Here is a 57,671-nt window from a genome sequence, read left to right on the forward strand (position 1 = left end):
TTGCTTTTATATAAATAGTTTTTTCACTATTTGGTTTAATTAATATTGGAAAAGCTGAGTTAACTGTCTTAATATCATTTTGTCTAAAATATAAACCTTTTAAGGCTTTAATATTACTATCTAAATCATAAAATGTAATATGACTAGTCAAAGCATTGTCATACTCTAAAACTCTTTTAATCTCTTTATTTGTGGTGTTTTTTAGTTTAAATCGTATCCAAATATTAAAGTTTGGTGCATAACCATAAGAGAGTCTACTTTCACTATTTTTTTGAAATAAATCATCATTCTCTTTTATATCATTTATGCTTAGTTCTTTTGTATAGTCTATATGAATATCTGAATATTTTAATATATCTAGCTCTTTTATATCTTCATAAACTAAAACAGGTTTTGCATAAAGAGTAGTAAATAATAAAAAGATAGAAATAATAATTTTATTGAGCATAAAAAGTCCTAATTGTAATTGCTAAATTATACACAAGATAAATTATTTACATATAAAATATGTCTTTTTTGTTATTATTTAAAAAAAGAGAAACATGGCTAGTTATATTATATTAATTTAAGGTTCTTTTGTTAAAATTTCAACCCTAAAAGTTATTTTGAACTTTTAATTTGGGGTATCGCCAAGCGGTAAGGCACTGGTTTTTGGTACCAGCATTCGTAGGTTCGAATCCTGCTACCCCAGCCACTTTTTCAATATTAGTTAGCCGCGGAATAGAGCAGTCCGGTAGCTCGTCGGGCTCATAACCCGAAGGTCGTTGGTTCAAATCCAGCTTCCGCAACCAATCTTAATCTTTCTCTTTTTTTATCTCTGAAGCAGTCTTGATAATATCGACACCATATTTTTCCCTCAAAGCTTGTATTTCATTTCCTAGTTTTTTCTTTTTTAAATCATTTTCATATTCAAAGATATTATAGGTGTGCTCATTCTCTTTTGAAAAGTTATAAACAGTTATATTAAGTTGTACTACACCGTGGGAAGGATGATTATCATTTTTTAAAAATAGCTCTTTTATATTTGCTTTAAAATCTTCTTCATTAAATATTCTATTTACATTTACAAAATTTTTTGATTTAATTCTTGATTCATATCTTATTTGTAAAGCATAAGATAGTGGGTTTTTATCTGTTTTTTTAACAATAAAAGATAAATATCTACTAAGTATAATTACTCTTCTAATTAACTCTTCTCTATCATAAATAGGATCAAAACTTCTTCCTATTCCTATAGATTTTTTATCTCTTTGAAGATTCAATTTATTATCTTCAATTCCACAAACCCTATTATATAGTTCAATCCCCGGCTTCTTCCATGAGTAAAACAGGTCTTTTTTACCTTCTATATCTCCTAAGGTTTTTATTCCATAACCTTTAAGTCTTTCTTGGTATTTTTTACCAATACCTGGAAACTCTTCTATTGGAATATCTTTTGTGAAATTTTTTATATGCTCTTTTCTAACAAATTTAATTCCATTTGGTTTAGCATGTTCAGTAATTAGTTTTGAAAGGTATTTAGAAGGTGCAATTCCAATTGATATTGGTAAGTCAAGCTCTTTTTTTATCTTTTGTTTTAATTTAAAGGCAAACTCTTCTACATCTTCATCTTTTATATAACCACTTAAATCTCCAAAGAATTCATCAATAGAAAACTGCTCAACTAAGGGAATCTCTTTTTTTAAAAGCTCACATAATCTTTTTGATAAGTCGTGATATAAAGGATAGTTTGGGGGAATCATTTTTAGATTTGGACAAAGTTTTAGAGCTTCATTTACACTCATTGCAGTTTTCACTCCAAAGGCTCTTGCCTCATATGAAGCAGTAGTTACAATTCCTCTTATTCTTCCATTTTCATCTACAAAATACTCTTTAAAACTTTTCTTACCTTCATTTGTAAGAATAGTACTAACAAAAGCTCCTCCATTTTCACTGACTTTTCTTAGCTCTTTTTGACTTGAAAAAATATTTAGATTACTTCTTCCTCCTACAGCAGTAGGAATGTTCTCTAAGGTTTTGTCAACAGTTCTATGGGCGGATACAAAAAAACAGTCTAGGTCTAGGTGTAAAAACATAAAACTATTATAGCAAATAATATTTCAATTTGCAATAAAATTTCATATAGTAATATTTGAGATTAAATCAATATCCTCATCAACAATAATTATTACATCAATACAGTAAGCTACATCAAGTTTTTTTGTTTGTAAATAGTAATCAATACTTCTTTTTAATTTGGATATTTTGGAAGGAGTTATATTATTTATAGCAGATTCATAATCAACAGAGGATTTTACTTCTACAAAGTGATAGGTATCATTTTTCTTTGAAATGATATCTATCTCACCAAGCTTTTTAGCATAAAAGTTTTGTTCAACTATCTCAAAGCCATAGGATTTTAAATAGTCACATGCTTTTTGTTCAGCTGCTTGGCCTTTCTCTTTTGTAGACATGATTTTTTAAATCAACCGCCACCTACAAACTGTAAAAGTTCAAGTTTGTCATTCTCTTTTACAGTATAAGAATTCCATTCATCTTTTTTTACAATTTCCATATTTACAGCAGCTGCCATTACTTTTTCTTCAATTCTTAATTCATCAATAATTGCTTGTAATGTAGAGTTATCTGGGAAGTTTTTATTTTCTCCATTAACAATAAGCTCCATTTAGATTCCTTTGTTTTTAGTGATTTTAACACAAGTTTCTTTTATACTTATCAAATATAAAAGAAACTTTTTATTTTAAGATGGGAATGAAAACTTAGAAAGTTTCCCATTCGTCATCATTACTTTTTTCTGCTTGAATAACTCTAGTTTGAACAGGTTCTTTCTTCTCTACTTTTTTAGGTGCTACTTTTTGTGTTGAGTAGTTTATTTCTGTAGTATGAGAATGACTAGTTGTTTTAACGCTTGTTTTATTTAAAAACTCAGATTTATTTGCTTCATTAACAATATTCATTGCCATTTGTGATGTTTGGTTTGCAATATCACTTGTATTATTAGCAACATTTGCATTTTCTTGAGTTGCTTTATCTAATTGTGCAACTGCATCATTAATCTGTGCAATACCAGTTGTTTGCTCTTTTGAAGCAGTTGTAATGTCATTGATTAGGCTTTCTGTTTCTTGAACTTTTGCATAAATTCCATCATAACCTTCAATCATTTTTTGAGAAATAGCTTTACCATTATTTGCTTTTTCTGTAGCATTTTCAACAATTGTTTTAATCTCTTTTGCTGCTTCAGCTGACCTTGAAGCTAGGTTTCTAACTTCTGCTGCAACAACTGCAAAACCTTTTCCTGCTTCACCAGCAGTAGCTGCTTCAACGGCTGCATTAAGAGATAGAATATTTGTTTGGAAGGCAATTTGATCAATTACTGTAATTGCATCTGCAATAAGTTCTGTTTGTTCATTAATCTCTTCCATAGATGAAGTTGTTTCACTAGCAAGGTTTTGACCTGTTTTAACAGAACCTGTTAATTCTTGAGTATAAGTTGCCATTTGAGCAATATTTCCAGAAGTATTTGTAATAGTTCCAGTAATCTCTTCTAAGGCAGCAGCAGTCTCTTCTAATGAAGCAGCTTGTTGATTTGAACTCACACTTAATTTCTCAACATTAGAACGTAGCATCTCTGCATTTTCATTCATAGTAGACCCGTTTGTTAAGTTATCAAGTAACATTTTATTGATTATCTCTGATAATTCATTTAATGTTTTTGCAACTTCACCTTTAGGGGTTTGGATATTTGTTCTAAAGTCTCTGTTTTTGAAGCTACTTAATACTTTGTTAACTTCATTGATATCATTATGAACATTACTTTCCATAATTTCTAGCATTTCATTAAAGATAATTTGTAACTCTTTAAGTGCTTCATTTTGAGTTGTTTTACTAATTTTTTTATCAAGGTGACCAGCTTTTACTTCTTCAACTACTCTTTTTACATCTTCAATTAAAGCAGCATCTTGTTCAATTAAAGATTGCGTTTTTTGAATATTTTGATTTACTTCTTTAGACATAGTACCAATTTCATCTTTACTACTATCATCAAGCATATCAATATTTGATTGCTCTTTATTTAGGTATTTAAAGAAGTTTAATAGACCATTTTGGAAGTTTTCAAGTGGGTCGAAAATACTTTTCTTTGCAATTAAAAGCATAATAAAAGCTAAGATAATCATAATTATAAAAATAATTATAATATTAGTAATCATAGTACTAAAAATCTCTTCTTCAGTTGCCGCTTTCATTTTATTAATTGAAGTGCTAATATTATCTACATATGCACCCGTTCCAATAACCCAATCCCATGGTTCAAACTTCATTACATAAGAGAACTTTGGTTGTGGTTTTTCAAAACCAGGTTTTGGCCATACATACTCTACAAGACCACCTTTTGGATTTCCTTGAGTGATTTTTGCCATCTCAACAAATAGATATACTCCATTTGGGTCTTTTACTTTTGATAGGTCTTTTCCATTTAGAGCTGGTTTAATAGCATGCATAACCATATTTGGATGGGAATCATTAATCCAGTAGTAACCATCTTTACCATATCTAATACTTTCAATAGCATCTAGGGCAGCTTTTTTATAGCTTTCTGTATTTTCAGGGTCATTTTGCGCTCTTTTATAAAAAGCTTCTACAGTTTTAATAGCTATTTCAACATAACTTTTTAGCTCAGCTTCTTTTGAACTATAAGCATCTTTTTCAAACTTATCTGTAATTGTTTCAGAGGTTTTGTATAGTGCAATATTTGATTCAACTAATATAATCACTGAAACAATTACAATAGAACTAATTACGATTGCTAATAGTTTAGCTTTTATTGATAGATTTTTCATTTAAGTCCTTCGAACATAATATAACTATGCTATTGTACTTAAACTAAGGTATAAAGAAAATTTTTCAAAGTTACAAAAATGTTATTTATAACAATTGTTACTTTTTTACATAAAGAGTTTTAAACCTATCTCCCATTCCTGTAGGCTCAATAAGAAGTTTAACTTTTTGAAGTTCTTTTAAATAGACAGACTCACTTGTATGAGCTTTTAGTATTTCAAGTAGTTCTATTACTCCAAAGTTAACAAGAGAGTTCATTTGTGTATCAAATTTAATATCAGTGATGTTATTTTCCTCAAAGATATCAATTAAATAATTAAAACATACATCATAAGTAATATCGCTTGTTTTATAAGAAGATTGTAGATTTATTTTTTTATCAAAAATTGGTAATACATCGTGGTTCTTATAAACTCTTGTAGAAAAATCATTTCTATAAAATCTATCTCCATAATCAAAAGTTAGAAAGTGAAAGTTTTTGATATTTGACTTAATTGTTTTTATAAATTCTTCATAGTCTAAGCAAACTTCACCTTTAGTAATAGAGTATTTTTTACAGTGTTCTAAAAGTTTTTTATCCTCACATTCTTCAAAAACTATTTTTTCATCTTCAAGAAAAGCTTGGTAGAGAACTTCTTCTTTTTCTAAAACTAATTCACAAGCAAAGGCATCAAATATTTCATTTGCTAAAATAAAAGCACAGTCAAGTTTTACTTCACTTATATCATTGTAGTGAATAAGATTAATCTCATTTCCAAATGATTCTTCAAAATATTGTTTTTGAAACTTTTGTAAATGTTCAAATCTTTCAACAATAGCAAAATTAAGACTCTTTAGCAGTTCTGGTTTTAAAGTATAAATAAATTGAATTATGTCCGCTAAAAGGTAACCATGATGTGCTCCAATTTCTAAGATTGTAGTATCTTTTTTTAAACTACCATTTTGAATTTCATTTATGATTTTTTTAGCAATTGCTCCACCAAAAAAACTTGAAGTAGATACTGATGTATAGAAGTCTCCTTCTTTTCCAATCTCTTTATAAGTACTGTAATATCCATCATTTGAATAAAGCCATTCATGCATATATTGTTTGAAAGTTTTTCTATTTGAATTCATTTTTGAAGTTTAGCTAAAAAAGTTTGATATTTCCTATACAAGGTGTAACTGCATTGTAAATGAATTTAGATATAATACCTATTATAAATTATTTCAAAATAAGGAGTAGCCCAATGGAAAAAAGAACGAAGATTTTAGCAACACTAGGACCTGCAAGTAACAGTGTTGAGATGATTGAGGGGCTAATTAAAGCTGGGGCAAATATGTTCAGGCTTAATTTTTCACATGGTGATCATGAGTATCATTTAAATACATTAAATAATATTAGAACTGCTATGAATAATCTTAATACTACAATTGCAGTATTACAAGATATTTCTGGTCCTAAAGTGAGAATTGGTGATGTTAAAGAACCTTTTGAACTATTAAAAGGTGATGAAATTACTTTTGTTAGAAATGAAATAGTTGGAGAAAAACAAGCTGATAAAAAATATATAGTATCAATCAACTATCCAGAACTACTTGATAAAGTAAAAGTAGATGAGTATATCTATTTATATGATGGAACTATTAGAGCAAAAGTTACTCAAACAGGTGAAGAGATTAAAGCAGTTGTTGAAAACCATGGAGTATTAGCTTCTAAAAAAGGAATTAACTTCCCAAATACTGTAATTGATATTGATGTTATTACAGAAAAAGATAAAAAAGATATCGCTTGGGGTGTTGAAAATAAAGTTGATTACTTTGCTATCTCTTTTGTTCAAAATAAAAGAGACATGGAACATGCAAGAGAACTTCTAGGTAGCTATAAGGGTAAACTTATTGCAAAAATTGAGAAGTTTGATGCCGTTGAGAATATTGATGAGATTATTGAAGCAAGTGATGGTTTAATGGTTGCAAGGGGTGACCTTGGAATTGAAGTACCATATTATGAAGTACCAACTATTCAAAAAAGACTTATCAAAAAAGCAAATGAAGCTTGTATGCCTGTTATTACAGCAACACAAATGCTTTTATCAATGACAGAAAATGAAAGAGCAACAAGAGCTGAAATCTCAGACGTTGCAAATGCTGTTTTAGATGGAACTGATGTTGTTATGTTAAGTGAAGAGAGTGCAGTTGGAGTTGATCCAATTAATACTGTTGAAACAATGGCTAATATTATCAAAAAAACTGAAGAGATTTATCCTTTTGATAAGCATGAAAAGTTAGCATATCATGATGAGTTTGATGTTATTCAAGCTACAGCTACAAAATTAGCAGATGATTTAGGTGCTAAAGGTATTATTGCTCTTACAAGTTCAGGTAAGTCTGCAATGAAAATATCTAGATATAGACCTAAAACACCGATTTATATCTTCTCTCACAAAAGAAGAGTATTAAATCCTTTATGTGCAAACTGGGGAGTTTTCCCAATTGCTAAAATAAAAGCTGCACAAGCATCTAAGATGATTCATATTATGCTTAAAAAGCTTGAGGCTAAAGGATTATTAGATAAAGAGGGAATTTATATTGCAACGATTGGATATCCAGTAGGTATTCCAGGAAGTACAAATACTATTAAGATATTAACTCCATCTGAGATGGATTACTATTTAAACCTTCCAGCAATGAAGAAAAAATAGTTATAGTTTAAAAGGAAGCTTTATTCTAAATAAAGCTCCTTTGAACTTTTGATCATGATAAGTAAAGCTCTTATTCTCTACTTCAATTTTACCTTTTAGATTTGAATCAATTATATTTTTAGTCATATAAAGACCAATCCCTGTTCCTTGTGATTTAAACTTAGTTGTAAAGTATGGTTCAAAAACTCTATCTATGACATCTTTTTTTATCCCACCTGCATTATCATAGATTTCTAGTAACACATTCTCTTTTTGTTTTTTAATTGTTATAAAAATATATCTAGGAGTCTCTCTTTCAAGTAGGGCATCTTTGGCATTGTTTAAGATATTTAATAAAACTTGAATTAACTCATTTTCATAACTATTTATGGAAACATCATCAATACTAAAAATTAGTTCAATCTCTTTATTGTCTAAATTCGCAGAGATAAGGCTTAAGACATTATTTAAAGTATCTTCTATTTTAAACTCTTTAATATGTTTATCTTTTGAGTAATAGTTTCTAAAATCATCAATTGTATTTGATAATAGTTTAGTGCTAGTTACAATTGCTTGTAAGTCTTTGTCTAAATCCTCATTACTTATTTCACCAACTTCTTTTTTTACTCTAATTCCACTAGCTAAAGTACTAATAGCAGATAAAGGTTGTCTCCATTGATGAGCAATATTTCCAAGCATCTCACCCATTGCAGCAAGCTTTGATTGTTGATTTAATAAAGAGTCTTTTTGTCTAAGAGTATTTACTTGTTGTTTTACTTTTTGCTCTAATTCTTCATTTAGTTTATGAAGTTTATTATTACTATCTTCTATGCTTTTTGAGTAGTATTGGAAAATATTTTTTAATCTTCTTGATAGTATAAGTATAATTGCAATAATTAATATAGTAACTAGTAGTGAAGCTAAAACTATAGTGGAAATATCATCTTGTAAGTTTCTATTTAATAGTTCTTGTTTTCTTTTTATTTCTTCATTTAAATTATCATTATAAAGTCCAGTACCTACTACCCAATCTAAAATGGGTACATATTTAACATAAGATATTTTTTTAGAAGGAAGTTCCCCTTTAAAGAGTTTTTTTGATTGTTCATATTCAATAAAAGAAGAACTATTTTTAATTACTTTTTTAACGATTAAGGATACATTTTTCTGTATACTTGCATCTAATTTATCAATTGGAACTCCAATAATCTCTTTATTTTTATGTAGAATTGAAGTTCCTTTTGAATCCATAATAAAAATATATGAGTCATCTGGGTATTTGAGTTTTTTTAGAAATTCTATAGAGTTTTTAGAAATATCTCTTTTAATATCTTTTATATATAAAGCACTTCCTATAACAATATCTAAAGGTTCAAATAGCTTTAAAAAGCCAATTTTTTCTTCTTTTATAGTTGAGTTTGGTCGAGTCCAGTGCCAAGATGTAAAACCTTCTTTTTTATTATTTTTAAATACATCTTCAAAACTTTCATAAAAGTTTAATCCATTTATATCTTTTACATTTTTAATTGAATTTCCTACGTGAGAAGGTGTTCCTGCATTTGATACCACTTTTGCACTTTTTCTATCATAGATAAAAAAGTAACCATCCATATTCTCAAAAAACCTCAATTTATTTATTCTCTCATCAATAAAAGAGTATAGTTCTTCTTTTGGAAGGTGGGAGTGGTTTTTATACATAAGATTTAGATATTGGTATCCAAGGTTTACAATATCTTTTATTGAATGTTTTGATCTAATAATTTCATTTTCATAGTTTTCATTTAGAAGAAGAGTTAGATTATCTATTTTCTCTTTTATTGAGTTTTTTAGTTCTAGTGTATGAGCTTGTCTTAGTTTATCAATTTCATTATTATGAACTTCATATCTAGAAGATACAAATATATTTGTTAGAATAAAGGATGTAAGTATTATTCCAATAATTGGAAGAAGAACAATCCATTTTATAATTTTTATTTCATCTGCTAATTTACTCATGATAAATTATTATAGCATAAAGCTATAATAATTAGGCGTTTTATCAAATGATTTTAGAATATATTTCTAAGAGCTCAATTTGTTTCTGTAGCTCTAAAATTTGTACTTCTAGGGATTTAATTTTTTGAGAGTTTGCTAAAGTATCAACATCACTTTGCGTTTTTAGTTGAGCATTTTTTTCTTCAACAATAATTTTTAATAAAGAGTCATAAAGTTTATAATCTTCTTTTGCTATCTCTTTTTTTCTTTCAATCATATCTATTTTAGAAAGCTTTGTTTTATAGAAATTTTGTTCTTCTAAAATTATATTATTTAGATTTAATTTTGATTTTAGATATTCGATTCTTTGTGCTTCTACATCATTTAATGCTCTTACATCAAGTGGCATTGAAACAGAAACTCCATAGTTAGTTGTTGTTTCATCTTGAATATTAGTATTTCCATCTGTATCATGGTAATGGCTATAATCCATACTTACACTAAAAGTAGGTAAGTATTGAGACATAGACATTGATGCTAAATAATCTTTTTGTTTTACATCAACTCTTGCTTTTGCTAACTCTAAAGAGTTTTCTAAAAAGTTTTCTTTATCTGTAAGAGTTAACTTTGGTAACTCAAACTTTTTATACTCTTTACTTGCTAGATTATTAAAGTTGTTTTCTAACTCTTTTTTTTGAAAGTATAAATCTGCAAGGGCATTTTTAACACTGTTTGCATCTAAAATGGCATTGTCTAAATAAGAAGTATCTAAAAAGCCATTAAACACTTGCTCTTTTTTTCTTTGAATATCTATGTTTGCATTTTTTAATAAAAACTCATTTTTCTTGATATTTAAATCTATAATATGAAGATTAAAAAGTAAAGTAGTTACTTGTTTTATTAACTCTTTTCTTTGAGTTTCAATATCCAAGTCATTATATTTGAAGTTTACATTTGCATATTTTATTGCACTATAGATACCACCACTTTTGAAAATGGGTTGATTTATAGATATCATACTTCTTGCTGTATCGTAAGTCTCAGTATAATCTTTTTTATAACTCAAAGTAACTGGATTAATCCAGTCTTTTCTTAACTTTGAGCTATTTTCTTCATTTTGCTTTTTAGAAAAATCAATAATATCTAATCTGTCTTGCGAAAGAATTTTCTCATCTACTTCTTGGGCAAAAGAACTAGATAGAAAAATAGTTGAAACAAAAAATAGACTAGCTAACTTTTGAAATTGCATTATCTAACCTTTTAAATCCTTCATCAATCTCTTTTTTAGATATTGTTAATGGAGGTAAAAGTCTTAAAGTATTTTTTCCAGCTCTTAAAACTAAAACACCTTCTTCAAAGGCACTTTTTATAATAGCTGCAAGAGAGTCCGCATCTTTTATTCTAATACCTTTCATTAATCCAACACCAACTTTTTCTTGTAATAAGTTAGTATGTTTTTCTACAAGTTCATTTATTTTATTATCAAAGTAGATAATAATCTCATCTAATGTTCCTGCATTTTTATACTCATCTAAAATATCAACAACTTTTCCTGCAGCAGCTGTACTTAAGTAGTTTCCTCCAAAAGTAGAACCATGGTCACCGTATGTAAATAAATCTTTATGTTTAGTTACCACTGCTCCAATAGGAACTCCACCACCAAGACCTTTTGCTAAAGTAATAATATCAGGCTCAATTTCATATAGGTTTGAAGCTAAGAATTCACCTGTTCTATATACTCCTGATTGAACTTCATCAATAATAAGTAAAATACCTTGCTCTTTTAAAAACTTTGCAAGTTCTTGAATATCTTTTTTATCAAAGGGTTGAACTCCACCTTCTCCTTGAACTAACTCAATCATAACTGCAACAGTTTCATCATCAATTGAGTTATAAATATCATCAATTCTTGCATCATATTTGAAACCATCTGGGTATGGTGCAAAGTTTGGTGAGTGCATAGACGCTTGACCTGTTGCTTTAACTGTTGTTATTGTTCTTCCATGGAATGAATGCTCTAAAGTGATTACTTTATATCTTTTTTTATCAAACTTAGTTTCACCATATTTTCTAGCTAGTTTAATAGCACCTTCATTTGCTTCTGCTCCTGAGTTTGCAAAGAATGTAGCCACGTCCATCTCTGAAAGTTTTGCAATTTTTTCAGCAAGTTTTGCTTGAGGTTCAATTGCATAAAGGTTTGAAATATGAATAATATTATTAGCTTGTTTACAAATCTCATCGGCAACTTCTTTATTTCCATGACCAACTGAAACAACTCCAATTCCAGAAGTAAAATCAATATAGTCCTTATCTGTTTCATCAAAAAGTGTTGCGTTAATACCTTTTTTAAAGTTTACATAATTTCTTGCATATGTTTGAAGTACAAACTGTTTATCTAGTGTTTCTAACATTTTTTTCCCTAAAAATTATAATATATAAAAAAGATTATATCTAATTAATATTAACGAAAGTTATCAATAGCTTTTTGGTAGTATCGATTTAAGTCAAAAAGCCCAAATTGTAATTCATCTTGCTTTTTAAATTCATTTGTAAACCAATCATATTCATCCCAAAAATTAGGATTTGCTCTATTTATTATATATTTTAATATTAACTCTTTTTGCTCATCTGTTCCTTGATAATCATAGATTAAGTGGAAAAATTCATTTAAATCTTTTTGTTTTACTTTTACAAAGATATTTGGATAAGAACCAATAAAGCCTTCAATAAAATTGATTCTATCTTTTTTAGGATTCAACCTTGAGTCTTCATCGAACATAAGTGCAACATTATCATGCCATCTATTTATAACCATAGTATAAATTAGGTTTTCACCATTTTTAAGCTCTATTCTTATATAGGCTAAGTTGGTTTTATCATCAGTGTGGTATTGAATAAATTTAGAATTATTTGGAAGAGTTAATGTCTTAAAAGTTTGTTCTATTTGTTCTTTATTTTCATACTCTTTTAAGATCTTTACTGGAATATACTCTTTATCTATAAAGTTAATTGGATCTTTTTTTATATCTAAATATGAGAATAGTTTATCTGTAAACTCTTCTTTATAATCATTTGTTTGGTAATTTATATTTGGTTCATTATTTGAAGGAACATAAAGTGATAATCTTTTTGCTAACCAACCTTTATACCAAGAGTTGAAGTACTCTTTTCTTGAATCCTTTGGTAAAAACTCTAAAAAGTTTGTTTCTCCTTCTATTCTAAGTCTATCCATATGTTTTCTAACTAAAAACTGGTGAGAAGTACTTCCAAAAACATCAAAACCAGCAACAAGTGAATAATAAAGTCTTTCAATTAAAGGAAAATCTATAACCCACATAGTTTTAGGAATATCTCCTAGAGCTCCTTTATGAACTGATGCAGAATCAAAATGTCTATAAATAGTTAGTATTGAATCATTTTTATTATCATTATACTCATTGCCTTTCCAAAGCTCTTTTAATCCAAGACCTTGGGGATAATATTTACTATAAATTTTATTTCTATTTTCAAAATATATTTTTGCTTGTTGATAGTTTTTTATAATTGTAAAGGTTTCTAATAAATCAGGAGTTGCTCCATATTTATTTGGAATAGAAAGGTTCTTTAGGTTTTCATCTAAATAGTTTTTATCTTTCACAGAAACATCTGCTTCGGGGTCAATAAACATTACCCAGAAGTGGTCATTGATTACATTTAGTGCAATTTGACCTTTACAAACAGGACCTCTAATATACGTCATTATAAAGTAGTGAATATTATCAAGTAAGAATTTATACCTACTTTTTGCAGGAATTTGTTTAAAAGTTTTAAGTGCATTTGCAGAAACTTTAGTATCAAAAGCAGGCATATATGGCTTTTCAAGCCAAGCAGTATTTATAAATAGCTCTTTGTAGGTTTTTAATCTTTTATCATCTAATGTATAAACCATATGTGTTTTATGAACAATAGTTGAGGTAATAGGTTGAATTCTATAATAAAACTTCTCTTCTATTTTACTATATGGAAACCTTGTAGGAATAATATCAATTTCACCTGTTTTAGTTCTTGACCTCACTAGTTGAAAAAAGTTTTTACTACTATTGTCAAAACTAAGGTGTGCTAAAAATAAGTGTTCATAGATATATCTAGCAGTAACTTGATATTTCATTTTTTGATTATTAAAAAACTCTTCATACTTTTGAATTTGCTCTTTTTCAAGTTTAGATATTATATTTTTTTTATCATCTACAAAAGAGTTTGATTCTAACCATGAACTTAGAAGTTTATGCTCTTTTTTATTTAATGCAGGAAAACCATAAGGCATAGCTTTGTGAGGGTTTTCTTTTAAATAATCATCTAACTCTTTTTGATTTTTTACACAGGCTAATTCATCTGTTTCAGGAGAGTAGTCACCTTTATTTAAAGGGTTCTTTTGTTTCTCTTCTAATAATCTTAGCATAATAGATTCATTTGATTTTTCAGAATCTTTAAAATGATTAGTAACGGAGAAGAAATCTTTTTCTCTCCATTGCTCTTCTGTTTTAGCATCTACAAAAAGTCTTGAAGGTTCAACGGCAGTTAATCTATTTGCATAAATATCCTCTTTTGAAGCTCCTCTAATAAGTCCTTCAAACGATGAAAGCTTTAATTGACAAGGTGAGTTATAACATGAGTGGCAAGTAACGCATCTATTATCTAAAATAGGTTTGATATCTTTTGTGAATGATAATTGTTCTTTTGCAAATATAGTATTTGGAAATAGGGCAAGTAAAGCTAAAAAAAAGATGAGGTGTAACTTCATTATAAAAATCCTAAAATTTTGAGTGAAAACATTATACTTAAATAAAAATTTTAAAGCTGTTTTTGATAAAATCAAAATTAAAATTAAAGGGAATAAATGCAGCACCTAATCCGTACAGCAGATTTTACAAAAGAAGAAATTCTAGAAGTTTTTGATGATGCTAGAATGTTTCTAGATATGCAAAGTAATGAAGTTCTAAAGGGAAAAATTGTAGTAAATCTATTTTTTGAAGATTCTACAAGAACTAGAAGTGCTTTTGAAATGGCAGCTAAAAGACTTGGAGCGCAGGTAATTTCTTTAGATGTAGGAAGAAGCTCAAGAAGCAAAGGTGAAACTATCTTTGATACTATTGCAAATATTAACGCAATGCAGCCAGATGCTATTACTATTAGACATAGTGAATGTGGACTTCCTGGAACTTTAGTTGACCATGTTGATTGTCCTATTATCAATGCCGGTGATGGTAAACATGCACATCCTACTCAAGCACTGTTAGACTTCTTTACTATTTATGAGCACTTTAATGGAGAAGTAGAAGGAAAGAAAATTGCAATTATTGGAGATGTAAAAAGTTCAAGGGTTGCAGGTTCTAATAGAAGACTTCTTTCAAGATTTGGAATGGACGTTTGTTTTGTTGCTCCTGATTGTTTCAAATATGAAGATAGTGAGTTTAAACAATATGATACTTTAGATGAAATCATTGATGAGGTTGATGTTGTTATGAGTTTAAGAACTCAACTTGAAAGACATGACGAAGTATATTTTACATCATTAACTGACTATGCAAAGAACTATTGTATTACAAAAGATACTTTTGGAGATAGAGATATTTTATTACTTCACCCAGGACCAGTAAATAGAAATATTGATATTTCTGATGAAATGTTAGTTGACCCTAGAAATAAAATCTTAGAGCAAGTAAGAAATGGTGTTGCTGTAAGAATGGCAATTTTAAAGAAACTTATAAAGTAAACTAGCTAAATAAATTGAATAAAGACTTACAAAATCTACTAAATAAATATGGCTCTTCAAAGGAGCCATTTTTTTTTCTTATCTCTTATGATTTATCAAAATCTTATGTAAAACCGTTAAGTGAACTTCCTAATGAAGTAAAATATGAGATAAATGAAAAAGTATCTTCAAAACTTTCAACTAAAGCCTTAGAAAAAGAAGAGTTGAAAAAGTATCCACTATCTTTTAACGAGTATAAAAAGACTTTTGATATTTTACAAGAACATATTAAAAATGGAAACTCTTATATTCTAAACTTAACAGCAAAAACAAAAATAGAAACTAAATTTTCATTAGATGAAATCTATAAAAAAGCAAATGCAAAATATAAGTTAAAATTTTTTGATGAGTTTGTTTGTTTTTCCCCTGAAAAATTTATAGAAATCAAAAAAAATAAAATAGCAACATATCCTATGAAAGGAACAATTGATAGTAAGGTTGAAAATGCAAGTGCCAAAATCTTAGGAAATATAAAAGAGATGGCAGAACATACTATGGTTGTAGATTTACTTCGAAATGATTTAGGAATTGTGGCAAACAAAATAAAAGTAGACAAGTTTAGGTATATTGATAAAATAAATGCAGGTGATAAAAAACTTTTACAAGTTAGTTCTAAAATAACGGGACAACTTGATGAAGATTGGCACAGTAAAATAGGTGATATTTTAACTTCAATTTTACCAGCAGGTTCTATAACTGGAACGCCAAAGAAAAAAACTGTTGAAATACTAAAAGAGAATGAATCTTTCGATAGAGATTACTACACAGGTGTTTTTGGAGTATATGATGGAAAATCACTAAACTCTTGCGTTATGATAAGATTTATTGAAAAAGATGAAAAAGGAAACCTTTATTATAAAAGTGGTGGAGGAATTACCTGTGATTCAAATGTTGAAGATGAATACAAAGAGCTTATTGATAAAATCTACTTACCCTTTTAATTACAAAAAGATTACATAAAAACTTATTTTTTAAACTTGTAACCAAAAAGTTTATTTCTTGTATTAAAATCCTTGAAATTTTTTTTAGGAGAAGATATGAAGAACACTATTTTTGTAATAGAATATGCAAAAGGAAGTGACAAAGGCTTTGATGGTTTTAGACCTGATACTAAACCAATTTTAGATGCAATTGAGGAAGTTGGTGATTATAAAACTGAGATAGTTTTTTATAGACCAAATAGAAAGTATGAACTACTTGAGTATTTAAAAGAAAAAGCAGTTTCAGTTATAAGTAGAATTAACCCAGGAAATTTAAAAGAAGTAGATGAATATTTTCAATTCTTAAAGGCATTAGGAAATGCAGGAGTTGAAGTTCATACTCACCCAGATGTTATGATTAATCTTGATTTTAAAGATATTCTAGCAAAACTAAAGGGAACTAGACTTGGTGATGAAGATACATATTTTTACAATACATTCACTGATTTTGCAAGAAAATTCCCTGCTGATTTAGATAAATATGGAATTAGAGTTTTAAAGACAAACTACGGTTCTACAGGTGAGGGCGTATATTTAGTATCTAAAAAAGATGATGGTTCAATTTTCTCTGTTGAGGCTGTAAACAATGAGAAATTTTACTATGACAACATCAATGAGTTTTTAGAAAAGTTTGAATCAAGATTTGAAGAAGAATCAGAATATGCCGCATACTTCAAAGGTAAAAATGGTTTTGTAGGATGTAGATATTTAGAAAGAATTGCTGAAGGTGAAGTAAGAGTTTTACTTGTAAATGATAAACCTATTTCTGTTGTTCATAAAAAACCTCAAGAGGGTGAATTTTCTGCAACTTTATTCTCTGGGGCTCAATATAAATATGAATCACCAGATGATCCAAAATGGAAAGATGTAGTTAAACTTACAACAAAAGGTTTAAAGGATTTAAAACCATTTTTAAAAGGTCAAAACTATCCACTTCTTTGGACTATGGATTATATTATGGATTATGATAAAGATGGAAATGATATCTATGTTTTATCTGAAATCAACTGCTCTTGCGTAGGAATCACAACAGAACTTCAATATGCAAAAGAAGTTGCAAAGGTATTTGAAACTTCAAAGAAAAAGAAGAAAAAGTAGGTTTATCCTACTTTTTTGCTTCTATATCTTTTTATAATTTTTTAATTAAAAAATAAAAGGATATAAATGAAAAATACAGCACTACTATTAATAGACTTACAAAATGACTATTTCTCAAGTTTTGAAGGGGCAAAATACCCTTTAGTAAACTCAGAAAAAGCTTCAAAAAATGCTTCAATACTTTTAGAAGAGTTTAGGAAAAAAGCTTTAAACATAATACATATAAAACATGAAAACCCAAATGAAAATGCACCTTTCTTTGAAATAGGTTCAAAGGGAGCACAAATACACAATAGCGTCAAACCTTTAGAAGAAGAAACTGTAATAAGTAAAAATTTTCCAAATTCTTTTTTAAAAACACAACTAAAAGAAGTTTTGGAAGAAAAGGAAATAGACTCGCTTATAATTGTGGGAGCTATGACTCATATGTGTGTAGATGCAACACTTAGAGCTGCAAAAGATTTTGGATATAATTGCACTGTTATAAATGATGCTTGTGCAACAAAAAATTTAGAGTTTAATGGAAAAGTTGTATCTTCTAAAGATGTACAAAATAGTTTTATGGCAGCTTTTGAGTTTGCTTATGCAAAAGTAGAGAGTACAAATGATTTTTTAAAAGGCTTTGATTGTTAAAATTAAATAACTTACTTGTTTTATATGTTTACGATAAACACTCTTCTAAAAATGAGGTTTTACCACTTTTGCAAAAAAACTTAAAAAAGGTTTTTACTGCAAATAGTTTAAAGCAAGCAAAAAGTTCTTATAAAAAATATTCACCATGTATTATTGTTGTAGATGACTCTTTTTACGATAATACAATGGTGAAGTTTCTTCAGGAAGTTAGGCAAAGTGATATTAAAACAGCAGTTATAATTTTAAGTGCTAATAAAACAAATGCTTATCTTTATGATTTAATAGAGCTATATATTACAAAGTATATTTTAAAACCTTTTTGCCAAGATAAGTTTTTAGAAGGTCTTGAAAAATGTCTTGAAGTTATAGAAAGTAGAATATATAGCAATATAAATTTAGGAAATGGCATCTTGTTTAATTTCCAAACTCAAAGCATAACAAAAGATGGGAAGGTTTTTATTTTGAATAAAAAAGAATCTATCTTAGTAAATCTTTTTATCCAAAACCCAAATAGAGTTATTACTTATGAAGAGTTAGAATACCATATTTGGGATAATGAGTGCACAACTGCTGCCTTAAAGTCTTTGATTAGAGACTTTAGAAAAAAGACTTATAAAACAATTTTACAAAACTATTCAGGCATAGGCTATAAGTTAAATATAGAAAACTAAGCCTTACTCCATAATCTCAAAAAGTTTATTATGTCATCTTTAACATAGATATTCTCTGTTATATCATGTTTTGTTTGAGCTAAGATTACTACCTTTGCATTTTTATATTTTTTCAATGCTTTAGTACAGTGTCCTTGAACTTCATGGTCTTTATTAGGTTCTGATTTTTCACTAAAAAATTCATCATGGGTTCCAATGATATTTAAAAATGGGTCTTTCTTTTTTGCTCCAATTTTAAAATCCTTTGAGTAGTAACTATTTTCACAAGAATAAGCTGTAACTATTCTTCCTTTAAATTCATTTCCTTTATAAAATGCTGCTGCTAAGCCCCCTTCAGAATTACCCATTAGAAACATATTGTTTTTATCTACAAAGTTAAACGCTAAAATACTTTTTAAATTATAGACAATCTCTGCTTGTCTTAGTTTATGAACTTTTTCATAGGAACTTAATTTATCAGGGGTTGAATATGTAGGTCTATTTTTGATTTTTAGTGAGTTTGGAGAGATAAAAATAAAGCCTTGTTCTACAATCCATTTTCTATAAATAGTTCCTTTATTTAAGCCCTTTGAACCATGGATAAATAAAACAAGTGGGAATTTTTCTTTATACTCACTATAGTATTTAAACTCTTTTTTGAATTTATATAGTTGTCCAAAGTAAGGTTTTTTTATTCCCATAAACCCTTTTGGTAAACCAACATAAGCATATTTAAATGTGTCATAGAAGTTTTCATATTCTTTTATTGTCTTTTTTATTTCAATCAAACTAGTAGTTCCTAAAATTTTTTTGGATATTATAACCAAAAATATAAACAATAAAGAGACAATATTTATGAACTATTTTGAGACAATTAGATGTGAAGATTATGAGGTTTTTAATTTAGAATACCATGAAAAAAGAGTTGCAAAAGCTGTGGCTTTGAATTTAAATCTTCAAGAGTATCTTTATGCTCCATCAAATGAACTTTTAAGATGTAAAGTTATTTATGATGAGAACTCAATTTTAAGTGTAGAGTTTTTCCCTTATAAAAAAAGAGAAATAAATAGTTTTAAAATTATAGAAGATAACCAAATAGAGTATTCAAAAAAATATTTAGATAGAAGTAGTATTGATAGCTTGTATGAGAAAAGAGGCTCTTGTGATGAAATTATTATCATTAAAAATGGTTTAGTAACTGATACTTCAATTGCAAATATTGCTATTTATGATGGAACTACTTGGTTGACTCCTAAAAAACCACTTTTAGAAGGAACCACAAGAGCAAGGCTTTTAAAAGAGGGCTCTTTAGTAGAAAAAGATATTGATTTACAGATGCTAAAGCAAAGTAAAAAATTAGCTCTTATGAATGCAATGATTGATTTTGATGTAATAGAGGATTATTCATTTTCTTTATAGATTCGGTTTAGAAGATTCTTCCATTTATCTTCCTTCCCCCAGTCTATTTTTACTCTTTTGTGAATCTTTTTATTTTTTAATATAAAGGCTTCTTTTTCATTAAAAATAAACTTTGGAGTTAAATCTGTTCTTTTGACAAAAGGAAGAACTCTAAAACTTAGATTGTCTAGTATTAAAGGTATAGAGTTTTTGTTTTCTAAGTAAGTTAATACCATGTGATAGTTTGTTGCACTTTTTACTTTTACAACAGCTAAAAAAAGTTTATCTTTAGGAATCCCAACTTCTTGCAGGGTAAAATATTTTGCAATTGCATAGTCCTCACAATCGCCTTTTCCTTCTATAATAAACTCTTTTGGAGTAGCCCAATAATCATCTGAACTATATTTTGTAGAATCATTTACAGGTAAAATCTTATTATAAAAACTATTTACATAGTTTAGTTTTTTCTCTAGTGAGAAGTCTTTTATTTTTGTTTTTAACTCTAAATATTTTAAAAGTCGTAAATAAACGGCTTTTTTATTTGGATTATTTTTAAGCTCTTCTTTGTCTTTGTCATTTAAAGTTATACTTTTTGCTTGTAAAAATAATGTAGAAATTAAAATAAGTAGAATTATGCGTTTCATAAGTTATAATAACAAACTAATTTAAAATGCAGGATTAAAAATGATTAACAATATATTAGAAGATGTAGAATACAAAGAATTAGTTAGTGAACAAATAAAAGATACAATGATTTATTTAGTAAACAAAGGTCAAGAGTTTGCAATAACTGCAAATATTGATGCCGTTGATTTCAACCCTGAACTACCTGTTGCAACAAAAGAACAACTTGCAAAGTTTTCCCTATTTATCTTAAAAAATTATACTTATAGTACTATCAAAATAGAAGAAGATTTTATAAGTTTTGAGGCAGGTTTTGGAAGTGAAAACTTTGGTTCAACAGTTAAGATACCATTTCATGCAGTTTTCCAAATAGTTGTTGATGAGTCTATTTTATTTGTAAATTCAGTTGCTACAATAGATAAATACAATGAAAATGTAATCAAAGAAAAATCAATGAATATCTTCAAAAACAATCCAAATAACAAAAGATTTAAGTAATTTTGAGTTTAGAACGAGAAATAAAGACTGCATTTAAAATCTCTATCCCTGTTATGATGGGATACTCTGTTTTAGGTTTTGCCTTTGGATTACTGTTAGTATCTTTTGATTATCCATGGTATTTAGCACCTATTATGTCTCTTTTTATTTATGCAGGAGCTTTACAATTTGTTGCAATAAACTTTTTCAATGCAAAAGCAGGTTTTGTAGATATAGCAATTGCTTCTTGGTTTGTAAACTTAAGACAATCCTTTTATGGCTTATCTTTATTAAAGAGATTTAAAAAAACAGGAAAGCTAAAACCTTATTTGATATTTGGTTTGACAGATGAAACATATGCCTTATTAACAACAATAAAAGATGATGAGCAACTAAAAAAGAAGTGGTACTATTTCTTTTTGACAGCTTTCAATCAAGCTTATTGGTTCACAGGTGCAACTTTAGGAGCAATTGTTGGTTCAAATATTGAGTTTAATACAGCAGGTTTGGAGTTTTCATTAACAGCTCTTTTTGTTGTTCTTTGTATAGAACAATATAAGAACTTAAAAAACTCAATACCATTTTTGATAGGTTCAATTGCTTCAGTTGTTGCTTTGATATTAGTTCCTTCAGACAAGATGCTTATTGTAACTATTTCTCTTGCTTTAGTATTACTGTTCTTTTTTAGACAAAGGCTAAGTAATGAGTAGTATAGAACTTTATATTGCAATAGCAATTATGGCTGTAGTAAACTTTTTGACAAGAGTATTTCCCTTTGTATTTTTTGCAAAGAAAGATTTACCAAAGTCAATGGAGTTTATTGAGAAGTTTTTCCCCGCAACTATTATGACAATTTTGGTTTTTTATACTTTGAAAGATGTTGATTTCTCTTTATATCCACATGGAATAAAAGAAGTAGGGGGAATAGTTTTTACAGCCTTTTTACATTTGACTCTAAAAAACTATTTGGTTTCTATCTTTTTAGGAACTATCTTTTATATGGCTTTAGTGCAATATTTTTAGCACTAAAGCTTAACTATAGATGATTTTATTTCTACCTGTTTTTTTTGCCTCATAAAGTCTTTCATCTGCAAGTCTCATTATTGAATCAATAGTTGACTCTTCTGTAGGAATTAAACTTACTAAACCTCCCGAGATAGTTACATAATCACTTACTGTACTTCCTTCATTTTTAATTTCAAGTTTAGCAATTGAGTTTTCTAATTTATCTAAGATAGTTAAAATCTCTTCTTCATTTTTATTTGTAAAAAGAATAGTAAACTCTTCACCACCCACTCTATAAACAGAGATACTATTGTCTTTACATAACTGTTTTAATGCCTTAGAAACTTTGATTAGGGCCTCATCACCTTTTGCATGTCCATAAGTGTCATTTAGCTTTTTAAAGTAATCTATATCAAATATCATTACAGAAATAAGTGTATTTGTATCTTTCTTTTCTTCAAGCTCTTTTTCAAACTGTTCATCAAAATATCTTCTATTATATATTTTTGTAAGTTGGTCTGTTATTGAAAGTTCTTCAAGCTTTTTATTAATCTTTCTAAGCTCTTTTTCTGCTTTAAGTCTAGCTTTTCTTTCTCTAATAAGATTAATCGTTTTAATAGATAATTTATCATACATAGAAAGAATAGTTTCAATAAGACTTTTCATTGAACCACTCATCATACTTTCAGTTTCAAAAACAGCTTCTTGCATACTTTTACCATCTTCTAAAGCTTTAATAACTAATGCAAACCTTTTGTCTTCATCTACTATATGAAAGGCTAACCATCTAATTAAAAATAGAAGAATCTCTTCAATAGCTTCATTATAGTTTTTATCTTTGTTTTTCTCTTTTAACTCTAATACTTTTGGTAAAAAAGATTCATGACTATGATTATGTTGTTTAAGAAGTTCTTCGTCTTTGATATGCTTTTGCCAAACCTTCTCTTCACTTTTAAAATGAAAATCTGCATATTTTGCTAACTCATTGAAAGTCTCTTCTACTTCAATAGTTTCATCTTGTGTTAAACTATTAGCAAGCTTATTTAGAAGCTCTATAATAGTCTTATGCTGTTCATCTATTTCTTCAATACCTATTTCAAGATTTTCATTCCAAGGGAAAATCTCAAAGTTTTCTGTGATTTTTTTCGTCAAGTCCTAGTCCCTAAATTGTATGTAATAAACTTTTTTATTATTGTAACAAATGTGACTGAAAAATATTCTTTATAGAGTAAATAAATGTAAATATTATGTAGGTTTTAAGATGAGCAAAAAAGCCCATCAAAAAGTTTATTGTTTTGGTGCAAATGGGAATAAAGCAGATCCCCATGTAAGTCCAGCTCCAAAAGCATCAAATAAAAGCATATCACCTTTTTTGATTTTACCTTGCTCATAAGCATAGTTCATAGCCATTGGAATTGATGCAGCAGAAGTATTTCCATATTTGTCAACAGTTACAACTGTTTGCTCATCATTTAATCCTAAAGCTTTTCCTACTGCTGAGATAATTCTATAGTTTGCTTGATGAGGGATAAAGTGAGTAATATCTTTATTTGTGATATTATGTTTTTCCATCATATCTTGTACATCAGAAGTTAAAGTTTTAACAGCAAGTTTGAAAGTCTCATTTCCTTTCATTCTAATACAAGCCATTTTATTATCTAAAACCTCTTGGCTACAAGGATGTTTACTTCCACCACCAGCAGTTTTAATTAAATCATCATAATTTCCATCACTTGAGCAGTTTACATCAATTATAGCTTCTTCTTTTTTGTCTGTAGCAGAAATAATAGCTGCTCCAGCCCCATCTCCGAAGATAAAGCATGTTGTTCTATCTGTATAATCTAAAATTGAAGTATATTTTTCTGCACCAATTATTAGTACATTTTTTTTCATTCCTGACTCAATGAATGCTTTTGCCACAGAAACTGCATAAACAAAACCTGTACATGCGGCACTTACGTCAAATGCTTGAACTGGAGGTAAATCAAGTTTTGATGCAATTAAACAAGCAGTAGATGGCATACAAAGATAATCAGGAGTTACTGTTGCACAGATAACTAAATCTATATCTTCTTTTGCAATATTTGCTCTGTCAATAGCAACTTGTGCTGCTCTTGCACCTAAATCAGATGAAGCTTCATTTTCTTCTGAGATTCTTCTTTCTTTGATTCCTGTTCTTTTAGTAATCCATTCATCTGTAGTGTCAATGATTTTTTCAAAATCAAAATTAGTCATAATCTTTGGAGGTATATAAGCTCCAATTGATCTAAACGCTGCATACGTCATAAAAATTTTCCTTAAATAAAAAAGAGGGGATTAAGAGCTATATTGCTTTAATCTCTCTTCAATATCGTTGTTTAAGTTAGAACTTGCACTATTGATAGCTTGAAAAATAGCATTTTGAATAGCTTTAGGATTTGATTTCCCATGTGCAATGATAACTGGAGCTTTTACACCTAGTAGTGGAGCACCACCATATTCAGCATAATCTACTCTAACTTTTAAGTTTTTAAATACTTTTCTCATTAATACTGCACCAGCAATTGAGATAAGTGATCGTTTAAGGTTTTTCTTGATAATTTGACCTATAGTATCTGCTACACCTTCAGCAGTCTTAAGTAAAATATTACCAATAAATCCATCACAAACAACAACATCAACTGAACCTTTAAAAATATCACTACCTTCTACATTTCCTGCAAAGTTAGGAATTTTAGAAATTAGTTTAAAGGCTTCCTTAGTAACTTCATTACCTTTGCTCTCTTCTTCACCATTGCTTAATAATCCAACTAGTGGTTCATCAATTTGTAAAACATCTCTTGCATATACTTGACCCATAACTGCAAATTCAAATAGGTTTTTTGAATCACAATCAACATTTGCTCCAACGTCTAATACTAATGTATTTTGGTTTTCACTTGTTGGCATAAGTGTTGCAATTGCTGGTCTAGAAACACCTTTGATTCTTCCGATTCTAAGTGTTGCTAAAGACATTGATGCCCCTGAGTGACCTGCTGAAACAACTGCATCTGCTTCTCCAGACTTAACTAAATCAATTGCTTTGTAAATAGTTGAATCTTTTCTTTTTAATGCATCTGTTGCAGAATCAGTCATACTGATAACATCTTCTGTATGTACAATTTCTACTCTGTTTTTTAAGTGTGAAGGGATTAAGTTTTCAAGTTGAGTTTTATCACCTACTGCAATAGCAGTAAAGTTATTATTTAGTCTTAGAGCGGCAATTAAACCGTCTATTATGGGTTCGGGACCGAAATCCCCTCCCATAGCATCAATAGCAATTTTAAGCATTAGTTTTTGTATTCACCAGTATTTGGGTTTACCGTGTGAGGCATCTTCCAAGTTCCGTCACTATCTTTTACCGGTCTTTTTAAAGTAATTTTATAGTGAGTTCTTCTCTTAGCTGCTCTAGTATGAGATACTCTTCTCTTAGGTACTGCCATATTATTCTCCTTATTTAATATTCTTTATCGACTAATTCACAATCTGTACAGTTATTACAGATATGATAGTCACTGTATATAGATGATATTTCACTTTCAATTATAGCATTGAAGTCTATCATATGATCATCTATTTCTATTACTAAGTCTTCTGACTCAGAGGATTCATTCTTGAAAATACCATCACTTATCAAGAAATTAAACTCTTCCTCTAAAGTAACAGTATCGTCTTCACCACATCTTGCACATTGAACTGTAGTTTTACCATTTAAAGTGCTGTCGATTTTGACTAATGATGGCGATATTTTACAAAAAGTACCTTCAATTTTAACTGAATTGAACTCTGCGCTAAAGTTTTTAGGGCTTTGTGGTACTTTTCTAAATTCTATTTTCATTTAAAATATGAACTATTCTTAGCAAATTTCTCTGTCAGAGAAGAAAAATTTAATTTCGATAGCTGCATTTTCTAAAGAATCTGATCCGTGAACTGCATTTGCATCAATTGATTCAGCGAAATCTGCTCTGATTGTACCAGCTGCAGCTTCTTTAGGGTTAGTAGCACCCATTAAATCTCTGTTTTTAGCCATTGCATCTTCACCTTCTAAAACAGTAACAACAACTGGTCCAGAAATCATGAATTCAACTAATTCACCAAAGAAAGGTCTTTCAGCGTGAACTGCATAAAATGCTTCAGCATCTGCTTTAGATAACTGTACTTTTTTAGTTGCAGCAATTCTTAATCCGTTTGATTCAAATCTGTCTAAGATTTTTCCAACAACGTTTTTAGCTACTGCATCAGGTTTAATGATTGATAACGTTTGTTCCATAGGTATTTTCCTCTTTAATTTTTTAAGTCGCGGATTATACCTAAAAAATAAAAAAAAGGCAAGTAGTAAAAAATACTACTCACCTTTGGCATAATAAAATTGTATATAATTAATGTTAAAAATTAGTTATTAATCTTCAACGCAAGGTTCACCCTCAGTCATACCATCTCTAACTGGGTGTGCTGCACCTTCTCTAGCATCCCATACGATACATCCTTCAGTAGGACATGCTTCTGCACATGCAGGTTCATCATTGTCACCGATACACTCAGTACATGTATCAGCATTTACAAAATAGATATCCTCACCTGTTGGGTTTTCATCATTATCAACAATTGATTCAGTTGGACATTCATCTAAACATGCATCGCAATTAATACAAATATCTGTAATCTTAACTGCCATTTATAACTCCTTGTTAAATTTTAGAAACTTTAGCACAGTAATAATAAATTTATCTTTAAGTCTTTATATTATTATAAAACCCACAGAATGGTAGTTTAATGAAAATAATAACAACTATCAAATAGTAAAAGAAAAGAAAACTATTATTTCTTTTATTTGGATAAAAATTTTCCTAAAATAAAATTTGTCTTAAATTTTAAACTTTATCTATTCACTTATTATTAGTTTTAATTAGTTTGTACTATAATTTCATCACAAATTAATTTTAATAAAAGGAAATTACATGTTAGTTACAAAAAAAGCTCCAGATTTCACAGCTACAGCAGTACTTGCTGATGGTCAAATTGTTGAAGATTTTAACCTATATGATAACATTGGTGAGAAAGGTGCGGTATTATTTTTCTATCCATTAGATTTTACATTCGTTTGTCCTTCAGAAATTATCGCATTCTCTAAAAGAATTGAAGAGTTTACTTCAAGAGGTATCAATGTAATTGGTGTTTCTGTTGACTCACAATTCTCTCACTTCGCTTGGAGAGAAACTCCAGTTGAAAATGGTGGAATCGGAAGAATTAAGTATCCATTAGTTGCTGACTTAAGCAAACAAATCTCTAAAGATTACGATGTATTATTCGGAGAGTCTGTAGCATTAAGAGGATCTTTCTTAATTGACAAAGATGGAACTGTTAGACATGCTGTAATTAACGACTTACCATTAGGTAGAAACATTGACGAGATGATCAGAATGGTAGATACTATGTTATTTACTAATGAGCACGGTGAAGTTTGTCCTGCAGGTTGGTCAAAAGGTGATGAAGGTATGAAAGCAGACAAAGATGGTGTTGCTGAATATCTTGCTAAGCACGAAGGTGACTTATAATATTTAAGTAAAGATGCCTCTCTTGGGCATCTTTGCACTTTCTAGCAATTAATTTCTTGACATTTTTTTAAATAAACACTAAAATAACACTATAAAATTCTTAATAACACTACAAAACTTACATTACTTTATGTAATTCTATAAAAGGCAAAATATACTTATGGAAGAGTCAAAAACTCAATCTAAACAAAAATCTACCAATAATGGTAGGAAAACAAGAACTCACGTACCCGTAGAGGGCTTTAAAATTGAACAACTAAGAGAACTTCCCCTTGAAGACCTTCTTAAAATAGCAAAAGACTTAGAAGTAGAAAACCCACAAGAACTTAAAAGACAAGACTTAATGTTTAACATTTTAAAATCACAAATCGATCAAGGTGGTTTTATTCTGTTTACAGGAATCCTTGAAATTAAAGATGGTGGTTTTGGTTTCTTAAGAGCTATGGATGGAAACTTTTCAGATACATCAAATGATTCATATGTTTCAGCAACACAAATTAGAAAGTTTGCATTAAGAACAGGTGACATTGTAAGTGGACAAGTTAGACCACCAAACAAAGATAGTGAAAAATATAATGCTTTATTAAAAATTGAAGCAATTAACTACCTACCAATCAACGAATCAAAAAACAGACCTCTATTTGACAACTTAACTCCTTTATATTCAACTGAAAGATTTAAATTTGAGTATGACCAAACAAGAATGACAGGAAGAATGTTAGACTTATTTGCTCCAATGGGTAAAGGTCAAAGGGGTCTAATTGTTGCACCTCCAAAAACTGGTAAAACTGAGTTACTAAAAGAGTTAGCTCATGGTATTACAAGAAATCATCCTGATACTCACTTAATGGTTCTTTTAATTGATGAAAGACCAGAAGAGGTAACTGATATGCAAAGGTCTGTTAAAGGTGAAGTTTATTCTTCTACTTTCGATTTACCAGCACATAATCATGTTAGAGTTGCAGAGATTGTAATTGAAAAAGCAAAAAGACTTGTAGAGATGAAAAAAGATGTTGTAATCTTACTTGATTCTATTACAAGACTAGCAAGAGCATATAATACTGTTACTCCAAGTTCAGGAAAAGTACTTTCTGGTGGGGTTGATGCAAATGCACTTCATAAGCCAAAAAGATTCTTTGGTGCAGCTAGAAATATTGAAGAGGGTGGTTCTTTAACTATTATCTCAACAGCACTTATTGAAACTGGTTCAAAAATGGATGAAGTTATTTTTGAAGAGTTCAAAGGTACTGGTAACTCAGAAGTTGTATTATCTAGAAATGCAGCTAATAGAAGAGTTTACCCAGCACTTGATATTATTAAATCTGGAACTAGAAAAGAAGAGTTACTTCTTACTCCTGAGATTTTACAAAAAACTTGGATTTTAAGAAATGCAATTGGTTCTATGGATGAAGTAGAAGCACTTAAATTCTTATATTCAAAAATGCAAAAAACAAAAAACAATGAAGAGTTTTTCGCAGGAATGAACGAGTAAAAATTGTAGTCCCAAAAGGGGCTGCTTTTTTTTGTCTATAATCTTAAGTATAATAATCAAGATTAAAATACTTGGTATTCTTAAAGTAAAATCAAAATTACAAATAAGTTACCTCTTTAATACTTGTTTTATGCTTTTTTGTATAATATTCGGCCACAAATAAGGACTTATTATGATAACTATTAAAAATCTGAATAAATTTTATGGTAGTACTAAAGTTTTAAATGATATATCAATTGACATTAAAGAAGGTGAGATTTTCGCTATTGTTGGCCACAGTGGTGCAGGAAAATCTACACTTTTAAGATGTATAAATGGACTTGAAGATTATAGTGATGGTTCATTAAAAGTAAACGATAGAGAGATTAAAACACTTGATAAAAACAGTTTAAGAGAGTTTAGAAAAAATATTGGAATGATTTTTCAACATTTTTCACTAATTCAAAGAAAAACTGTATATGAAAATGTTGCACTTCCAATGCAACTTTGGGGATATACTAAGAGTGAAATTGATAAAAAAGTAAATGATTTATTAGCTCTTGTTGGTTTAGAAAACAAACTAAACTCATACCCTAGTCAATTAAGTGGTGGACAAAAACAGCGTGTTGCTATTGCTAGAGCATTGACTTTAGACCCAGAAGTTTTATTGTCAGATGAAGCAACATCTGCCCTTGACCCAAATACAACTACTTCTATTTTAAATCTTTTAAAAGAGATTAATGAAAAACTTAACATTACTATTGTAATTGTTACTCACGAGATGGAAGTTGTAAAACAAATAGCTCAAAAAGCATTACTTTTAGAGCATGGAAATATTATTGGTTTTGATGATACAGAAGAGCTATTTTTAAAACCAGATGAAAAGATGAAACACTTCTTAGGTGAGAGTGAAGTAGTTCCTGCTCAGGGTGTAAATATAAAGCTATATTTTCCAAAGGATAATGCTTATCAATCTTTTATTACAAAGATGGCAAGAGAGTTAGATATGGACTTTAATATTGTATGGGGAAAATTAGAAGAGATAAATACTCATATTGTAGGAAATATGGTTATAAATATTGAAGAAGTAAATCAGCAAAAAGTGATTGATTATATTAAAGAGCATGACATTGTATGGGAGGTGTTATAATGGTTGATATTTTATTACCAGCCCTTGGTGAAACTGTATATATGTCTTTTGTTTCTACATTTTTTGCAGTAGTAATTGGATTTCTTTTAGCAATTGTTCTAATTCTTACTTCAAAAGGTGGATTAAGAGAGAACTTAAAACTATATACAATATTAGATGTTGTGATTAATACATTAAGATCTTTTCCATTTATTATCTTAATGATTGTTTTATTTCCTCTTACAAAGTTTTTAATAGGAAAAAGTATTGGTACAACAGCAGCTATTATTCCACTTACAATTGGAGCTGCCCCTTTTATAGCTAGACTTATCGAGAGTGCATTTAAAGAAGTAGATAAAGGTGTTATAGAAGCTGCAAAATCATTTGGTGCAAGTGATTGGCAAATTATTTTCAAAGTGATGCTTGTAGAAGCATTACCTAGTATAGTTTCAGCTATTACTTTAACACTAATTACAGTTATTGGTTTTTCTGCTATGGCAGGAGCTGTTGGTGGTGGAGGTTTAGGAGATGTAGCTATTAAGTATGGTTATTACAGATTCCAAACAGACACAATGTTATATACAGTAGTTATATTAATTGCCTTAGTTCAATTAGTACAAAGTACTGGTGATTATATTTATAAAATAACTAAAAAATAAGAAAGGATTTAGATGTTAAAAAATATTTTAAAATTAGCATTACTTGGTGCAGTAGCACTTGGGTTTGTTGCTTGTACAGGTTCTGAAGAACCAAAAGAAGAAGCAAAAAAAGTTATCAAAGTTGGAGCTACTCCAGTTCCTCACTCAGAGATTTTAGAAGTTGTTAAACCACTTTTAAAAGCTAAAGGTTATGAGTTAGAAATCGTTGAGTTTACTGATTATGTTACTCCAAATATTGCAGTTGATGAAGGGCAATTAGATGCAAACTTCTTCCAACACACTCCATATTTAGTTGAGTTTAACAAATCAAAAAATACTAAATTAGTTAAAACTGTAAATGTTCACTTAGAGCCAATGGGATTATACTCTAATAAAATCAAGTCACTTGATGAGTTAGCGGATGGTGCAACTATTGCAGTACCAAATGACCCAACAAATGGAAGTAGAGCTTTAGATGTATTAGTTAAAGAAGGTTTATTAAAATTCAAAGATGTTCAGTTTAAGACTGCAATTGATATTATTGAAAACCCAAAAAACTTAAAAATCAAAGAGTTAGATGCTCCTCAATTACCAAGAGTTCTTGATGAAGTAGATGCTGCAATTATTAATACAAACTATGCTTTAGCTGCTGATTTAAATCCTACTAAAGATGCACTAGTAATTGAGTCAAAAGATTCTCCATATGCTAATATTTTAGTTGTAAGAGAAGGTAATGAAAACAAAGATTATATCAAAGCATTAGATGAAGTATTAACGTCAAAAGAGGTTAAAGAGTTTATTGCTACTAAATATAAAGGTTCTATTGTAGAAGCTTTCTAATATAAAAAGAAGGAGTTTTTCCTTCTTTTTAATCTTCCTTTACAAACATATTTATTACATATGTAACTGCTGTAAATGCTACTAAACTTAAAATCACAAACATTAAAATTTCACTGATAAACATGACAATTCCTTTGCATATCTTATAATAAATGAATACTCATTCATAAAGTAAGAAGTATAAAGAAAATAGCTTTATATAACTCTTAAGTAGTTTTAAAAACCTTCTCGTATTGTTCTAGTCTAAAATCAAAAGTAGTATAGTCTGGATTTTGTAGTTTTCTTTCTTTGTAGAGTCTGTTTGAACCAATATATCTATTAGCTGCATTTGATGGAGAAGTAAGGGAAATAGTTTTTATTTCTCTATTATCAAGGATAAATTTATGCTGTTTTGGAATATCAGAGCAAACAAGTTCAAATTTTATATTTTGTTTTTTAAGTATCTGTCTTAAAAAATATTCTGGACCATTTTTTGAGTTTCCTCCTGTAAAAATAAGAGTATCTATAGTTTTGTATTCAAGTAGATAGTTAAGCATATCTCGCAAAACAATCTCACTCATACCTAAATCACTTGCATCTACTTTTTCTCTTTTACATGAATCTACAATATCACAAATACCAATTTGATTTTTATCTAAAAACTCTTTTCTTTGAATAACTGCTTCTTGGCTATTATCAAAGAGTAAGTTTAATGAATAAATCTTATCTAAAGTCTGCCATAAAAGGTTATCTTTTGAACCATAACAAAAGTTTACATCCTCTTTTTTGAACTCTTTTTTACAAAATCTTGGAGGTGGTAAAGTACCTACAATAATCTTTTTTGTATCTTTATTTAAGTAGGGTTTATAAGGATGAAAGTGATGAAACAAGTTATGCCTTTCTTTTTTTCAAATTTTAACTTTTAAAGCTTAAAATATTAAGGCTTTAAATATTTATTATTTAACTAATTAGTTATAAGTTTTTAGATATAATCTTTCTTATTTTATAAAGGTTTTGTTTGAAAGTTGGTGTGTTTGATTCAGGTCTTGGAGGCTTAACAGTAGTTCAAGCAATCGCAAACTCTTTAAAGGGTATTGAGGTTTTTTATATTGCAGATACATTGTTTGCCCCTTATGGAGAAAAAACAAAAGAACAAATTTTAAAGCATAGTTTAGATATTACAAATTATTTAATAAAAACACATAAAATAGATGCTTTAATTGTAGCTTGTAACACAGCAACATCAGCAGCAATTATAAATTTAAGAGAAGAGTTTCCTAATTTAATTGTAATAGGAACAGAACCTGGTGTAAAACCAGCAATGCAAACAACTGAATCTAAAAGTATAGGAGTTCTAGCAACACCTGCTACTTTAAGTGGTGAAAAGTATCAAAAGCTTTTAAAGGATTTATCTTTAGAGCATGAAGTTATGGTTTATGACCAAGCTTGTAAAGGTTTAGTTGAACAAATAGAAAACGGAAAAGTTTCCCATGTAGATACACATAAGATGTTAACTACTTGGTTGGAACCTATGAAAGAAAAAAGTGTAGATACTATAGTTTTAGGTTGTACTCATTATCCTTTAGTTAGTGATTTAATAAAAGAGATTATGGGAGCAAATATAAAATTAATTGAGACAGGTTCTGCTATTGCAAGAAGATTAGAGAGTTTAACTTCTAATAATATAAAAAATAAAGAAACAAGAATAAAAGTTTTCTACACAGGTGAAATAAAAAAAGATATGATTAATATGATTTTAGAAAATTGGGAAGATGGTGGAAAAATAATGGTAAGGGAAGTACATGAGCAATAATGAAATTGAAAAAAAAGTTTTAGCATTAAAATATAGACCAAAAAGATTTGAAGATTTAGTTGGGCAAACAACAATTTCACAAACACTTTCATTGGCATTAGACTCAAATAGATTATCTCATGCTTACCTTTTTAGTGGATTAAGAGGAAGTGGTAAAACTTCGACTGCAAGAATTATGGCAAAAGCACTTCTTTGTTCAAATGGACCAACATCAAAGCCATGTGAAGTATGTGAAAACTGTCAAAGTGCAAATGCAAATAGACACTTAGATGTTATTGAAATGGATGCTGCTTCAAATAGAGGTATTGATGATATTAAAGATTTAATTGAACATACAAAATACAAACCAAGCAGTGCCAGATTTAAAGTGTTTATTATCGATGAGGTTCATATGCTTACTACACAAGCATTTAATGCCTTACTTAAAACACTTGAAGAACCTCCTGGTTTTGTAAAGTTTATTCTTGCAACTACTGACCCATTAAAACTTCCAGCAACTATTTTAAGCCGTACTCAACACTTTAGATTTAATAAGATTGCAAATACTGATGTACTTCATCACTTATCACATATTTTAAATGAAGAGAATATCGAGTTTGAAACTGCTGCAATTGATATTATTTCAAGAAGTGGACAAGGAAGTTTAAGGGACACTCTAACTTTACTTGACCAAGCTATTATTTTCTCAAAGGGAAAAATAACAGTAGCAGCTGTAGTTGATATGTTAGGTCTTATTGAACCAGAACTTATGGATAAGATTTTTGATGTAATATTAAAAAAAGGTGATGTAAGAGACCTAGTTAAAGAGCTTGAAAACTATGAAGTTTCTCAAGTTTGTGATGAGATGACAATTTATCTTAGACAAAAGATGCTTGATAAAGATGCAAAATTTGATTTACTTCTTTTTGATAGATTCTTTAGAATCTTAAGTGATGCAAAACATTTACTAGCTTTAAATTCAGATGGATCTTTTGTTCTTATTTTAAGTCTTCTAAAAATGATTGAAGCAACAAACCTAAAAACTATTGATGATATTATCAATCAAGTTGAAGAAGTAGAAGTCAAGCCTATGATGAAAGAGGCAATATCAGTTCAAAAAGTTGTAGAGCATGCAAATAATGATGTTAATCATGCTTATGATGATAAGCCAGTACAGTTAAATGAACAATATCATCAAAACCAACGTACTGCAAATGCACAAAATGATATCTCTTTAGATAGTATTGATGCAATTGAGACTGTAAAACCTATAGAAACTGTAGAGAAAGCAGCTGTTCAAGAAGCAGTTCCTTTTGAACAAGAACCTACACAAGAAGTAGTTCAAGTAAAAGAAGAGCCAACTCAAATTCAAGAGCCAGTAGCTCAAACTGCTTTAGAAAAAGAACCAGAGGTTCAAGAAGATAGTTTTGCTACTCCTTTTGATGAGTTTTCAACACCATTTGATGAACCAAGTACTGAACAAACAAAAGAAGAGGTAGTTTCTTCTGAAACTTCTACTGTAACAGAAACTACACAAGTTGAAACACCAGTTGTACAAGAAGAGAAACAAGAAGAACCTTCTTCTAATCCATTTGAAAACAGTACACCTTTTGAAGCTACACCAGAACCTCTTCAAGCTCAAGAGTCAGTAAGCCAAAATGAAGTACAAGCTGAAAATGTACAAGTAGAACAGGCTGTTGAACCTGCACAAGTACCTCAAGAAGAACCTACAGTTGAAGCCTATGACCCAAACAAAGATGTGTATGAAAAACTTATCAATAAAGTTTATGAAAGAGATGTTCAATTAGGAGAACTTTTTGAGCATAATTTTATCTATAAATCATTTGAAGATAATAAACTTCAAATAAGCTCTTATGCACAAGGGGAAGATAGAAAATTCTTACTTAAACATTATGGTGTAATCAAAATATTCATTTATGATATTTTCGGTGAAAATACAGAGATTGAATTTTTAAAGGAAGACCCCTCCACAAGAGGAGCCTAAAAATCAGAATACTACACAAGTAGCAGAAGAACAAAATAACTCATCTGATAGTGGCTCTATGATTGAAGATGTTGAGGTAGGTTCTGGTTGTGTTGCTGATATGCAAAAAACAGCAAACCCAGCTCCTTCTCAAAGGGAGTTAGAGCTAAATGAGATATTAAATTCTCCAATGCTTGATAGAGCAAAAGAGTTATTACATGTTAAAAAGATAACTGTAAAAACTAGAAATTAATGAAAGGAAATATATGATTTTAAAACTACTGCTTCCAATATTTTTATTGGCAACTTATTTAAGTGCTGATAAGATAGAAGACCAAATATTAGAGTTTGAAAAGAAAAGATTTTCTCAAAACCCTAGAGTAGAGGTTGATGATTTATCAATTTTTATGAAAAAAGAGTTAGCTCAAAAGGGTTGGTATGGTTTTATTGTTGATATTAAAGCAACAATGGCTGGAAATAAAGTAAATGCTAAAGATATAGTATTTTCAAATGGAGAAGTTATCTCATCTGAGTTATTTGACTTAAAAACAGGAAAATCACTAAAAGATTTAATGACTCCTAAGTTAACTGAAAAATATTATGATAAGAAAAGATTAATTGCAGGAAATCATAATGCAAAAGATAAGATTGTAGTATTCTCTGATCCTTTATGTCCGTTTTGTATGGATTATGTGCCAGATGTAATTAAACATGTTAAAAAATATGAAGATAAAATAGCACTATACTACTATCATTTCCCTCTTTTAGCTATTCATCCAGCAGCAGCTCCTTTAGTAAAACTAATGGCAAAAGCAAAGCATGATGGAATAAAAGATATTGAGCAAAAAGTATATTCAGTATTTTGGGATGAAAAGTTTTCATCAAAAGTAAAAGATGAAACTATTGTAATTGATGCGTTTAATAAAGTGTTTAAAACATCATATACAAAAGAAGATATAAACAGCAAAAAAATAAATGAAGAAATCTTTGAAGATGTATCTATGGGTGAAAATGTTTTAGTTCAAGGTACACCAACTGTTTTTATTAATGGTGAACAAGATAAATCTAAATTAAAATATGAAGAGTTAGGAAAATAAATGAAGAAAATAGTAATAGCAACAAGAAGTAGTAATTTAGCATTATGGCAAAGTGAATATATCAAAGCACAAATAAATGAACACTATCCAGACTTAGAAGTTGAGTTAAAATCATTTTCTACAAAAGCAGATAAGATTTTAGATGTTCCTTTAGCAAAAATTGGTGGTAAAGGTTTATTTACAAAAGAGTTAGAGATAGCACTTTTAAATAAAGAAGCTGATATTGCTGTTCACTCTTTAAAAGATGTTCCAGTTGAATTTGAAGATGGTTTTGTATTAGCTGCACTTTCTAAAAGGTTTGACCCAAGAGATGCACTTTTAAGTGAAAAGTATGCAAGTATTCAAGAACTACCTGAAAATGCAGTTGTAGGAACAACAAGTTTAAGAAGAAGACTTGAAATTAAACTATTAAGACCTGATATTGTTTTAAAAGACTTAAGAGGAAATATTAACACTAGAATAGGAAAACTAAAAGCTGGTGAGTATGATGCTATTATTTTAGCTGCAACTGGTGTTCAGAAACTTCAAATTGAAGATGAAGTTAAACACTTCAACCCTATTTCAACAGAAGATATGATTCCATCAATGGGGCAAGCAACTTTAGGAATTGAAACTTTAGATAATCCAGAGTTAGTTGAGTTATTATCTGTATTACATGATAAAGATGCTGAAATTGAATCTACTATTGAAAGAGATTTTGTTAGAACATTAGAAGGTGGTTGTCAAGTTCCTATTGGAATTAAAGCAACTATTATTGATGAAAACTCTGTAGATGTTAGAGCAATTGTTGGTATGCCAGATGGAAGTGAATATATTCAAGAAGATATTGTTGCAGATATTAATGAATATAAAACTATTGGTAAAACTTTAGCTCAAAATTTTATTGACCAAGGTGCAAAAGAGTTACTAGCTCGAGCAGAAAAAGTAGCATTTACATAGCATTTTTAAGGGCTTTTTGCCCTTTATGCTTAGTTACTTCTCAAATTAAAAAAATCCCAAGTAAAATAGTAAATTTACTAGATTTTCCCTATATATTTTTGTATTATTAATTATTAAATTAAGGAGATAATATGAGAATAAAACCAGAAAATTCAATCTTTGTACAAGTAGATATCCAAGAAAAACTATTCCCACATATTTCAAATAATGAAGAGTTAGAAAAGAACTTACAGATTTTAATCAAAGGATTAAAGTTACATGAAGTTCCTATTATTGTAAATGAGCAATATAAAAAAGGTATTGGTGAAACAATTCCTAGTATTCAAGAACTAACAAAAGATTATCCTCACTTTGAAAAAACAACATTCTCTTGTTGTGGAAATGAAGATGGATTAAATGCTATTAAAGCAAGTGGTAGAGATACTGTTATTTTAGCAGGTATTGAAACTCATGTTTGTGTTTTACAAACAGCAATTGATTTATTAGAAGAGGGATTTAAAGTTGTATTAGTAACTGATTGTGTTAATTCAAGAAAAGAGAAAGATAAAGAGATGGCAATAACTAGACTTGTTCAAGCAGGAGTTATTCCAACTACTTATGAATCATTATTATTTGAGCTAACAGTAAATGCAAAACACCCTGTATTTAAAGAAATCTCAAAACTTGTAAAGTAGCCTAGGCTGCTTTACTTAAGAACATACAAAACTATTTATTTACTAAATTTTACAATTTTGTTATAATATTTTATATTAAAGGCAAAATATGAAATATCTTCCAAAAATTTTATTACTTTTATTTATGCTTACTACTTTAAATGCAACTAATAGTGAGTATTATCAGGTTAAAGAATATCTAGAAAAAAATAAACAAGAATACAAATACAATGAGTTTAAAAGAACTGTAAAAGAGAATGCACAGGCTTTAGAAAAAAAGAATAAAAAAATCAAAGTCGTACTTGTGTATCCTGCAAATCAGATTTCTGATTATTGGAGAAAAAGTAAAATCTCTTTTGAAAAAAGGTTAAAAGAGTTAAATATAGATTATGAATTAATTGAGTTCTTTTCAAAACCTGCAGTTGAAATAAAAGAGCAATCAAAACACTTAATGAAAGCATTAAAACTAAATCCTGATTATCTTATTTTTACCCTTGACGCGAATAAACATAAAAAGTTTATTGAAAGAATTATTAGTAAGAAAAAAACAAAACTTATTTTACAGAATATAACAACTCCTATAAAAGCATGGGGAGAGAGACAACCTTTTATTTATGTTGGTTTTGATCATTATAAGGGAAGTAAACTTTTAGCAGATTATTATATTAAACAGACAAATGGAAAAGGTAATTATGCTGTTTTATATGGTTCTAAAGGTTATGTTAGTTTTATGAGGGGAAATAAGTTTATAGACTATATTAGAAAAAACTCTGAATTAAAAGTAATACATGAATACTATACTGATGTAAATAAAGAGAAAGCAAAAAATGCAACACTAGATTTACTTAATAGAGATAGTAATATAAAGTTTATCTATGCTTGTACAACTGATATTGCAATGGGAGCAATAGAAGCATTAAGAGAAAAAAACTTATTAGGTAAAATAAAAGTAAATGGCTGGGGTGGAGGCTCTAGTGAATTAGAAGCTATTGAAAAAGGCGAGCTTGATATAACTGTTATGAGAATGAATGATGATAATGGTGTAGCAATGGCAGAAGCAATTAAGTTTGATATCTCTAATCAATCATATAAGGTTCCAACTATTTACTCAGGAGAGTTTGCTCTAGTAGATAAAAACATAGATAAAACTGAGTTGGAGAATTTAAAAAATATAGCTTTTAGGTATACAAAAGATGATTAAGAAAAAGAAATTTTCCCTTACCTTAATAAATAGTTTATCTATTATAATATTTTTAATAGTTGTATCTTTTGGTATTTCTATTTGGGCATTCTTTTCTACAGAAAAAGTACTAAATCACAATTTAAAACAGTACTTTAATCAAACAAAAAACCTGACAAAAATAATAGTAGCAAATGAGAAAAAAAGTCTTGATGAGATTACTTTTAAAATAAGTAAGATTCTTTCAAAAGTAGATGAAAGTAAAAACTCTATAGAGAGATTAATAAGTGATTCAATATCTACTGATCAAGTGGATTTACTCTATTTAGAAAAGGATAAAGAGATTATAGATTTCAGTAACTCTTTATTTGACACAGATTATATAATTAAACAAATAAGTAAAAAAAGAGTAAAAGAAGGAAATATCTTTTTAATCATAGAAAACAAAGGAGAGAAGTTTTTAATTCTTCTTAGTTCTAAAAAGATTATTAATCAAAAAACAGGAAGAGTAAATGCAAAACTTTATGCGGGAAAAATAATAAATGACAACTTCTCGATAGTTTCTAATATCAAAGAAAATGCTTCTTTAGTAGATGTTTTTGTTTACCATGATGATTATTTAATAGCAACAACTGCAAAAAATGAGTTAACAAATATTGAGAGTTTAAAAAACAAAGAGATAATAAAGAACAATGACAAGATATATTTCAATGAAAGAGTTAATATTAGTAATAATGATTTTATAAATGTAATATATATTATCAACAACTCTTCAATCTCATTATTGAAAAATGATTTTATGAAAGCTGGAATACTACTACTCTTTTTTGTTGTGGTCTCTTTTTCAATTTTATATATTGTTACAAATAGATATTTTATAGAACCCTTCTCAAAACTTCTAAACTTTGCAAATGAATCAAAAGATAATAAATTAGTAATTTATGAACAGAGCAATATTTTAGAGTTTGATAATTTTGCAGTAAACCTAAAAGATATCATTGATGAGCTAAGAGATTTAAAAGAGCAATATGCAAGAGCCATTGAGGGAGTTCAAGATGGACTTTGGGACTTAGACTTAGTAAATGATAGCGCATACTACTCTAGAAGATATTTAGAGATGTTAGGTTATAACTCTTTAGATGAGGTAGATGATATTAAAAACTTTTGGAAAAAGAGTGTTCATCCTGCTGATTATAAAAATACTTTAAAAAAACTAGCTAAACACCTAAGAGGAGAAACAAGCTTTTATCAAGACCATTATAGATTTAGATGTAAAGATGGTTCTTATAGATGGCTAAGAATTAGAGGAAAAGTATTTTTTGATATAGAAAGAAAACCAATAAGAATGACAGGTTTTCATACGGATGTTGATGAAATTATTAGACTACAAAAAGATAATAAGAAAAAAGAACAAATGATTTATCAGCAAAGTAAATTAGCCTCTATGGGTGAAATGATTGGTAATATTGCCCACCAATGGAGACAGCCTTTAAATGTAATTAGTACTATCTCTTCAAGTCAAATTATGCAAATAGAACTTAAGATAGATAAAAAAGAAGAGACTATAAGAGATTTAGAAAAAATAGTTGATACGGTTCAATATCTATCTACAATTATTGATAAATTTAGAAACTTCTTTAACCCAAATAAAGAGCTTGAAACATTTAACTTAGAAGATATCATAAAAGAGAATATAGAAATCTTTGAAACCTCATATAAGTCTCATGGAATATATCTGCATACTGATTTAACACCAGTTAATATAAAAGGTTATAAGTTTGAATTAATGCAAGTAGTTATTAATCTTATCAATAATGCAAAAGATGCCATTCAAGCTAATTTAAAACCAGAAAATAAAAAGTATATTTTTATGAAGAATTATATTGATAATGATAAAGTTATTATAAAAGTATTTGATAATGCCGGTGGAATTAAAAAGAAAATAAAAGAGAAAATTTATGAACCTTATTTTACTACAAAGCATAAATCTCAAGGAACTGGTTTAGGTCTTTATATGTCTTCAGAAATTATAAAAAAGCATTTTAATGGGCAAATTTTTAATGAAACCATTGAGTATGAGTACGAAAAAGGAAAATACAAAGGGGAAGAGTTTACAATAGTAATACCTATTAATGTAAATTAATAGGTATTAAACTCTAAGTAGATATTTTCCATATTTTAAAGTCCAAACAAAAAATAAAAGTATCCAAATCGTTGCACTTAAGTGTAAGATATTCATAAACATAGTTGAGTTATCTAATACTAAAATAGAAGCAGCAACTCTTGCTATAACTAAAACTTGTGTTAATACAAAAAGCCATTTCGTAAGTTCATCTGCAACAATAGGTTGAGCAGGAATTGCATGACCTAAGCTAACTCTACTTCCAAACCCAATTAATAAAGTTGTCACAAACCCAAGGGCAAAAATATGAAGTCCTAGTTTTAAAATAGAACCTTCTAATAGTGATTCAATAAATATTCCTGCAAAACCTAATGGAAACCATGCAAAACCAAGTACTAAAATCTGTAAAATAGCACTTGTCTTTTTAAACATATTAAGTTTAATAAATACATATGCAAAAAATAAAAATGATAAAAATGAACTAGCAATAATAAGAGGTTTTAAGTCAAACTGTAAAGCAATAGCAACAATTGTGATTAGTACAAAAGATAAAGGTTTAATAAACTTAGGCTTTTGCCATGGATTGATTTTTGTATAGGTAAAATAAAACCCTGGAATCATTCTTAAAGCTACAAAATACACCATATTAATTAAATAAGCAAAAAAGATTAAATAAGATAAATTTAGACTAAATAAAGCTTCAATAGTAAGAAGAACAGCACCTATAATAAAAATAGAGTTTAAGTAAATACTATCCTCTTTGATAAAGGCTTTTCCTTCTTTTATAGTTGAGTAAAAAATCTTTGCGAAATAAAACATCACTAATGCAACAATTAGTTTTCCAACTATTGGATTTATCAATAAGCCTATGAAAATACCACCTTGCATAATAATCCATGGCTTTACATATAGGCTTTCTTTAATTGCAGGGGCTGCATTATATTTTGGAATAACTGTAATTAAAAACCCTAAGAAAGCATTTGTAAATACTGCATAATTTAGTCCAAAACCATGAATAGTGGAAAACTCTAAAGATGTTTTACCCATCAAAGAAAATAGGGTCAATATCATTATAAAGATAGAGAAAAAGATTGCACTTACAAAAAACATTTGGTGAGCTTGTGAACAAAATTTTTCTTTCCATGTTTGTTCTATAATTTGTTGTTTGGGAGAGGTTGAAAATTGCATAACATATCCTAATAAATTTTAGGAAGTATTACATAAAAGAGAGGCTAGTTTATTGATTTTAATCAATAAAAAAGGCCTGAACATAAAGTTCAGACCTTTTCAGCTTGGCTATATTGTCTAATTAAACGTCCATAGTGCCAGCAGGTACGTGAACATTACCATCCATGATGATTCTTGCACTTCTACTCATACTAGCTTTTTCTACAATATATTTTCCATCTTTTTGTGATAAAGATGCTCCAACCTTGATTGCCCCTGATGGATGACCGAAAGTAACTGTATCTTTCTCTCCTCCACCAGCAGCAAGGTTAACTAATGTCCCTGGAATACAAGCAGCAACACCAATAGCAACTGAAGCAGTTCCCATCATCGCATGGTGTAGTTGTTGCATAGATAAAGCTCTTACATGTAAATCCATTTCTGATGATTTTACTTCTTTACCAGAAGAAGTAATAAAGTCTTGTGCGCCAGATACAAATGCAATTTTTGGTGTGTGTTGTTGAGTTAATGCATCCTCGGCACTTTGCATAACACCCATTTTAAGAGCACCTGCAATTCTGATTTTTTCAAATCTCTCTAAAGCTTCAGTATCAGAATTAATATCACCTTGAAGCTCAGTACCTTTGTATCCAATTTCATCAGCATTTACAAATACAGTTGGAATACCAGCAGTAATCATAGTTGCTTTAAATGTTCCTACACCTTCAACTTCTAAATCATCTACTAAGTTTCCAGTTGGGAATAGTTCTTCAGATGGGTCAACTGGCTCAACAAACTCTAGTTTGATTTCCTCAGCAGGGAAAGCAACCCCATCAATCTCATAGTCACCCATCTCTTTAACCATTCCATTTTCCATTGTTACATAACATAGAATAGTTTTTTTGATGTTTGCTTGCCAAATTCTTACACAACAAACACCATTTTCAGGTACATTATCAACTAATCCTTCATGAATAGCAAAAGGACCAACAGCAGATGATAAGTTTCCACAGTTTCCACTCATATCTACAAAGTCTTTATCAATAGCAACTTGGCAGAAGTAATAATCTACATCGTGATTTGGAACATCAGATTTTCCAACTAAAATAGCTTTAGATGTAGATGAAGAAGCTCCACCCATTCCATCCATTTGTTTTTTATAAATATCAGGAGAACCTACAATTCTTTGAAGTAATTTATCTCTTTTTCTTCCATCTTCTTGTGCTTCTTTTGGAAGGTCTGCAATATTAAAGAAAGTACCCTTTGAAGTACCGCCTCTCATATATGTTGCTTTTACTTTAAATTGTGGTTGATAAGCCATGTTTTTTCCTTGTAAATTTGAATATTATCTTTTTTAAATATGAAAACTTTATTCATACTAAAAAAAGATAAACTAAAGGAAATGTTTCCTTTAGTTTATAAAGATATTATTAACCTTCTGCAACAACATCTTTAGCGAATTTTTGTAAAATACCACCATTTTTGTATACATCTACTTCAGCAGAAGTATCTAATCTACATAATACAGGGAATTTAACAACTTCACCATTTGCTCTTGTCATAACAACAGTTAAGTCACATCTTGGAGTGATTTCACCTTCAATATCAAAAGTCTCAGAACCATCAATATTGTAAGTAAATCTTGTATCACCTTCTTTGAATTGTAATGGTAATACACCCATTCCAACTAAGTTAGTTCTGTGAATTCTCTCAATTGACTCAGCAATAAGAACTTCAACACCAGCAAGTCTTACACCTTTTGCTGCCCAGTCTCTTGATGAACCTTGACCATAGTTAGTACCAGCAATTATAATAAGCGGTTGTTTTCTATTGTTATACTCTTCAATAGCTTCCCACATTCTTGACTCAGTACCTTCTGGCATAATCTTAGTTAATGAACCTTGCTTAACATTTCCATTTTCATCTTTAACCATTTCATTAAATAGTTTTGGATTTGCTAAAGTTGCTCTAGAAGCAGTATTGTGGTCACCTCTATGCGTAGCATAAGAGTTAAGGTCAGGAATTGGAAGACCTTTTGAAATACAATACTCACCAGAAGCTGAATCTGGTAAAATAGCATTTGATGGCGATAAGTGGTCAGTTGTAATGTTATCTGGGAATACACCTAATGGTCTTAAACCTTGAAGTGCAGGCATTTGCATATATTCATCTTCCCAATATGGTGGTTTTTGAATATAAGTTGAGTTTGGATTCCACTTATAGAATGGCTCAGCTTTAACAGCAGTGATACCTTCTCTATTAAACATTGGGTCATAGATATTGTTATACATTTCAGGTCTAACAAACTCTTTTTCAACTGCATCAATCTCTTCATCAGATGGCCATAAATCAGCTAACTTGATGTCGTTACCATTTGCATCTTTACCTAATACGTCATTTTCAATATCAAATCTAACAGTACCAGCTAATGCATATGCAATAACAAGTGCAGGAGATGCTAAGAATGCTTCTTTTACGTATGGGTGGATTCTTCCATCAAAGTTTCTGTTTCCAGAAAGTACAGCAGTTGAATAGATATCTCTATCAATTACTTCTTGTTGGATTTTTGGATCTAATGCACCAGACATACCATTACAAGTAGTACATGCAAAACCAACTACACCGAATCCTAATTTTTCCATTTCTGGTAATAATCCAGCTTCTTTTAAATAAACTTCAATAACTTTTGAACCTGGTGCTAATGAAGACTTAACCCATGGCTTTCTTTGTAATCCAAGTTCGTTTGCTTTCTTAGCTAATAATCCAGCAGCAATAACGTTTCTTGGGTTTGAAGTATTTGTACAAGAAGTAATAGCAGCAATTAAAATACCACCATCTGGAATTAAATCACCCTCTTGAGTCCACTCTTTTACGATACCTTCTTCTTTTAAAGTAGAAGTTGGAACTAATTTATGAGGTTTAGAAGGACCTGCTAAAGATCTAGTTACTTTAGATAAGTCAAATTGAATAGTTCTAGCATATGTAGCATTTTCAAATTGATCTGCCCATAAACCATTAGCTTTAGCGTAAGCTTCAACTAATTCACATTGTTTTTGCTCTCTACCTGTTACTTTTAAGTAAGAAATAGTTTGCTCATCAATAGCGAACATACCAGCAGATGCACCATATTCAGGAGTCATGTTTGCAATAGTAGCTCTATCACCTAAGTTAAGGTATTTAATACCTTCACCGAAGAACTCTAAGTATGCAGAGATAACATTGTTTTCTCTTAAGAATGAAGTCATTGAAAGTGCAATATCAGTTGCAGTAATTCCAGGTGCTCTTTCACCAACGATTTCAACACCAATAATTTCAGGAACTCTCATATATGAAGGGTTACCTAACATTACGTTTTCAGCTTCTAATCCACCAACACCAACAGCGATTACACCAAGTGCATCTACGTGTGGAGTATGTGAGTCAGTACCAACTAATGTATCTGGACTTGCAACACCGTCATTTAAGTGTACAACTGGAGACATTTTTTCAAGGTTGATTTGGTGCATAATACCATTACCTGGAGGAATAACATCTACATTGTTGAATGCTTCTTTAGTCCAGTTAATAAAGTGGAATCTATCTGCATTTCTTCTATCTTCGATATCTCTATTTTTTTGGAATGCATCTGGATCAAATCCACCACACTCTACTGCTAATGAGTGGTCAACGATTAATTGTGTTGGAACAACTGGGTTAACCTTATCAGGGTTACCGCCTTTACTTGCAACTGCTTCTCTTAGTCCTGCTAAGTCAACAAATGCTGTAAGTCCTAAGATATCGTGACAGATTACTCTTGATGGATACCAAGGGAAATCCTTGTCTGTTCTTTTTTCAATTAATTGAACTAGTGAATCTTTTAAGTCTTCACTTGGACATTTTCTAATTAAGTTTTCTGCTAATACTCTTGAAGTATAGTTTAGTTTTTCAAATGAACCAGGAGTAATATCTTCTACTGCTGATTTTACATCATAATACTTAACACCATCTACACCATCAAGGTCTTTAAGATATTTTTCGTTTGTCATTTTATATACCTGTTTATTAAAGTTTAGGTTTTCCCAATATTTTGCCATCAGTGCTAAATTTTATATGAATTTATCCACTGAAGTGTGGCACTTTGTTTTAAGTAAGCTTTAAAAGCTTACTTAAAATAGTTTTAGTCAAATTTGTTTCCCGTAAGGGAAGAGTAGTTTATTATGCTCTATCTTCTAAAGCAACGAAATCTCTTGGCTCAGGTCCAGTATACTCTGAACTTGGTCTGATAATTCTGTTGTTTGCTCTTTGTTCAAATGCGTGAGCAGCCCATCCAGCAGCTCTTGACATAATGAATAATGGAGTATAATATAATCTTTCGATTTCCATATAGTGATAAATTAATCCACCGAAGAAGTCGATATTATCTGGTAAACCTTTTTCAGCTTTAACTTTATCTCTAACTGCTTTAGCAATATCAAATAATTTAGGGTCAGAAGTTTCTAACTCTTTTAATTCTTTTGCTAATTCGAAACCGATTGGTGATCTTGGGTCAACTTCTCTATATACTCTGTGACCGAATCCCATGATTTTTTCTTTTTTAGCGAATAATTCATCAACTGAAGTTAACGCGTGCTCAACATTGTCAAATCCAAGTACAAATTTAATTGCAACTTCATTTGCTCCACCGTGTAAGTGACCTTTTAATGTACCAATACCAGTAGTCATACAAGAGTAGATGTCTGATAATGTAGATGCAGTAATTCTGTTTGCAAAAGTTGATGCATTGAATTCATGCTCTGCATATAAAGTTAACATAGCGTTCATAGCTTTAACTTCAACGTCTAAAGGTTTAACTTCTTTTAATCTTTCTACAATATATCCTGCAATTGTATCTTCATCAGAAGCTAATTCAATCTCTTTACCATTTACGTGCCAGTGATGCCAGTAAACTAAGAATGAAGGAAATGCTCCTAATAATCTTGTAATTTTATCCATTTGGTCAGAGAAATCTTCTGCTTCTGGCTCAATACAACCTAAAGCTGAAGTAGCAGTCTTCATAACATCCATTGGGTGAGAAGAAGCTGGAATTGCTTTTAATACTTCTTTTACAGAAGCTGGTAATTGTCTACCTGCAATAATTTTTCTTCTGAACATTTTAAGTTCTTGTTTATTTGGTAATTCACCATTTAATAGTAAAAATGCAACTTCTTCGAAGTCAGCTTTTAAAGCTAAATCTGCAATATCATAACCTCTATAGTTAAGACCATTTCCTAATCCACACGTACAAATTGCTGATTGACCTGCTGTAACACCTGCTAATCCACTCATTATATTCTCCTTATATTTATCTTTTCCCTAGATTTTTTTAATTTAAATTATAATTTATGTATAAATTATTTTGCTTTTCCCTTAGCAAATAATTCATCCATTTTCTTTTCATAGTCATGGTAACCTAACATATCGTATAGTTCCATTCTTGTTTGCATAGTATCAAGAACACCTTCTTGAGTACCTTTGTCTTTTAATTCTTGGTATACATTTAATGCAGCTTTATTCATTGCTCTAAATGCTGATAATGGGTAAAGTACCATATCAATTCCAACAGAAGCTAACTCTTCAGTTGTGAACATTGGTGTTGCACCAAATTCAGTAATGTTTGCTAATACTGGAACATCAATTTGATCGCAGAACTCTTTATACTCTTTTAAAGTATGAATTGCTTCAGCAAAAATAGCATCTGCACCAGCTTCAACGTAAGCTTTTGCTCTAGCAACTGCTGCATCTTGACCTTCTGATTGGTGTGCATCAGTTCTTGCAATAATATAGAACTCTGGGTCTAATTGCATTTTAGCATCAACTGCTGCTCTAATTCTGTCACACATTTCTTCAGTTGTAACTAACTCTTTGTTTGGTCTGTGACCACATCTTTTAGCTGCAACTTGATCTTCGATATGCATACCAGCTGCACCAGATCTAATGAATTCTTTAACAGTTCTTGCAACATTAAATGCATGTCCCCAACCTGTATCAGCATCTACGATTACTGGAGTATCACAAATAGAAGTAATTCTTCTAATATCAATACATACATCCTCAATCATAGTCATACCTAAATCAGGTAATCCGTAAGAAGCGTTTGCAATACCACCACCAGAAAGGTAGATAGCTTTGTGTCCAACTTTTGTAGCTTGTAATGCTTGGTAAGCATTAATTGTTCCTACAATTTGTAAAGGACTTTCTTCTTTTAAAGCCTCTCTAAATTTTTTTCCTGCGCTCATGTTAATCCTTCATAAAATTAATTGACTTTCATTATACATGAGATTTATATTTAGGCAATGTATATTTTTTGTTTTGGAAACGGCAATTTTTTTTATGAAAATTTAAATATGTACAATATTTGTTCTTATGTATTGTTTTGGTACAATAATGCTTAAATATAAGTTTAAGGTTTGAAAATGATGTATAAAAACGGCATTGAGAAGTTTATAGAAATTTTTAAAAGGTCTAATCTAAGTATATCTAAATTTGCTTCATTGATTCAAAAAGATAGAAGAACAGTTACTTCTTGGATTGATAATATTTCTGATATAGAGCCAAATGAAGATGTAAAACAAAAAATATGTACAATATTTAGATACCCAGATTTTATTTGGGAAGAGGGATGTACTGGTGATGAGTTTGTTAAGTCAATTACTCAGATTCCTCAAAAAGAAGTAAGAATTATAGATGAAGACTATTATGGAAGATTAAAATACATAATGGATATTGAAAAAAATAGAAGATTTGTAATTCAAGCACAATTCCCTGGACCTATGTATAGAGATACAGCAGTAAAGAAAGTATACAGAACAAAAACTTCAACAGAAATAGAAGAGTTAAAACAAGCAAGAATAGAACAAATGCTTAGATATGATTATGATACTACAGAGTGGTACTCTATTAAATCAGTATTATCTTTCTGTTTTGCTAACTTTGGTAACTTTTATACAAAAGAAGAAAAAATCAAAATTTTAGAACTTATATATGAACTATTTAATAATAACTATAATAAAAAGCTTTTCTTATTTGATTCTTTTTCAAGAAAAATTTATGGAATGGAAACAACATATATCTCTATAAATGTTAAGCAAAAGATTCTTTTCTTTAAATCACCTATTGAGTCAGTATTTATAGAAATTAGAAATAAAAACTTAGTGGAAAGAATGCATAAGTACTACTCTTCTCCTGTTGAAGCGCCATCTCATGTAAACTTTTTAGAATCAATTAATATTATCAATATTTTAAAAGATGCAGTAAGATATAACAATAGTATTTTACAAGCTTATGAAACAATCAATAGAACAACAGATTATGGAGAGCTTTTCTATAATAACCTGAGTATAGATTTACAAAAACAAGTAAGCAAACCAAAACCTGGACAAAAAAGAAACTAAAGGTAGATTATGGATTTTACATTATATATAAATGAGTTTATGATTTTAATGACAGCTTTGCTTATTGCACTATTAGCTCCGGGTCCAGATTTTGCAATGGTATTTAAACAAAGTATCACTTATGGAAGAAGAGCTTCTATTTTCACAAGTATTGGAATAGGTCTTGGAAGTTCTATTCATATAATATATTGTATATTAGGAATAGGGCTTATTATTTCAAAGTCAATTATTCTTTTTAATATTATTAAATATCTAGGTGCAGCATATTTAATCTACCTTGGAATATCAAGTTTGAGGTCAAAAGGTTTCAAAATTGATAAAAATAACACAATAGATGATAAAAACATAAGTGATTTTAAATCTTTTATGGTAGGATTTTTATGTAATGCATTAAATCCAAAGGCAACACTATTTTTTCTATCAATGTTTACAGTTGTGATAAGTATTGATACTCCACTTTTTGTTCAAGCTATTTATGGACTATTTTGTGTATTACTAGCAACACTATATTTTGTAATAACTTCATTGTTTTTAACTAAAGATAGTGTAAGAAGATTTTTTAATAAATTTGGAGCTTGGTTTGATAGAGCAGTTGGTGCTGTTTTAATATCACTAGGAATAAAAATAGCATTAAGTAAATAAGGAAACATATGAGTAGTAAAGACAGACTATTAAAAGTGACTTTTGATGAGATTTATGTAAATGGATACTATGCGACATCAGTTGATAAAATCCTTAAAAAAGCAAAAATGAACAAAGGTAGTATGTATCATTTTTTTAAATCTAAAAAAGAGTTAATGTTAGCTGTTATTGATGCTCATATTTTTGAATATATAGATAAAAAGTATGGTGCGATTTTAGATACAGAAGGTAACTATATTGATGCCATGTTTGAAGTTTTAAACAATAAAGAGTCATTTAACTTTACTTTTGGATGTAGATTAAATACTTTAGTTCAAGAACTTTCTCACCAAGACAAAGATTTCAAGGTGGCTTTAGAGAAAGTATATACTCACTTTGAAGGGATTTTAGAAAAAGTATTTTTAAAAGCAAAAGCTAACAATGAAATTGAATATGAAGATATTAAAGGTTTAGCAGTGTTTGTAGTTGCAACTATTGAAGGTGCTTTATCTACTGCAAAGAAATCTCAAGATGGAATGCATTTTGAAACTTGTATGAAACAATTGAAGCTTTTTTTTGAGTCAATTAGCAAAAAGTAATTTTTATCAGTTTAAGTGATAAAAACTCTTGACTATATAGTCAATCTTTGGTATAATTTTTTTGACTAAGTAGTCATGTCCCTTTTTTTGTGTCCATGACTTGACTATCTAGTTAACCCTTCCCCCGATTTAGTTCTCATAAATTATTATGGAACTTCAATCTACTCTTTATCCAAACTACAGTTTAGTAGTATGATAATTTGCTTAAAAGCATTAGCCTAATAAAAAGAACGAAAGTTCTTTTTATTAGAATTTACTTTCAATTTACAATAAATTTAACTCTTCACTTATATCTTTTATGAGTTTTGAAAGTGGTCGCTTGTGTAGATCTTCATTTTTTTTATATCCACATGTTATAAACTTATGTATTTCTGCTTCATCAAATCCTACTCCACTTAATGATTTACGAAGTACATCAAAATGTTCTTTGGTATCTTCATTGTATAGCTTTGAATAAAGTTCATAAACTATATCTCCATGATGTTTATAAAAATCTTCAAGTTTAAAATATTTATCATTTATATCAATTTTTGTAACTAGTTTAGGTGGAAAGTTATCGATAGATTTAATATCAAAACTAAATTTAAAATTATCATTTTTCATTTCATAAGGGCTTACTAATTTATCTTTATAACTATCATTATTGCCTTTTACTGTTGTCCCATTACATATTGAACAAGAAGGTATAAGATTATAGAATGAAACTCCTAAATATGGATATTTATCTTTAGGAAAAAAATGGTCTATCTGAGGTCTAACTACTCCTCTTCTACTTACTGATTGAATATATGCTCTATTGCAATAGGGACAAGTTTGTAGCCCAATATCATTCACAAATTTTAAACCATCAAACTTATTGGTTGAATATATATTGTTGATAAAAACATTATATATAACTTTTTTTAAGTTTTCCGACATTTGAGGTTCAAAATCATCAATAGTAGCTCGTAATTTTTCTGTATTTGCAGTTAATATTTCTTTTAATTTTTTTTCTAAATTAATAGATTTCAAAAAATCTAATTCATTTGTATTAAGTAGAATTTGAGAACGTTTTTTTGTTGCTTTTAGTCCACAGTTTCTTATAATACGATTCAGTTGACTTTGCACATTTTCCCACATCTTCTCAGCATATTTATCTGCTTGAGTTTGCTCAATCTTTAGGCTTAACATTCTTTAGCCTTTCAATCTCTTCTTCAAGTCTTTTGATTTTTGCTTTATTCTTCACTTTATCACTTGAATAGTTTTCATGAAACTTCTCTTCTAGTTTGTACTTTAAAAATGGTTCACCAACTATTTGGATAATTTTCCAAGCATCTTTTTTTGTTTGGATTGTTGATTTAGCATTGTTTAAAAAATTAATAACATTTTGAATTTTATCTTTAGCAAACTCTCCCATAAGCCCATCTTGCATAAAAAAACCGTGTGAAAGTAAAGTATGAATATTTGCTCCAAAAGTTTGTTGATTATCTTCAAACGGGTAAACTTGTTTTCCTTTTTCTAAAAATATTACATTTTCTTTTGGTATGTCTGAAAGTATGAATGGAGAATGTGAAGTAACTAAAAATTGAAATTTATATTTATTACTAATTAATGTATGTTTAATTAAAAAATCTATGTAACTAATAATTATGTTAATTAATTCTCTCTGCCATTGAGGATGTAGGGATAAATCTATTTCATCTAACAATATAATTCTATTATCATTTAAATTTATAAACGTATATATAAGGTTAACAATAAATTTTAATATTTGTTTCTCTCCCGTACTTAAATCCTTATAAGTTACAAAAGATTTTCTATCAAAAAAATTTATAGTCAAAATTTTATAATTATATAAATACTTATATAAACTATCTTCATTAATCCATTTAAAAAAAGTATTGATATTGGTATCGTTTATATCATTACTTCTAGATATTAATATTTGTGTTTTTGTTTCAAGTTGAAAGTTTTCATTTAAGTACTGTATATAGTTTGAAAAGTTCTGTATAGATTTTAATTCTTCTATATTCCTATTAAAATGATCGATTTGTCCTTGCTGTGTTCTAAATATTTCATTAATAGTTTTTTCTAGAGTATTAAAATAGTTTTGAATGGTAAGTAATATTGCAAAATTTTTCTCTTTGGAATCATTTATCTTTTTATTGTTTATAATTATTTCAATAATATTTATTAATTCATCAAAAAACTTACTTTTAAATTTTTCATTAGTATAATTAGCAAAATCAATTACAATATCTATATACTTATCTAGATAGAAACTTGAAAGGAAATTATAAATATATATTTCTTTTGTAGGTTTATTTTCTGTTTCACCTAATATGAATGTTGATGTATCAATGTTTTTTTCAAAAAAATATTTGATTTTCTGAGTTTTTGTTTTTGCTTCATCATCAATAATATCAAAATCAATCTTTCTAAAATCTAACTCTATTCTCATAGTAGAAAATAAAAATGATTTATCTAATATCGAAAATATATCATCTTTTTTATTCAATAAATAAGCAAATTTATTTTCAAATCTCTCTGAGCCTCTAAACCCATTATAAAAATCTTGGTAATGACCAGCCTTAATTAATGGGTTTTTTTTACTTAAATCATCAAGTCCATTAGAAAAAAAACTTAATTGATATAGTTTACTTGTAATAACTTTTGTTTCAATATTATATGTTGTTTTATTATGTATGTTACTTGTATTAAAAGATTGGAAGGTGTCATAACTTTCCATTTTAGATGAAGGTATATAAAATATATCTTTTTCTAAAAATACCAAAAAAATATTACTATTTTTTAATTTTTCAAATCTAAAAAGTGAAATGATTTCAAGTAGTCTACTCTTTCCACTTCCATTCTCCCCAACGATTGCAGTGATATTTGTATTTTCAGGAAATATACTTACATACTCTTTGTTTTCATCAATTATTAATTCACAATTGTCTTTTAATTTTCCATTCTCATCATACTCATCTTTAAATTCACACTTAAACCTAGGAGAAAAATTAAATCCTTGTTTTTCTATATTTTTATATTTCTCTACCCATAAATAAACTAATTCCATAATAACTCTTTAATATAATATTTTTAGATATATTATAAGAATATCATTTAAAAGTTTATATAAGTACAAAAGAGTTACTTATAAGCTTTTAATATGATACAAAATAAAAAGAAGAAAAAAGTATGAATCTGCTAAAATACTAAACTAAAAATTAATAAGGAATATCATTGAAACAATATTTACAACTTTTACAACATATTTTAGATAATGGTATTAAAAAAGAAGATAGAACAGGTACAGGAACTACTTCTGTTTTTGGTTATCAAATGAGATTTGATTTAAATGAAGGTTTTCCCCTTGTAACTACAAAAAAGACTCACTTAAAAGCTATTATTTCTGAGCTTCTTTGGTTTATAGAAGGAAGTACAGATGAAAGAAGACTTGCTGAGATTCATTATGGTGACAAAGCTTCAAACTTAATTGGTAAAAAAACAGTTTGGACTGCAAACGCAGATGCTCAAGGAAAAGATTTAGGTTATATAAATACAGATACTATAAAAGAGCTTGGTCCTGTATATGGGAGCCAATGGAGATCTTGGATAGGAGCTGATGGAAAACCACATGACCAGTTAGCAACTGTTATTAATCAAATTAAAAACAATCCAGATAGTAGAAGAATTATTTTAAATGCTTGGAATGTAGCAGAGATAGAAAATATGGCATTACCTCCTTGTCATACTTTTTTCCAGTTTTATGTAGCAGATGGAAAACTATCTTGTCAACTATACCAAAGAAGTGCAGATGTGTTTTTAGGAGTACCTTTTAATATAGCTTCTTATGCATTACTTACGATGATGATTGCACAAGTTTGTGATTTAGAAGTTGGAGATTTTGTACATACTTTTGGTGATGCACATATCTATTCAAATCATATGGAACAAGTTAATTTACAACTTAGTCGTACTCCACATAAAAAACCAACTATGAAAATCAATCCTGACATTAAAGATATAAATGATTTTAAAATGGAAGATTTTGAATTAGTTGATTATGTATGTGATGAACCAATTAAAGCACAAATGGCTGTATAAAGGAAGGGCAAACAAATGAAAATTTCAATGATAGTAGCCTATGGAAAAAACTGGGAAATAGGTTTAAACAATCAAATGTTATGGCATATAAGTGAAGATTTTAAAAACTTTAAAGCCATAACTTCAGGTCACCATATTTTAATGGGAAGAAAAACTTTTGAATCAATTGGAAAACCCCTTCCAAATAGAACTTCACTTGTATTAAGTAGAGGTGAGTTTGAACAAGAGGGTGTTTACACTTTTAATGATGTTCAAAAAGCTTTAGATTTTGCAAGGGCAAATGGTGAAGAAGAACTGTTTGTAATTGGTGGAGCAAATATCTATGAAACTATGTTTGACTACGTTGATAAAATGTATTTAAGTGAAGTTGATTTTGATGGTGAAGCTGACGCTTTTCTAAAAGAGATTGATTTCTCTTCTTGGGATTTAGTAGAACAAAAAGAGTATGAAGAGATAAAAGAGGGTGATAAAGTTAAATCACCAGCTTGGAAATTTAAAGTTTGGGTTAAAAAAGATTAAGTAAATGCTTAAAAAAATAACCGCTCTTTTTCCTATTTGGGCAATTGTTTTTTCAATAATTGCCTACTTACAGCCTAGTATAGTAGTTGACTTTAAATCTTGGATTATCCCTTTACTTATTTTGATAATGTTCTGTATGGGAATTACTTTAAAAGTAGATGATTTTAAAAGGGTTTTGAAAAAACCTAAAATCATAGCTTTAACTGTTGCTTTACAGTTTTTGATTATGCCCCTTGCTGCTTTTGTTATCTCAAAACTTTTTAATCTTTCAGATGAACTACTTGTTGGTATGGTTTTAGTTGGTGCTGTTTCAGGTGGAACTGCTTCAAATGTAATTGCATATTTAGCGAAAGCTGATGTTGCTTTATCTATTACTATGACTATTGTTTCAACACTTTTATCTATACTTATTACACCATACTTAACACTACTTTATGTAGGACAAACAGTTCCTGTTCCTGCTTTTAGTATGTTATTGAGTATTTTAAAAATCGTATTTGTCCCAGTTGTGGTTGGGATTATTTTAAATCACTTCTTCCATAAGTATATAGAAAAGAGACATGATTTATTTGCATTTTTCTCTATAGTTTCTATTGTATTTATAATTGGAATAATAATAGGACTTAACCAAAGTAAAATAGCAACTATTGCATTACCTTTAATGCTTGCAATTATGCTTCATAATTTCTCTGGACTTTTATCAGGATATTATATTTCTAAACTTTTTGGTTACAGCAAAAAAGAGTGTAAAACTGTAGCTATTGAAGTTGGTATGCAAAACTCAGGTTTAGCCGTTGTCTTATCGATGAAGTATTTTACTGCTTTAAGTGCTTTACCAGGAGCTATCTTTAGTATTTGGCATAATATTTCTGGTTCGATTATTGCTGGATATTGGTCAAAAGAAGATGAACACTAAAGCTTATAAAAGCTCTAGTGTTTCGGCTAATTTACTTGCAACTTTTTTATAGTTTCTTATTTCTAAAAGTCTAGTTTGACCCTTTTTACCAATATTTTCAACCTCTTCTTTTGATAAGTCAATTATCTCTTCAAGTCTAGTTTTTATAGAGTATTTATCAAACTTACAGAACCAAGCATCATAATCATCTGTAAATAGAGTATAGTTGTTTGCATTATTTGTCATAAGACATGGAATTGCTGTTGAATAGTAATCCATAATCTTAATAGGTGTAGAAGTACTAAATAGTGGAATATCAGGCAAAACACAAATTCCAACATCTGCTTCTGAAATATATTTTAATAACTCTTCTTTTGTTTTTGCATTTACAATATTTATTTTGTTTTCCAAAGTAGGAAAAGAGCTTATTATAGCTTTTGCATTTTCAGGGTTTTTTGTTGAGATTGTTAGTTTCCATGAAGAACTTTTTACACTATCAAAGGCATTTATAACCGTCTCAAAATCCCTTAGTTTGTCGATTGTTCCTGCGTAGAAAAATCTTTTTTCATTTGATTGATGTTGTTTGTTCTCTTTTAGTTCATCTGGGTCTAAACAAGGAGGACAGATAAAAGTCTTTACTTTTACTGCTTCATAATATTCTTCTTTCATCAAATCAGAAGAAGGCAAGAATATATCACATTGATTTATATATTTTGTTTCAGAAAAGCTGTTAATGGTAGTATTTAGATATTTTAAAAAGCTAGATTTATTGTTTGCTTTATCAACTTCCATTTTCTCAACATCTTTTGGAAATGAGAGTCTATATCCAACTTTATAGTTGTAGGTTTT

General features: G+C 29.1%; 57 protein-coding genes and 2 tRNA genes (2 of these 59 running past the window's edge). 31 read left to right on the top strand and 28 right to left on the bottom strand.

Annotation, left to right across the window (positions count from 1 at the left end; all coding sequences use genetic code 11):
* On the bottom strand, positions 1–448 hold the 5' portion of the coding sequence (locus CRV02_RS05410) for a 7TM diverse intracellular signaling domain-containing protein (RefSeq protein WP_129089477.1). Its footprint begins 1,397 nt before the window's first position; the window shows 448 of its 1,845 coding nt (coding positions 1–448); its start codon is at positions 446–448; the stop codon falls past the left edge of the window.
* A 171-nt stretch (positions 449–619) separates the two neighbouring features.
* Here CRV02_RS05410 and CRV02_RS05415 point away from each other — a divergent pair.
* Together CRV02_RS05415 and CRV02_RS05420 are read left to right on the top strand one after the other, a co-directional pair.
* Positions 620–694: transfer RNA gene (locus tag CRV02_RS05415), tRNA-Gln, on the top strand.
* Positions 695–714: 20 nt separating this feature from the next.
* Positions 715–791 (top strand) — tRNA-Met (locus CRV02_RS05420).
* Between the two features lie 3 nt (positions 792–794).
* Here CRV02_RS05420 and CRV02_RS05425 read toward each other — a convergent pair.
* From CRV02_RS05425 to CRV02_RS05445, 5 genes are all read right to left on the bottom strand, one after another.
* Positions 795–2,075, bottom strand: a complete 1,281-nt coding sequence (locus tag CRV02_RS05425) for a DNA polymerase IV (RefSeq protein WP_129089478.1) — start codon at positions 2,073–2,075, stop codon at positions 795–797.
* 42 nt (positions 2,076–2,117) lie between these two features.
* A complete protein-coding gene (locus CRV02_RS05430; RefSeq protein WP_129084594.1) occupies positions 2,118–2,453 on the bottom strand; it encodes a YraN family protein in 336 nt (111 codons plus the stop codon).
* Between the two features lie 11 nt (positions 2,454–2,464).
* Positions 2,465–2,665, bottom strand: a complete 201-nt coding sequence (gene thiS, locus CRV02_RS05435) for a sulfur carrier protein ThiS (protein WP_129006494.1) — start codon at positions 2,663–2,665, stop codon at positions 2,465–2,467.
* Positions 2,666–2,759: 94 nt separating this feature from the next.
* Positions 2,760–4,838, bottom strand: a complete 2,079-nt coding sequence (locus CRV02_RS05440; RefSeq protein ID WP_129089479.1) for a methyl-accepting chemotaxis protein — start codon at positions 4,836–4,838, stop codon at positions 2,760–2,762.
* Between the two features lie 97 nt (positions 4,839–4,935).
* Positions 4,936–5,952 carry an SAM-dependent methyltransferase gene (locus tag CRV02_RS05445; RefSeq protein ID WP_258239233.1) on the bottom strand — a complete coding sequence of 339 codons (1,017 nt, stop codon included), beginning with the start codon at positions 5,950–5,952 and terminating at the stop codon, positions 4,936–4,938.
* A gap of 113 nt (positions 5,953–6,065) precedes the next feature.
* Between CRV02_RS05445 and pyk the strand changes: the two genes are divergently transcribed.
* Positions 6,066–7,517, top strand: coding sequence for a pyruvate kinase (pyk, locus tag CRV02_RS05450; RefSeq protein WP_129089480.1), 1,452 nt, complete (start codon positions 6,066–6,068; stop codon positions 7,515–7,517).
* On the opposite strand, the gene CRV02_RS05455 is transcribed toward pyk, so the two are convergent.
* Genes CRV02_RS05455 through CRV02_RS05470 form a run of 4 tightly spaced genes read right to left on the bottom strand, consistent with a single transcriptional unit; the run spans position 7,518 to position 14,250 of the window.
* Positions 7,518–9,491 carry a cache domain-containing protein gene (locus CRV02_RS05455; RefSeq protein ID WP_129089481.1) on the bottom strand — a complete coding sequence of 658 codons (1,974 nt, stop codon included), beginning with the start codon at positions 9,489–9,491 and terminating at the stop codon, positions 7,518–7,520. It abuts the gene before it with no gap.
* Positions 9,492–9,534: 43 nt separating this feature from the next.
* Positions 9,535–10,719 (bottom strand): TolC family protein, encoded by a 1,185-nt coding sequence (locus CRV02_RS05460; RefSeq protein WP_129089482.1) that lies wholly within the window; start codon positions 10,717–10,719, stop codon positions 9,535–9,537.
* A complete protein-coding gene (locus tag CRV02_RS05465; RefSeq protein WP_129089483.1) occupies positions 10,697–11,881 on the bottom strand; it encodes an aspartate aminotransferase family protein in 1,185 nt (394 codons plus the stop codon). The genes CRV02_RS05460 and CRV02_RS05465 overlap by 23 nt, the downstream gene beginning before the upstream one ends.
* 50 nt (positions 11,882–11,931) lie before the next feature.
* The gene (locus tag CRV02_RS05470; RefSeq protein ID WP_129089484.1) at positions 11,932–14,250 is read right to left on the bottom strand and encodes a fatty acid cis/trans isomerase; all 2,319 of its coding nucleotides are present in this window, start codon (positions 14,248–14,250) and stop codon (positions 11,932–11,934) included.
* Positions 14,251–14,346: 96 nt separating this feature from the next.
* On the opposite strand from CRV02_RS05470, the gene CRV02_RS05475 reads away from it, so the two are divergent.
* From CRV02_RS05475 to CRV02_RS05495, 5 genes are all read left to right on the top strand, one after another.
* Positions 14,347–15,222: an aspartate carbamoyltransferase catalytic subunit gene (locus tag CRV02_RS05475; protein ID WP_129084601.1), complete on the top strand. Its 876-nt coding sequence runs from the start codon at positions 14,347–14,349 to the stop codon at positions 15,220–15,222.
* A 14-nt stretch (positions 15,223–15,236) separates the two neighbouring features.
* Positions 15,237–16,202 (top strand): aminodeoxychorismate synthase component I, encoded by a 966-nt coding sequence (locus CRV02_RS05480; RefSeq protein ID WP_129089485.1) that lies wholly within the window; start codon positions 15,237–15,239, stop codon positions 16,200–16,202.
* 96 nt (positions 16,203–16,298) lie between these two features.
* On the top strand, positions 16,299–17,339 hold the full coding sequence (locus CRV02_RS05485; protein WP_129089486.1) for a Cj0069 family protein: 1,041 nt from the start codon (positions 16,299–16,301) through the stop codon (positions 17,337–17,339).
* 66 nt (positions 17,340–17,405) lie between these two features.
* Positions 17,406–17,972: a cysteine hydrolase family protein gene (locus CRV02_RS05490; RefSeq protein WP_129089487.1), complete on the top strand. Its 567-nt coding sequence runs from the start codon at positions 17,406–17,408 to the stop codon at positions 17,970–17,972.
* Positions 17,966–18,643, top strand: coding sequence for a response regulator transcription factor (locus tag CRV02_RS05495; RefSeq protein WP_129089488.1), 678 nt, complete (start codon positions 17,966–17,968; stop codon positions 18,641–18,643). Before CRV02_RS05490 ends, CRV02_RS05495 begins: the two co-directional genes overlap by 7 nt.
* Here the strand turns inward: CRV02_RS05495 and CRV02_RS05500 are convergent.
* A complete protein-coding gene (locus CRV02_RS05500) occupies positions 18,640–19,410 on the bottom strand; it encodes a dienelactone hydrolase family protein (protein ID WP_129089489.1) in 771 nt (256 codons plus the stop codon). The two genes, CRV02_RS05495 and CRV02_RS05500, sit on opposite strands and share 4 nt — an antisense overlap.
* A gap of 67 nt (positions 19,411–19,477) precedes the next feature.
* Between CRV02_RS05500 and CRV02_RS05505 the strand changes: the two genes are divergently transcribed.
* Positions 19,478–20,041, top strand: coding sequence for an aminotransferase class IV family protein (locus CRV02_RS05505; protein WP_129089490.1), 564 nt, complete (start codon positions 19,478–19,480; stop codon positions 20,039–20,041).
* On the opposite strand, the gene CRV02_RS05510 is transcribed toward CRV02_RS05505, so the two are convergent.
* On the bottom strand, positions 20,023–20,664 hold the full coding sequence (locus tag CRV02_RS05510) for a transglutaminase-like cysteine peptidase (protein ID WP_129089491.1): 642 nt from the start codon (positions 20,662–20,664) through the stop codon (positions 20,023–20,025). The two genes, CRV02_RS05505 and CRV02_RS05510, sit on opposite strands and share 19 nt — an antisense overlap.
* 40 nt (positions 20,665–20,704) lie before the next feature.
* On the opposite strand from CRV02_RS05510, the gene CRV02_RS05515 reads away from it, so the two are divergent.
* From CRV02_RS05515 to CRV02_RS05525, 3 genes are read left to right on the top strand one after another with little or no spacing between them, the layout of a single operon-like run.
* The gene (locus CRV02_RS05515) at positions 20,705–21,142 is read left to right on the top strand and encodes a hypothetical protein (protein ID WP_129089492.1); all 438 of its coding nucleotides are present in this window, start codon (positions 20,705–20,707) and stop codon (positions 21,140–21,142) included.
* A gap of 2 nt (positions 21,143–21,144) precedes the next feature.
* Positions 21,145–21,831, top strand: coding sequence for an AzlC family ABC transporter permease (locus CRV02_RS05520; protein WP_129089493.1), 687 nt, complete (start codon positions 21,145–21,147; stop codon positions 21,829–21,831).
* Complete coding sequence (locus tag CRV02_RS05525) at positions 21,824–22,144, top strand: branched-chain amino acid transporter permease (RefSeq protein WP_129089494.1); 321 nt, start codon at positions 21,824–21,826, stop codon at positions 22,142–22,144. The genes CRV02_RS05520 and CRV02_RS05525 overlap by 8 nt, the downstream gene beginning before the upstream one ends.
* Before the next feature lie 9 nt (positions 22,145–22,153).
* On the opposite strand, the gene CRV02_RS05530 is transcribed toward CRV02_RS05525, so the two are convergent.
* The 7 genes from CRV02_RS05530 to CRV02_RS05560 all read right to left on the bottom strand — a co-directional run bounded on the left by CRV02_RS05530 (position 22,154) and on the right by CRV02_RS05560 (position 26,819).
* On the bottom strand, positions 22,154–23,278 hold the full coding sequence (locus tag CRV02_RS05530) for a GGDEF domain-containing protein (protein WP_129089495.1): 1,125 nt from the start codon (positions 23,276–23,278) through the stop codon (positions 22,154–22,156).
* 135 nt (positions 23,279–23,413) lie between these two features.
* Positions 23,414–24,412 (bottom strand): beta-ketoacyl-ACP synthase III, encoded by a 999-nt coding sequence (locus tag CRV02_RS05535; protein ID WP_129089496.1) that lies wholly within the window; start codon positions 24,410–24,412, stop codon positions 23,414–23,416.
* A 30-nt stretch (positions 24,413–24,442) separates the two neighbouring features.
* Complete coding sequence (gene plsX / locus CRV02_RS05540; RefSeq protein ID WP_129084614.1) at positions 24,443–25,435, bottom strand: phosphate acyltransferase PlsX; 993 nt, start codon at positions 25,433–25,435, stop codon at positions 24,443–24,445.
* On the bottom strand, positions 25,435–25,587 hold the full coding sequence (gene rpmF / locus CRV02_RS05545; protein ID WP_129006532.1) for a 50S ribosomal protein L32: 153 nt from the start codon (positions 25,585–25,587) through the stop codon (positions 25,435–25,437). Before rpmF ends, plsX begins: the two co-directional genes overlap by 1 nt.
* A gap of 14 nt (positions 25,588–25,601) precedes the next feature.
* Complete coding sequence (locus tag CRV02_RS05550) at positions 25,602–25,982, bottom strand: YceD family protein (RefSeq protein WP_129084615.1); 381 nt, start codon at positions 25,980–25,982, stop codon at positions 25,602–25,604.
* 18 nt (positions 25,983–26,000) lie between these two features.
* Positions 26,001–26,414, bottom strand: a complete 414-nt coding sequence (ndk, locus tag CRV02_RS05555; RefSeq protein ID WP_129084616.1) for a nucleoside-diphosphate kinase — start codon at positions 26,412–26,414, stop codon at positions 26,001–26,003.
* A 129-nt stretch (positions 26,415–26,543) separates the two neighbouring features.
* Complete coding sequence (locus tag CRV02_RS05560) at positions 26,544–26,819, bottom strand: 4Fe-4S dicluster domain-containing protein (RefSeq protein WP_129084617.1); 276 nt, start codon at positions 26,817–26,819, stop codon at positions 26,544–26,546.
* Between the two features lie 283 nt (positions 26,820–27,102).
* On the opposite strand from CRV02_RS05560, the gene CRV02_RS05565 reads away from it, so the two are divergent.
* The 5 genes from CRV02_RS05565 (at position 27,103) to CRV02_RS05585 (ending at position 31,777) form a co-directional block, all read left to right on the top strand.
* On the top strand, positions 27,103–27,699 hold the full coding sequence (locus CRV02_RS05565; protein ID WP_129084618.1) for a peroxiredoxin: 597 nt from the start codon (positions 27,103–27,105) through the stop codon (positions 27,697–27,699).
* A gap of 160 nt (positions 27,700–27,859) precedes the next feature.
* Positions 27,860–29,191: a transcription termination factor Rho gene (gene rho, locus CRV02_RS05570; RefSeq protein WP_129089497.1), complete on the top strand. Its 1,332-nt coding sequence runs from the start codon at positions 27,860–27,862 to the stop codon at positions 29,189–29,191.
* A gap of 172 nt (positions 29,192–29,363) precedes the next feature.
* On the top strand, positions 29,364–30,320 hold the full coding sequence (locus CRV02_RS05575; protein WP_129089498.1) for a methionine ABC transporter ATP-binding protein: 957 nt from the start codon (positions 29,364–29,366) through the stop codon (positions 30,318–30,320).
* The gene (locus CRV02_RS05580) at positions 30,320–30,958 is read left to right on the top strand and encodes a methionine ABC transporter permease (protein WP_129084621.1); all 639 of its coding nucleotides are present in this window, start codon (positions 30,320–30,322) and stop codon (positions 30,956–30,958) included. The genes CRV02_RS05575 and CRV02_RS05580 overlap by 1 nt, the downstream gene beginning before the upstream one ends.
* Before the next feature lie 12 nt (positions 30,959–30,970).
* Positions 30,971–31,777, top strand: coding sequence for a MetQ/NlpA family ABC transporter substrate-binding protein (locus tag CRV02_RS05585; RefSeq protein ID WP_129084622.1), 807 nt, complete (start codon positions 30,971–30,973; stop codon positions 31,775–31,777).
* 206 nt (positions 31,778–31,983) lie between these two features.
* Here CRV02_RS05585 and CRV02_RS05590 read toward each other — a convergent pair whose 3' ends face one another.
* Positions 31,984–32,646 (bottom strand): uracil-DNA glycosylase family protein, encoded by a 663-nt coding sequence (locus tag CRV02_RS05590; protein ID WP_129089499.1) that lies wholly within the window; start codon positions 32,644–32,646, stop codon positions 31,984–31,986.
* Positions 32,647–32,774: 128 nt separating this feature from the next.
* Here CRV02_RS05590 and murI point away from each other — a divergent pair, with 128 nt between their 5' ends.
* From murI to CRV02_RS05625, 8 genes are all read left to right on the top strand, one after another.
* On the top strand, positions 32,775–33,569 hold the full coding sequence (murI, locus tag CRV02_RS05595; RefSeq protein WP_129089500.1) for a glutamate racemase: 795 nt from the start codon (positions 32,775–32,777) through the stop codon (positions 33,567–33,569).
* Complete coding sequence (locus tag CRV02_RS15020; protein ID WP_258239234.1) at positions 33,559–35,553, top strand: DNA polymerase III subunit gamma/tau; 1,995 nt, start codon at positions 33,559–33,561, stop codon at positions 35,551–35,553. Before murI ends, CRV02_RS15020 begins: the two co-directional genes overlap by 11 nt.
* Before the next feature lie 58 nt (positions 35,554–35,611).
* On the top strand, positions 35,612–35,785 hold the full coding sequence (locus CRV02_RS14805) for a hypothetical protein (RefSeq protein ID WP_164968965.1): 174 nt from the start codon (positions 35,612–35,614) through the stop codon (positions 35,783–35,785).
* Positions 35,786–35,798: 13 nt separating this feature from the next.
* Positions 35,799–36,629: a thioredoxin domain-containing protein gene (locus CRV02_RS05605; RefSeq protein ID WP_129089501.1), complete on the top strand. Its 831-nt coding sequence runs from the start codon at positions 35,799–35,801 to the stop codon at positions 36,627–36,629.
* A complete protein-coding gene (hemC, locus tag CRV02_RS05610) occupies positions 36,630–37,568 on the top strand; it encodes a hydroxymethylbilane synthase (protein WP_129089502.1) in 939 nt (312 codons plus the stop codon). It begins immediately after the preceding gene.
* A 131-nt stretch (positions 37,569–37,699) separates the two neighbouring features.
* Complete coding sequence (locus CRV02_RS05615) at positions 37,700–38,242, top strand: hydrolase (RefSeq protein ID WP_129089503.1); 543 nt, start codon at positions 37,700–37,702, stop codon at positions 38,240–38,242.
* An 88-nt stretch (positions 38,243–38,330) separates the two neighbouring features.
* Positions 38,331–39,422, top strand: a complete 1,092-nt coding sequence (locus CRV02_RS05620; protein ID WP_129089504.1) for an autoinducer 2-binding periplasmic protein LuxP — start codon at positions 38,331–38,333, stop codon at positions 39,420–39,422.
* Entirely contained in the window at positions 39,415–41,544 is a 2,130-nt protein-coding gene (locus CRV02_RS05625; RefSeq protein WP_129089505.1) for a PAS domain-containing protein, read from the top strand. The genes CRV02_RS05620 and CRV02_RS05625 overlap by 8 nt, the downstream gene beginning before the upstream one ends.
* A 6-nt stretch (positions 41,545–41,550) precedes the next feature.
* Here CRV02_RS05625 and CRV02_RS05630 read toward each other — a convergent pair whose 3' ends face one another.
* From CRV02_RS05630 to prpB, 5 genes are all read right to left on the bottom strand, one after another.
* Positions 41,551–42,711 (bottom strand): NnrS family protein, encoded by a 1,161-nt coding sequence (locus CRV02_RS05630; RefSeq protein WP_129089506.1) that lies wholly within the window; start codon positions 42,709–42,711, stop codon positions 41,551–41,553.
* A gap of 121 nt (positions 42,712–42,832) precedes the next feature.
* Positions 42,833–44,011, bottom strand: coding sequence for a 2-methylaconitate cis-trans isomerase PrpF (gene prpF / locus CRV02_RS05635; protein WP_129089507.1), 1,179 nt, complete (start codon positions 44,009–44,011; stop codon positions 42,833–42,835).
* Between the two features lie 109 nt (positions 44,012–44,120).
* Positions 44,121–46,715, bottom strand: a complete 2,595-nt coding sequence (gene acnD, locus CRV02_RS05640; RefSeq protein ID WP_129089508.1) for a Fe/S-dependent 2-methylisocitrate dehydratase AcnD — start codon at positions 46,713–46,715, stop codon at positions 44,121–44,123.
* 169 nt (positions 46,716–46,884) lie between these two features.
* Positions 46,885–47,994, bottom strand: coding sequence for a citrate/2-methylcitrate synthase (locus CRV02_RS05645; RefSeq protein WP_129084634.1), 1,110 nt, complete (start codon positions 47,992–47,994; stop codon positions 46,885–46,887).
* A gap of 65 nt (positions 47,995–48,059) precedes the next feature.
* The gene (gene prpB, locus CRV02_RS05650) at positions 48,060–48,944 is read right to left on the bottom strand and encodes a methylisocitrate lyase (RefSeq protein WP_129089509.1); all 885 of its coding nucleotides are present in this window, start codon (positions 48,942–48,944) and stop codon (positions 48,060–48,062) included.
* Between the two features lie 177 nt (positions 48,945–49,121).
* Between prpB and CRV02_RS05655 the strand changes: the two genes are divergently transcribed.
* Genes CRV02_RS05655 through CRV02_RS05665 form a run of 3 tightly spaced genes read left to right on the top strand, consistent with a single transcriptional unit; the run spans position 49,122 to position 51,319 of the window.
* Positions 49,122–50,099: a hypothetical protein gene (locus CRV02_RS05655; protein WP_129084636.1), complete on the top strand. Its 978-nt coding sequence runs from the start codon at positions 49,122–49,124 to the stop codon at positions 50,097–50,099.
* Between the two features lie 9 nt (positions 50,100–50,108).
* Entirely contained in the window at positions 50,109–50,741 is a 633-nt protein-coding gene (locus CRV02_RS05660) for a LysE family translocator (protein WP_258239235.1), read from the top strand.
* Positions 50,742–50,749: 8 nt separating this feature from the next.
* A complete protein-coding gene (locus CRV02_RS05665) occupies positions 50,750–51,319 on the top strand; it encodes a TetR/AcrR family transcriptional regulator (RefSeq protein ID WP_129089510.1) in 570 nt (189 codons plus the stop codon).
* A gap of 264 nt (positions 51,320–51,583) precedes the next feature.
* Here CRV02_RS05665 and CRV02_RS05670 read toward each other — a convergent pair whose 3' ends face one another.
* Both CRV02_RS05670 and CRV02_RS05675 read right to left on the bottom strand, forming a co-directional pair.
* A complete protein-coding gene (locus CRV02_RS05670; protein ID WP_129089511.1) occupies positions 51,584–52,489 on the bottom strand; it encodes a hypothetical protein in 906 nt (301 codons plus the stop codon).
* On the bottom strand, positions 52,470–54,377 hold the full coding sequence (locus tag CRV02_RS05675; RefSeq protein ID WP_129089512.1) for an AAA family ATPase: 1,908 nt from the start codon (positions 54,375–54,377) through the stop codon (positions 52,470–52,472). The genes CRV02_RS05670 and CRV02_RS05675 overlap by 20 nt, the downstream gene beginning before the upstream one ends.
* Positions 54,378–54,544: 167 nt before the next feature.
* Between CRV02_RS05675 and thyA the strand changes: the two genes are divergently transcribed.
* From thyA to CRV02_RS05690, 3 genes are read left to right on the top strand one after another with little or no spacing between them, the layout of a single operon-like run.
* On the top strand, positions 54,545–55,408 hold the full coding sequence (gene thyA / locus CRV02_RS05680) for a thymidylate synthase (protein ID WP_129089513.1): 864 nt from the start codon (positions 54,545–54,547) through the stop codon (positions 55,406–55,408).
* 15 nt (positions 55,409–55,423) lie between these two features.
* The gene (locus tag CRV02_RS05685) at positions 55,424–55,927 is read left to right on the top strand and encodes a dihydrofolate reductase (RefSeq protein ID WP_129089514.1); all 504 of its coding nucleotides are present in this window, start codon (positions 55,424–55,426) and stop codon (positions 55,925–55,927) included.
* A gap of 4 nt (positions 55,928–55,931) precedes the next feature.
* The gene (locus CRV02_RS05690) at positions 55,932–56,843 is read left to right on the top strand and encodes a bile acid:sodium symporter family protein (protein ID WP_129084643.1); all 912 of its coding nucleotides are present in this window, start codon (positions 55,932–55,934) and stop codon (positions 56,841–56,843) included.
* 3 nt (positions 56,844–56,846) lie between these two features.
* Here CRV02_RS05690 and CRV02_RS05695 read toward each other — a convergent pair whose 3' ends face one another.
* On the bottom strand, positions 56,847–57,671 hold the 3' portion of the coding sequence (locus CRV02_RS05695) for a glycosyltransferase (protein WP_129089515.1). It continues 288 nt past the right edge of the window; the window shows 825 of its 1,113 coding nt (coding positions 289–1,113); its start codon lies beyond the right edge, outside the window; it ends in the stop codon at positions 56,847–56,849.

Source organism: Arcobacter sp. CECT 8989 (genome assembly GCF_004116715.1).
Classification (GTDB): Bacteria; Campylobacterota; Campylobacteria; order Campylobacterales; family Arcobacteraceae; genus Halarcobacter.

Coding starts and splice junctions, on each gene's coding strand:
- acnD (WP_129089508.1), bottom strand. CDS start 46,715: ATGACAAACGAAAAATATCTTAAAGACCTTGATGGTGTAGATGGTGTT.
- CRV02_RS05665 (WP_129089510.1), top strand. CDS start 50,750: ATGAGTAGTAAAGACAGACTATTAAAAGTGACTTTTGATGAGATTTAT.
- CRV02_RS05485 (WP_129089486.1), top strand. CDS start 16,299: ATGAAGAACACTATTTTTGTAATAGAATATGCAAAAGGAAGTGACAAA.
- CRV02_RS05440 (WP_129089479.1), bottom strand. CDS start 4,838: ATGAAAAATCTATCAATAAAAGCTAAACTATTAGCAATCGTAATTAGT.
- CRV02_RS05565 (WP_129084618.1), top strand. CDS start 27,103: ATGTTAGTTACAAAAAAAGCTCCAGATTTCACAGCTACAGCAGTACTT.
- thiS (WP_129006494.1), bottom strand. CDS start 2,665: ATGGAGCTTATTGTTAATGGAGAAAATAAAAACTTCCCAGATAACTCT.
- CRV02_RS05430 (WP_129084594.1), bottom strand. CDS start 2,453: ATGTCTACAAAAGAGAAAGGCCAAGCAGCTGAACAAAAAGCATGTGAC.
- CRV02_RS05550 (WP_129084615.1), bottom strand. CDS start 25,982: ATGAAAATAGAATTTAGAAAAGTACCACAAAGCCCTAAAAACTTTAGC.
- CRV02_RS05655 (WP_129084636.1), top strand. CDS start 49,122: ATGATGTATAAAAACGGCATTGAGAAGTTTATAGAAATTTTTAAAAGG.
- CRV02_RS05615 (WP_129089503.1), top strand. CDS start 37,700: ATGAGAATAAAACCAGAAAATTCAATCTTTGTACAAGTAGATATCCAA.
- CRV02_RS05690 (WP_129084643.1), top strand. CDS start 55,932: ATGCTTAAAAAAATAACCGCTCTTTTTCCTATTTGGGCAATTGTTTTT.
- CRV02_RS05465 (WP_129089483.1), bottom strand. CDS start 11,881: ATGTTAGAAACACTAGATAAACAGTTTGTACTTCAAACATATGCAAGA.
- CRV02_RS05460 (WP_129089482.1), bottom strand. CDS start 10,719: ATGCAATTTCAAAAGTTAGCTAGTCTATTTTTTGTTTCAACTATTTTT.
- CRV02_RS05645 (WP_129084634.1), bottom strand. CDS start 47,994: ATGAGTGGATTAGCAGGTGTTACAGCAGGTCAATCAGCAATTTGTACG.
- CRV02_RS05560 (WP_129084617.1), bottom strand. CDS start 26,819: ATGGCAGTTAAGATTACAGATATTTGTATTAATTGCGATGCATGTTTA.
- CRV02_RS05490 (WP_129089487.1), top strand. CDS start 17,406: ATGAAAAATACAGCACTACTATTAATAGACTTACAAAATGACTATTTC.
- CRV02_RS05515 (WP_129089492.1), top strand. CDS start 20,705: ATGATTAACAATATATTAGAAGATGTAGAATACAAAGAATTAGTTAGT.
- CRV02_RS05585 (WP_129084622.1), top strand. CDS start 30,971: ATGTTAAAAAATATTTTAAAATTAGCATTACTTGGTGCAGTAGCACTT.
- CRV02_RS05505 (WP_129089490.1), top strand. CDS start 19,478: ATGAACTATTTTGAGACAATTAGATGTGAAGATTATGAGGTTTTTAAT.
- CRV02_RS05625 (WP_129089505.1), top strand. CDS start 39,415: ATGATTAAGAAAAAGAAATTTTCCCTTACCTTAATAAATAGTTTATCT.
- CRV02_RS05425 (WP_129089478.1), bottom strand. CDS start 2,075: ATGTTTTTACACCTAGACCTAGACTGTTTTTTTGTATCCGCCCATAGA.
- CRV02_RS05670 (WP_129089511.1), bottom strand. CDS start 52,489: ATGTTAAGCCTAAAGATTGAGCAAACTCAAGCAGATAAATATGCTGAG.
- CRV02_RS05630 (WP_129089506.1), bottom strand. CDS start 42,711: ATGCAATTTTCAACCTCTCCCAAACAACAAATTATAGAACAAACATGG.
- CRV02_RS05525 (WP_129089494.1), top strand. CDS start 21,824: ATGAGTAGTATAGAACTTTATATTGCAATAGCAATTATGGCTGTAGTA.
- CRV02_RS15020 (WP_258239234.1), top strand. CDS start 33,559: ATGAGCAATAATGAAATTGAAAAAAAAGTTTTAGCATTAAAATATAGA.
- CRV02_RS05580 (WP_129084621.1), top strand. CDS start 30,320: ATGGTTGATATTTTATTACCAGCCCTTGGTGAAACTGTATATATGTCT.
- CRV02_RS05445 (WP_258239233.1), bottom strand. CDS start 5,952: ATGAATTCAAATAGAAAAACTTTCAAACAATATATGCATGAATGGCTT.
- CRV02_RS05605 (WP_129089501.1), top strand. CDS start 35,799: ATGATTTTAAAACTACTGCTTCCAATATTTTTATTGGCAACTTATTTA.
- ndk (WP_129084616.1), bottom strand. CDS start 26,414: ATGGAACAAACGTTATCAATCATTAAACCTGATGCAGTAGCTAAAAAC.
- CRV02_RS14805 (WP_164968965.1), top strand. CDS start 35,612: ATGATTGAAGATGTTGAGGTAGGTTCTGGTTGTGTTGCTGATATGCAA.
- CRV02_RS05660 (WP_258239235.1), top strand. CDS start 50,109: ATGGATTTTACATTATATATAAATGAGTTTATGATTTTAATGACAGCT.
- rpmF (WP_129006532.1), bottom strand. CDS start 25,587: ATGGCAGTACCTAAGAGAAGAGTATCTCATACTAGAGCAGCTAAGAGA.
- CRV02_RS05470 (WP_129089484.1), bottom strand. CDS start 14,250: ATGAAGTTACACCTCATCTTTTTTTTAGCTTTACTTGCCCTATTTCCA.
- CRV02_RS05685 (WP_129089514.1), top strand. CDS start 55,424: ATGAAAATTTCAATGATAGTAGCCTATGGAAAAAACTGGGAAATAGGT.
- CRV02_RS05620 (WP_129089504.1), top strand. CDS start 38,331: ATGAAATATCTTCCAAAAATTTTATTACTTTTATTTATGCTTACTACT.
- CRV02_RS05535 (WP_129089496.1), bottom strand. CDS start 24,412: ATGACGTATGCAGCGTTTAGATCAATTGGAGCTTATATACCTCCAAAG.
- pyk (WP_129089480.1), top strand. CDS start 6,066: ATGGAAAAAAGAACGAAGATTTTAGCAACACTAGGACCTGCAAGTAAC.
- hemC (WP_129089502.1), top strand. CDS start 36,630: ATGAAGAAAATAGTAATAGCAACAAGAAGTAGTAATTTAGCATTATGG.
- CRV02_RS05455 (WP_129089481.1), bottom strand. CDS start 9,491: ATGAGTAAATTAGCAGATGAAATAAAAATTATAAAATGGATTGTTCTT.
- CRV02_RS05675 (WP_129089512.1), bottom strand. CDS start 54,377: ATGGAATTAGTTTATTTATGGGTAGAGAAATATAAAAATATAGAAAAA.
- plsX (WP_129084614.1), bottom strand. CDS start 25,435: ATGCTTAAAATTGCTATTGATGCTATGGGAGGGGATTTCGGTCCCGAA.
- prpB (WP_129089509.1), bottom strand. CDS start 48,944: ATGAGCGCAGGAAAAAAATTTAGAGAGGCTTTAAAAGAAGAAAGTCCT.
- CRV02_RS05575 (WP_129089498.1), top strand. CDS start 29,364: ATGATAACTATTAAAAATCTGAATAAATTTTATGGTAGTACTAAAGTT.
- rho (WP_129089497.1), top strand. CDS start 27,860: ATGGAAGAGTCAAAAACTCAATCTAAACAAAAATCTACCAATAATGGT.
- CRV02_RS05510 (WP_129089491.1), bottom strand. CDS start 20,664: ATGAAACGCATAATTCTACTTATTTTAATTTCTACATTATTTTTACAA.
- CRV02_RS05475 (WP_129084601.1), top strand. CDS start 14,347: ATGCAGCACCTAATCCGTACAGCAGATTTTACAAAAGAAGAAATTCTA.
- prpF (WP_129089507.1), bottom strand. CDS start 44,011: ATGGCTTATCAACCACAATTTAAAGTAAAAGCAACATATATGAGAGGC.